This is a genomic window from Mesorhizobium sp. M0040, from assembly GCF_040323505.1.
GTDB lineage: Bacteria > Pseudomonadota > Alphaproteobacteria > Rhizobiales > Rhizobiaceae > Mesorhizobium.
In genome coordinates this window covers 1-56779 of the sequence record NZ_JAMYVA010000031.1, presented here as the reverse complement: position 1 = coordinate 56779, position 56779 = coordinate 1, and the positions used below count along the sequence as shown (strand labels likewise).

The window sequence follows — 56779 nt, the reverse complement described above, 5'->3', positions numbered from 1 at the left end:
GCTGACCAGCCTGAGAATGGACGGCGTGATTCGGATCGAGAACAACCGCCGTGTCACCGTGGACAGCATGAGCCGGCTGGAACGGCGCTGCGGCGGCCGAGGCGCAACCGCCGTTTGAATGACACCGAAGCTGCATGGCCTACGTCACTTACTTCGTTCGGGGCAGGGCATGCTCGCGTTGGGCTTAGAAGAAGTCGCATAGCGACAGCCCGCTCTCCATCCGATCGCATGAGCCAGGTGCGTTTCGGCCAACTCGTCGGAGAAGCATCCATCTCGAGGTGCTCGACGTGCAACCGGCTGTTCCAGGCAGGATTGCACTCGGCCGAAGTCAATACGCCTCATACGCAGGGGAAAATCGCCGTCTCCCCGAACCGTGAATGTCACGAAGGCAGCGCAACGCTGGCGCTGGATGTCCCAAGGCATTGAAACGATCGACGTTCGGCAAGGCATCGGCCTACTTTTCAGCGTCACAGAAGGCGCGCTTCCCACACGCCCGCGATCGCCTCCATACCCGGCCCGACCGGGGACGCCGGGCCTGTCCATAAGGGCGGCGGCCGGTGCTACGCTTCCACATTCGATCGCCACAGTCTGATCGCACCGAACTCGATGCTGCTCGAAGCAAAATCGTGGGGCTCTGACATGGATCAGGGCGAGCAGGCCACGGCTGCGCAATAAGGCACTGCGGTTTGGCGCCCGCCGGAATTGGAAATCGGGGCTTGCGATGAAATTCGGCACAGAGATCGTCCTTCTAAGCCTGTTTGCGCTTGCGGCCCTGGTGGCTGCCGGCTTCGGCGTAGATGAACCTTTTCGCCGCCATATGTGGGTTTTGTTCTTCGCCGTGGCTGGCTTCACTGCGATTCTGTTGCGCAACACGGAGTTCAAGCCGGCAGTTCCGATCGACCCCGCCGCTTACATGGATGGGCCGATCCGCTACGGTGCCATCGCCACCGTATTCTGGGGCGTCGTCGGCATGCTGGTCGGCGTGGTCATCGCCCTGCAGCTCGCCTACCCCGATCTCAACATCCAGCCCTGGTTCAATTTCGGCCGACTGCGGCCTTTGCATACTTCCGGCGTGGTTTTTGCCTTCGGCGGCAATGCACTCATCTGCACGTCACTTTATGTCGTGCAGCGGACCTGTCGTGCCAGGCTGTTCGGCGGCGATCTCGCCTGGTTCGTGTTCTGGGGCTATCAGCTGTTCATCGTCATGGCGGCAACCGGCTACCTGCTCGGTATAACCGAGAGCCGCGAATACGCCGAGCCCGAATGGTATGTGGACCTGTGGCTGACCATTGTCTGGGTCGCCTATCTCATCCTGTTCCTCGGCACGATCCTAAAGCGCAAGGAACCGCACATCTATGTCGCCAACTGGTTCTACCTTGCCTTCATCGTGACCATTGCGATGCTGCATGTGATCAACAACCTATCGATGCCGGTCTCCTTCCTGGGCTCCAAGAGCTATTCAGCCTTCTCCGGCGTACAGGACGCCCTGACGCAATGGTGGTACGGTCACAATGCCGTCGGCTTCTTCCTCACCGCCGGCTTCCTCGGCATGATGTATTATTTCGTGCCCAAGCAAGCCAACCGGCCTGTCTATTCCTACCGGCTGTCGATCATCCACTTCTGGGCTTTGATCTTTCTCTACATCTGGGCCGGGCCGCACCACCTCCACTACACCGCCCTGCCGGACTGGGCCCAGACGCTCGGCATGGTGTTCTCGATCATGCTCTGGATGCCCTCGTGGGGCGGCATGATAAACGGCCTGATGACGCTCTCGGGCGCCTGGGACAAGCTGCGCACCGACCCGATCATCCGTATGATGGTGATGGCCATCGCCTTCTACGGGATGTCCACCTTCGAAGGCCCGATGATGTCAATCAAGGCCGTCAACTCGCTCTCGCACTACACCGACTGGACCATCGGTCACGTCCATTCGGGCGCGCTCGGATGGGTTGGCATGATCTCGTTCGGCGCGATTTATTTCATGGTCCCGAAGTTATGGAACCGCGACCGGCTTTATTCGCTGCGGCTCGTCAACTGGCACTTCTGGCTGGCGACGCTTGGGATCGTCGTTTACGCCGCGGTGATGTGGGTCTCCGGCGTCATGCAGGGCCTGATGTGGCGCGAATACAACGAGCAGGGCTTCCTGGTCTACTCCTTCGCCGAAACCGTCGCCGCCATGCATCCCTACTACATCATGCGTGCCATCGGCGGCGCGATGTATCTGTCGGGCGCCCTCATCATGGCCTGGAACATCGCCATGACCATCCTCGGCTACCGGCGCGAGGAGGATCCGATGCCGCGCTCCATCCCCGCCCTCCAGCCTGTGCGATCAGGAGCCAGAAAATGGGCTTGATGGACAGACACGCGGTCATCGAGAAGAACGCCACACTGCTTCTCCTCGGGTCCCTGCTGGTCGTAACGGTCGGCGGCATCGTCGAGATCGCACCGCTCTTCTATCTCGACAACACCATCGAGAAGGTCGAAGGCATGCGGCCCTATTCGCCGCTCGAGCTCGCCGGGCGCAACATCTATGTGCGCGAGGGCTGCTACCTCTGCCACAGCCAGATGATCAGGCCATTCCGCGACGAAGTCGAGCGCTACGGCCACTATAGCCTGGCGGCCGAGTCGATGTACGACCACCCGTTCCAGTGGGGCTCGAAGCGCACGGGGCCGGATCTCGCCCGGGTCGGCGACCGCTACTCCAACGCATGGCATGTCCAGCATCTCACCGAACCACGCTCCGTGGTGCCGGAATCGATCATGCCGGGCTATGCCTTCCTGAAGGACACACGGATCGAAGTGAAGGATTTCTCGACGCATCTGATCGCCAACAGCCGTGTCGGTGTGCCCTATTCAGACGACATGATCGCTCATGCCAATGCCGATCTCACGGCGCAGGCCGATGCGAACGCCGACACATCGGGCCTGGAGAGACGCTATCCGAAGGCCAAGCTCGGGGACTTCGACGGCGATCCGCAGCAGGTCACCGAAATGGATGCGCTGGTCGCCTATCTCCAGATGCTCGGCACGCTGGTCGATTTCAGGACCTATGACGAAGCCGCCGGTTACCGCTGAGGAGAATGGCGATGACCTACAATTTCATGCGGGAGTTTGCCGACAGCTGGGGCCTGCTTGCCATGGCGCTTTTCTTCCTCGGATGCGTTGCCTTTGCATTTCGTCCCGGCAGCCGCAGGCAAGCCGAGAGAGCCGCTCACATTCCTCTCAAGGACGACTGATCATGGGCAGCGAGCATATCGACGAGGTTTCGGGCATCTCGACGACCGGCCATGAGTGGGACGGCATCAAGGAACTCAACAACCCGCTTCCGCGCTGGTGGGTCATCACCTTCTACATCACCATTGCCTGGGCGATCGGCTACACCGTCGTCTATCCGGCATGGCCGATGCTGACTTCCGCGACCAGGGGTGTGCTGGGGTATTCGAGCCGCAAAGACGTCAAGAATGAACTGGCGTCGGCCGAAGTGGCCAAGGACAAATATGTCGCTGCCATTCAGGCGAAGACCGTCTCCGAGATTACTGCCGACGATACACTACGCGAATTCGCGGTCGCCGCAGGTGGCGCCGCGTTCAAGGTCAATTGCGTGCAGTGCCATGGCTCGGGCGCTCAAGGGTCCAAGGGTTTTCCCAACCTAAACGACGACGATTGGCTGTGGGGTGGCAACGCCGAACAGATCCAGCAGACGATTGCGCACGGCATCCGCTTCGCATCAGACCCGGATACGCGCCTGTCGGAAATGCCTGCTTTTGGCGACATCATCACGACGGATCAGATCAAGCAGGTCGGCGCCTATGTCGCAAGCCTCTCCGATCCTGTTCAGGACACAAGCCTGATCGAACTCGGCGCCAATGTTTTCGCCGAGAATTGTGCGGCCTGTCATGGTGAGAATGCAAAGGGCAACAGGGAGCTCGGCGCACCCGACCTGACCGACGCGATCTGGCTTTACGGGTCTGGCGAAACAGCCATCGCCGCGCAGGTCCGCGCCCCGAGGCATGGCGTCATGCCGGCCTGGATCGGGCGTCTCGGCGAGATCAAGGTCAAGGAACTCGCGGTCTATGTCCATTCGCTTGGCGGCGGAGAATAGGAACGCAAGCCTATTCTCGTCCTCCCCCCAACCGCCAAGCGACGAGGCCCGGCGCGAGCCGGGCCTCGGCATCATCCAGAAACCGATGGGTCGGGCTTCCGGCGAAATCGTCGCTGGTGACTGGAGCTTCTCGTGCTCGATAACACGCAAATAGAACGGCTCGAAGCCGATGCGGTCAACTCCGCCAAGACCCGTCAGCCGCTCTATGCCGGACGCAAGAAGATCTTCCCGAACCGGGCCTCTGGCAGTTTCCGCCGCTTCAAGTGGTCGGTGATGGCAATCACGCTGGGGATCTACTACCTGACCCCCTGGCTGCGGTGGGATCGCGGGCCATTTGCCCCTGACCAGGCCGTGCTGGTCGATCTTGCCAACCGCCGCTTCTACTTCTTCTTCATCGAGATATGGCCGCAGGAATTCTACTACGTCGCCGGCCTGCTGGTCATGGCCGGTGTCGGCCTTTTCCTGATCACATCCACCGTCGGCCGGGCCTGGTGCGGCTATACCTGCCCGCAGACCGTGTGGGTCGATCTGTTTCTGGTCGTCGAGCGAGCCATCGAGGGCGACCGCAACGCGCGCATCAAGCTCGATGCCGGTCCCTGGACTGCGCGCAAACTCGTGCTGCGAACATCGAAACACGCCATTTGGCTGGTCATAGGGGTGCTGACCGGCGGCGCCTGGATTTTCTATTTCGCCGATGCGCCGACGCTGCTTGGGGAACTCTTCACCGGCACCGCCGCCCCCGTCGCCTACATCACCGTGTCCGTGCTGACGGCGACGACCTATACGTTCGGCGGGCTGATGCGCGAGCAGGTCTGCACCTACATGTGCCCATGGCCGCGCATCCAGGCGGCCATGCTCGACGAGAATTCCCTCACCGTCACCTATAATGACTGGCGCGGCGAACCGCGCTCGCGTCACGCCAAGAGGGTCCTTGCCGCCGGGCAGCCCGTGGGCGACTGCGTCGACTGCAATGGCTGTGCCGCGGTGTGCCCGATGGGGATCGACATTCGTGATGGCCAGCAGCTTGAATGCATCACCTGCGCGCTCTGCATCGATACCTGTGACGGTATCATGGACAAGCTCGGCAGGGAGCGCGGACTGATTTCCTATGCGACGCTGGCCGACTACAACGCCAATATGATGCTGGCGACCCCGGGCGGCTCCGGTTCAGTCAACCCGTCACTGGTCAGGAGCGCTGACGGCCTGTTCTCCGACAAGGTGGCCCGTTTCCATATCCGCAAGATCTTTCGCCCGCGCACCTTCATCTACATGGGCGCCTGGTCGGCGGTCGGTCTCGCGCTGCTCTATTCGCTGCTGACGCGCGACCGGCTCGAAATCAATGTTTTGCACGATCGCAATCCACAATTCGTGACGCTGTCCGACGGCTCGATCCGCAATGGCTATACCGTCAAGCTGCTGAACATGATCCCCGAACCAAGAACGATCGTCGTCAGCATTGGGGGTTTGCCAGGCGCAGAGATGAGCATCCTTGGTGTCGACCTCCCCGCCGATCGCTCTTTTGCGATCCAGGTCGAACCCGACCGGCTGAAGATGTTGAAGGTTTTCGTGCGTCAGCCGGCAGATCAGGTTCGGGGTGCAGCGCAAAGCTTCAAGTTCCGGGTCGAAAACAAGGCAACGTTCGAGTCGGACGAATACACGGCCACTTTCAACGCACCGGAGAGCGCCAGATGAGCGACACCTCGCGACAATCCCGCGAATTCACCGGCAGGCATATGCTGTTCACCATCCTTGGCTTCTTCGGCGTGGTCATAGCGGTCAATCTGACCATGGCGACGCTCGCCAACACGAGCTGGACCGGCCTTGTCGTCGAAAACACCTATGTGGCGAGCCAGCAGTTCAACAAAAAGGCCGAGCAAGGGCGAGCTCAGGCAGCCCTCGGCTGGACTGGCAAACTGACCATCGCAGGCGGTGAGGTCCGCTATGGCGTCACCGACGCCGCCGGCAAGGCGGTTCCCTTGCATGGCGTCAAAGTGCTGTTTCGCCATCCCGCTTACGAGAAAGAAGATGAGTCCATCACGCTCGCCGCCGCCTCGGGCCAGGAGTTTGTACTGCAGCACATCCCAAGGGACGGTGTGTGGATCGTCGAAATCGACGCCGATGCCGGTCTGGCAAGACCTTTCCGCGACGTGCGCAGGATCATGATCTCCGATGGAGCGCTGCAATGAGCTGCTGCGCGCCAGGCGCCGAAATGGCGCTGGACCTGGACAAGGTCGCACTCGTCCGGCCTTCTGGCCAGGAAATCAGACTGGCGAGCCGCTCGATTGGCGAAAATCTTCGCCAGACCGACCTCTCGGTGCCGGCCGTGCATTGTGCCGCCTGCATCCAGACGATCGAGACGGCGATCGGCAAGCTGGATCGCGTCGAAGGCGCTCGTGTCAATCTTTCGACGAAACGTGTTTCGGTCCGGTGGCGCGGCGACGAGGTTCCGCCATTCGTCGCCACACTTGGACGGCTGGGCTATGGCGCGCACCTGTTCGATCCCGAGGCTGACGGGAAGGACAAGATGCTCTCGGAACTGATCCGCGCCGTCGCGGTCGCCGGGTTTGCGGCGGGCAACATCATGCTGCTATCAGTCTCCGTCTGGTCCGGCGCGCAAGGCGCGACCCGCGACCTGTTCCATTGGGTCTCTGCCTTGATTGCCATTCCTGCGCTCGCTTTCGCCGGCGGCATCTATTTTCGCTCGGCCTGGAATGCGCTGCGCCACAGCCGCATGAACATGGACGTGCCGATCGCGGTCGGGGTATCGCTCGCTTACGCCATGAGCCTCTACGAGACGATCAGCCATGGCGACCATGCTTATTTCGACGCGTCGGTGTCGCTGCTGTTCTTTCTGCTGATCGGCCGCACGCTGGATCACGTGATGCGGGAACGGGCACGGACGGCCGTGAACGGACTGGCTCGGCTGGCGGCGCGCGGCGCCATGGTGCTGCGCGAGGACGGTTCGCGCGACTACTTGCCGGTTGGCGAGATCGAACCGGGAATGGAGCTCTTGATCGCGGCCGGCGAGAGGGTGCCCATCGACGGCAGGATCATTGGCGGGGCGTCGGATCTCGACTGTTCCCTGGTTTCCGGGGAAAGCACGCCCAGAACGGTGGGCCCGGGGGCGCAGGTCCAGGCCGGTACACTCAATCTCACCGGTCCACTGACCATCGAGGCGACGGCCGCCGCGAAGGATTCCTTCCTGGCCGAAATGGTTCGGCTGATGGAAGCGGCAGAGGGCGGCCGCGCCCGCCATCGCAGGATCGCCGATCGCGTCTCCGCGCTCTATGCCCCCGTGGTCCACCTCACCGCCTTTGTGACGTTCCTCGGCTGGATGGCGGCGACCGGCGACTGGCACCGGGCAATAACAATCGCGATCGCCGTTTTGATCATTACATGCCCGTGTGCGCTCGGTCTCGCCGTGCCGATCGTGCAGGTGGTCGCTGCGCGGCGGCTGTTTGAAAGCGGCGTCATGGTCAGGGATGGCTCCGCCATGGAGCGCCTGGCCGGGATCGACACGGCATTGTTCGACAAAACCGGCACGCTTACGCTCGGACTGCCCAGGCTGATCAATGCGCCGTCCATCGATCCGACGATGCTCGCCATGGCGGCCGAGATGGCAGCGCATTCCCGCCATCCCTTTTCGAAGGCAATCGGTGGCAATGCAGCCTTTGCCGGCCGGCCGAAACTCGCGTCCGTCAGCGAGCATCCGGGCTTCGGCATCGAAGCCATCGCCGAGGGCAGTACCTGGCGGCTGGGTCGCCGCGGATGGGGTGAGTGGAAAGCCCGCACCGTCGGCGAAGGCAAACAAGGCTATGGCGGAACCGTTCTGACGAAGGACGGGGTCATTGTCGCGACTTTCGATTTCGAGGATGAGCTGCGTGCCGATACCAAGGCGGCCATCGAGCAACTGAACGGCGCCGGCGTGTCGGTGGAGATGCTGTCGGGCGACACAGAAGCTGCCTGCGGCGAAGTCGCGGAAGCGCTGGGCGTCGAGCGCTTCGTTCCCGCGTTGCTTCCCTTCGGGAAGGTCGAACACATCGAAGCATTGACGCGAACTGGCCACAAGGTGCTGATGGTCGGCGATGGGCTCAACGACACGCCTGCATTGGGCGCCGCACACGTTTCGATCGCTCCGGCCACGGCGGCGGATATCGGTCGCAACGCCGCGGATTTCGTGTTCCTGCGTCAAAGTCTTCTGGCGGTCCCACTTGCTTTAGACATTTCGCGGAAGGCCGGACTGCTGATCCGGCAGAACATCGCCATCGCGATCGTTTACAATGGCATCGCCGTGCCGGTCGCCATTCTGGGGCACGTTACGCCACTGATCGCGGCGGTCGCGATGTCCGCCTCCTCCCTCCTGGTCATCGGCAATGCGCTACGCCTGCAAGGTTTCGTGTCACATGCATCGGTGCAAGATGCCCGACATGACAGGCGCTCCGACATTGGCGCACTGGCACAATCCTCATGACGACGCTCGCCTACCTCATACCTGTGGCCCTGTTCCTCGGAGCGCTTGGGCTGGCCGGGTTCCTGTGGGCCTTGAGGAGCGGCCAATATGAAGATCTCGATGGCGCCGCCGAGCGGATCCTGATCGACCGCGACGAGCCGCGCAGTTGACCCAGCCTGCCATGCGAGGACTCGCTCGAATATTTTCCGCGGTTGCTTCGCGTCATGCCGATTTCGGCGCGCGACGGGTGCGAACGGATCAGCCAGAATACGTTGCCGAACTTTCGGCCAGGAAAGGGCCGCACCGAACGGGAAGCCGGCCATTCCATGATGACCTGACCAGACCATGGCGTGGCGATCGACCAGTCGACCGTGAACCCGCCGTTGCCGCGTTTATCGAGCCTGGTTGATCCACATCAGGGTTATCTCTTCATAGGCATGGTTTATTGAGCATTTTTGAACGGAGAACGGATGTCTAACGGACGGTTAGGTCGCGTGGAGACGCTTGGGGAGATGAGCCGCAAACCGTGGATCGATTGCGATGCGTTCCAGTGCCCTTCGTCGCAGATAGCCGACGCAATGGCGGCACGCTGATGGCCGGCTCTGTCGATAGATTCGACGTTATTGTCGTCGGAGCCGGGCCGGTCGGACTTTCCTTCGCCGCGTCGCTTGCCCAGAGCCGACTCAAGGTGGCAGTGGTTGAACGGCAGTCGCTCGAAAGCCTGGCGAATCCGGCTTTCGACGGTCGCGAGATCGCGCTGACCCACGCATCGGTTGGAATCCTTCGCGAGCTCGGCGCCTGGGATGCCATCCCCGCTTCGGACAAATCACCGCTACAAGGCGCGCGCGTGCTCAACGGATCGAGCCCTTTCGCCCTGAGCTTCGATTCTCCCAGCGGATCTGGGGAACCACTCGGAATTCTGGTCCCAAATTGTCGCATCCGCGACGCCCTGTTCAAGCTTGTCCACTTCCAGGATCATGCCCAGCTGCTGTGCGGCCGCTCGGTCGTCAATGCAACAACCAGCCACAAAGAAGCAGTCATAACGCTCTCTGATGGCAGGCAATTGGCCGCTCGGCTGCTCGTTGCAGCGGATTCGCGTTTGTCCGCGACGCGCGACCTGCTCGGCATTGGCGCCGACATCAATCGGCTTGGCAACTCCATGCTGATTTGCCGGGTGAGGCACGAGCGCGCCCATCACCAGATCGCGGTCGAATGGTTCGATCACCATCAGACGATAGCGATGTTGCCGCTCATGGAAGGCGTGTCGTCGCTGCTTCTCACTTTGCGCTCAAGCGAGGCCGACAGACTGCTTGCTCTCGACGACGATTTGTTCCTCATGGAATCGACGAGCCGGTGTCGAGGACGCCTCGGAGAGATGACCTTGGCAAGCACCCGCCATGCCTATCCGCTGGTCACGACCTGGGCGCACAAGTTCTGGGCTCCGAGTGCGGCACTGATCGGCGATGCTGCCCTCGGCATGCACCCGGTGACCGCGCATGGCTTCAACATCGGCCTCAGTGGCCAGAAGCAACTCGCCGATAGAATCCTGGCGGCATGTCGCGAGCGCCGCGACATTGCTGATCCCGACATACTCGGCAGATACGAAAGCCGGCTGCGTCTGTCGGCGGCACCGCTCTATCATGCTACGAATGCGCTTGTCGCTCTCTACTCAGGCGAGCACCCGGCGGCACGGCTTGCAAGACATGCAGGGCTTCGCTTTGCCCAATATCTTCCCTTTATCCGCCATGGCATTTCGGCCATGCTCAGGCGGTGAATCGCAGGCAGCGCTGCCGCTCTGGAACGCTATCTCGGCCCGGCTTCCTTTTGTCTCGCCGGGCGCGTTGATACCGTTGGCAGGGCTGCTTCCATGGTGACGTTGCCGATCCTGGGATGATTCGGATCAAGGCACGCGTGCGGGCAAGAGCTCGATGGTCAGACGGCAAGGCCAAGAGCAGACGTGCGCCCCGAAGACATGGTGAGCGCACTGGTTACCCCCGCTGGATAGTTAACCCGTCCTTCAGTGGGCCTGCGTAAGCTTGTCCTCGCGAACAACGATGGGAGCAAGCTGGTCCGTCCATGGCCCCGAAGAAAGTAGACACGCTGGAGGCCAAAATCCGTCAGGATCAGCTTGCTGACCTGAGGACCGGCCTCTTCGTGTCGATGCCGATAAGCGGTATCCTGTCAGGCCTGATTTGGGCGGTGCACGCCCTTTCTGGCAGCGGCTTTGCCGCTGCAATCTGGTTCCTGGTCGTCAATGCGATAAATGCCGCCCGCCTTGCACTCGCGCGTTATCAGCTAAAGGAAACGGGGCGCCATGACGGTTTAGTGGGGGTTTTGCCGAGGCTTCGCTGGTTTGGCATCCTTGCCCTTCTGGCAGGGTTTGCCTGGTCCTTCCTGGCCGTCCTGACTGTTGGATACACGACACCTCAAGCACCGCTGCATCTGGTCATTCTGGCGGGCATTTCAGCTGGTGCGGTTACATACGGCAGTTCGTATGCCGCGGCGGCGATCAACTTCATCACACCTCCGCTCCTCATCACGGTGGGTTGCCTTTTGGCGAAAGGCAATTTTGAAGACTACATTCTGGCTTTTACCGTTCTGCTCTTCATGGGCGGCTTGGTTCGAGCTTCGTTTGTTGGGCAAGCACGGTTCCGCGAAGCGAGCCGCCTGAGGCATGAGGCCGAGCGGCTTGCGGCGGAGATGAAGGCCAGTTCCAGGCAGGACCACCTGACGGCCCTTCTCAACAGGCGTGGCCTCGAAGACGCTATCGGACGGTTCGAGACCGCGGATGGCCCCTTCGTGGCAATGCTGGTTGACCTGGACGGGTTCAAATCCGTCAACGATACCTACGGTCACAGGACCGGTGATGAACTGCTTGTCAGGATCGCCCGCCGCATAGAGGAGGAAGCACCGGAAGGCTCAACGCTCGCTCGTATCGGCGGCGATGAATTCGTGCTGTTTTTTCCCTCAACGAGGGTTTCGCTTTCTGCCAGTGATCTCGCCTCCAATATCATAGCCAAAATTGCCCGCCCCTATATCGAGGTCGCGTCCGTCCGGGTCGGGGCATCAATAGGAATATACCTGGCGGAAAGCCCGGGCCTGACCGAAATGTTGTTGCGGGCGGATATCGCCCTTTATACGGCCAAGCGTCGTGGCAGGAACGAATTTTGCCTGTTCGATGCCGAACTCGACAGGGAACTGCAACGCCGCCAGTCCGTCGAACGGGACCTTCATTCGGCGATAAAGACGAGAAGCTTGCAACCTTGGTTCCAGCCGATCGTGAAACTCGACACCGAGGCTGTGGTCGGCTTTGAAGCCTTGCTGAGGTGGTCCCATCCGACTCATGGTGCCATCTCTCCACCCGAAATCATCACAGCTGCACGCGAAACCGGAATGCTTCAGCTGCTGACGCAAACCGTATTCGCCGACTGTTGTGCTTTTATCGACGGCTTGGTGAAAGCTGACTGTCGTGATCTCCGTGTGGCGATGAATGTTTCACCGCGCGAACTGGAAGCCGGCGATATCGACGACATGGTTCTGGATGGTCTGGCGGCAAGAGGTCTCCCTGCAACGATGTTCGAGATCGAGATTACCGAAGAATCCCCGGTTGACCCGGACAGAGTGGATGAAAAGCTCGGACGGCTTTCACATGCCGGCATTTCCATCGCGCTCGATGACTTCGGCACCGGCTTTTCCACGTTGGCATCGCTCAAGGACAGTCGGATACGCAAGGTCAAAATAGACCAGGGCTTCATTCGCGGCTTGGCCAAGTCCCGAGAGGACCGACTGCTTGTCAAATCGGTCATCGATCTCGGTAACATGCTCGGGATCGAGGTCATGGCCGAGGGCGTCGAAACAGAGGCGGATCGGCAAACCCTGCACAAGCTTGGCTGCCGAACCGCTCAAGGCTTCCTGTTCTCCAAGGCTGTGCCTCTGAGCCAAGCACTGGAAATGGCAGTCAAACAGCACGCGAACCAGTTGTGACCGCTCCCGCCGCGCCGTCTCTCGCGGCCGTGCGCTCATGAATGGCGGGTATCTGAACGTCCTTGTTTGAAGAGCATGACAGTCCGTGCTGTGCGTCAGCCGGCGAACAGTTCCTTGTAGCCAGTCGTCACAATCCAGTTCGCACGGTCGATATGGCTGCGAAGAGCCTTGCGGGCGCGGACCGGTTCAAGGGCCGGGTCGATGCCGAGAATGAGATCGGCCATCTCCTCTTCGCTGGCATTGTCGGCGCAGGCATCCAGGATCCGCAGGTAGATCGTGAAATGCTGCCTGTCGTAGCTCGTGAGGTTATCCGACCAGGGGACTTCGTCACACAGAGTTGAGCTTCGAGTCTCATCTGTTCCCATTGATCGATTCATGCCTGTTGCGAGCCTCGGCTGTTGAGCGCTGGATGCAACGCAGCATATCCCAAAATGGGATAATCCGAAACCGGGATTAGTCGCTGATCCGGTCTTTACCCGACCGGTTCGCCTACATGCCCAAATCTCTTCGCTCGCCCCGCCACCAGCGGTTTCTGGCCCAGCTGGTTTCCCTGCGCAAGGCCAAAGGCCTGACTCAGGCGCAGGTGGCCGAGAAGCTTGATCGTCCCCAATCCTTCGTGGCCAAGTACGAGGGTGGAGAGCGGCGTCTCGATGTCATCGAGTTTCTCGACTTAACTGCGGCGCTTGACGCTGATCCGTGCGAGATTCTGTCCAGCCTGCGGTCCTAGCGGGCGCCCGCGCGCCTAACGGCTCGCGCCGGTGCCGTGAACCGAGCGCGCTTTTCTTCGGCAAGCTGCCATTCCGCTGCGGGTGGGTCTTTACCAAGCCATGCCGATATAGGATGATAATCCTAGGTGGGGCGATTCCTCAACGGAGATCGCAATGGCTAGTACCAAACTTTCCAGGCAGCTTTCACAGGCTGAAATCGAGCGCTTTCTGGCGGAGGCGGAACGGCTGCACCAGAGCATCGTCCAGCCGCTTCTATCACCTAGCAGCGACCATTACCGGGCTCTCCAACGCACCCATGAAGCGCTGTTGAAGACGGTGAAGGATATCACGGGTAAGGATGCGCCGTTCATTCAATGGTTCGGAACAGGACCGGTGAATTAGGCCAGACTTATAGACTCCAGACTGCAAACGCTGCATTCTCTCTTCGGGGAGAAGGGGCGTGGGAAACCATCGCTATCAAGACAATCGGTACAACCGTCGCAGGTATGGCGAGCGCCATCGTTCGAAGGACGTTCCGTTGTGGGCAAAGATCGTTGCTGGTGGAACAATCCTGGCTGGCTTTCTTGCCTTCGAAATCGGCCCTGCCGCTCTCGGCTGCAACATCAAAGCCAATGTCAGCTACAACACGGGCGAGCGCATCTATCATGTTCCCGGACAGGAATATTACTGGGAGACGCGCATCAACCTGTTGAAAGGCGAGCGCTGGTTTTGTTCGGAGGAAGCCGCGCGCAAGGCTGGGTGGCGGAAGTCTCGGGTCTGAGCGTCCGTGGTAAATGCTTGCGAAAATGCTGCATCGCACATGTTTTCGGTGCAGCATTCATTTGAAGTATTTATCGCGATCCGTTCGAAAAATCTGTCCAGCCTGCCGTCCTGGCGGGCGCCCGCGCGCCTGACGACGCGCACCAGGTGCTCGTGAACCGAGCCCGCTTTTCTTCGGCAAGCTCAGGCGGTCTGCGGCCATTCGGCTTCGCCCCTTGGCGTGGGCAGCCCTTCGGGCTGTGACGGCCGCCGCCCTTGCGGGCGGCGCGGTTTGTCTGTTGGCCTTTCCCGGTGGCGCGGGGTGGGCGGCACTCCCTTCTAGGCCCGCCGCGGCAGCCCGCAACCCTTCGCGTGCCGCTCAGGGTCCTCCTCTTCGTTCCGGTCCTTCGGATGCGGTCCGCCTCCCACGGCGGGCCTTTCCGGTCGCGACTCGCCGCCCACCCGGCTTCCGGGGAAAGGCGCGGCGATTGGCGAGCGGAGGATGAGACGATGCATGCAAACAGCAAGCGTTCCGCCAGCGGAGAGGCTGGCGCAGGCAAGGGCGGGCGCCCCAGCGCCAGCCTTTATCAGGAGATCACCGATCGCATCATTGCCGAGCTGGAGCGCGGCACCGTGCCATGGGTCAAGCCATGGGGCAGCGCAAAGGCAGGCCTTGGCCTGCCGAGGAATGCATCCTCTGGGCGCACCTATTCCGGCATCAATATCCTCATCCTGTGGGGCGCGGTCATCGAGCGCAGCTATCCCAGCCAGAACTGGCTCACCTTCCGGCAGGCGCTCGTCCTTGGCGGCAACGTCAGGAAGGGCGAGCGCGGCACGACCATCGTGCATGCCGACCGCTTTGTCCCCAAGGACGAGAAGGAGCGCGCACGCCACGAGGGCGATGAACCACAGGCCGTGCCTTTTTTGAAGCGCTTCACCGTCTTCAATGTCGCGCAGTGCGATAATCTTCCGGAAGACCTCTATGCCGCCGCCGAGCCGCTGCCTCAGTGCGAGATCGTGCCGCAGGCCGAGACGCTCATTCGCGCCAGCGGTGCGGATTTCAGGGTCGGCGGCGATCGCGCTTTCTACATGCCGGGCAGCGACCACATTCAGGTGCCGCCGCAGCCGGCGTTCCATCACCAGATCGACTATTACCGGACCTGCTTTCACGAGCTTGGCCACTGGACCGGCCACCCGACGCGGCTTGCTCGCGACCTCTCCGGCTCGTTCGGCTCCAAGGCTTACGCGCGTGAAGAATTGGTCGCCGAAATCACTGCCGCCTTCGTCTGCAGCAATCTCGGTATCGAGCCGACCGTGCGTCATGCCGATTACATCGGCTCATGGCTGAAGGTGCTGCGCGAGGACAATCGCGCCATCTTCCGTGCCGCCAGTCTTGCTTCCAAGGCCGCCGATTTCCTGTTTGGCCTTCAGGCCGATGCCGAAGGCGAGGCGCAGGAAGGGATTGCGGCATGACGATGCGCGATCCTCAACTGACCGCGAGCGAGCCGACGCCGCAAGGCGAGCAGATGCTCATTCCCGGTGTCCGGCCGATCACCACGCGCGATCGGCTCACCCTCCTGATGGACGCGCCGATGTCTCCGCGCGCGGCGCAAAAGCCGCTCGATATCGGCCTCTTCGATGAAGCCAGCAGAAATCAACTCGACCTGTTCTGACAAGGAGTCTTTCCATGATCCTGATCACCGATCCACTGCGCGCACGACTGCTCGCCAATGGCGCCGCCGAGGCCGACATCGACCATTTTCCCGTTGTGAAACTGTTTAATCCCCCAGGTGCCGCGACGTGGCTTTTGACCGAACTCGACGCCGATGGCGACACGCTGTTCGGCCTTTGCGATCTCGGCTTCGGCTTCCCCGAACTCGGCAGCGTCAGTCTGGCCGAGCTTGCATCCGTAAAAGGTCCGCTTGGCCTCGGCATAGAGCGCGACCTGCATTTCCAGGCGCGCTTTCCGCTCTCCGTCTATGCCGAAGCCGCCCGCATTTGCCGCCACATCACCGAGGCCGAGCGACTTCTGCGGCAGGCAGCAGACGCCCTTTCAAAGCCCCATTCCGAGCTTCCGCCCGACACGGCGGAACAGCAGCGCCGATAGGCGCAAAAACCGTCCCGCCGCGCCGGCCTTCGGCCTCTGCGGCGGGGACAACCTCAACCAAAGCGAAAGGAGAGTAACCATGCAGCTTGCCCACATTCCCTTGGATCAGCTCAACATTTCCGCGCTCAACATGCGCCATGGAAAACGCGCGCCCGACATATCCGACATCCTGCCCTCCGTGCGTGCGCGCGGCGTGCTGGTGCCTCTCCTTGTGCGGCCCAACGGACAGCCGGAAACCTTCGAGATCGTCGCCGGCAGGCGGCGCTATTTCGCCGCGAAATCACTTGCCGACGAGCGCGGCGAAGGCGATCCCTTGCCCTGCGCCATCATGGAGGACGGTGACGACGCCGATGCGCTGGAAGCCTCGCTGATCGAAAACCTCGCCCGCCTCGATCCAGACGAAGTATCGCAATGGGAGACGTTTTCGCGGCTCGTCAGGCAAGGCCGCACCGTTCCAGACATCGCTGCGACCTTCGGCATCACTGACCTGAAGGTCAAACGCATTCTGGCGCTTGGCGACCTCTTGCCCAAAATCCGCGAAGCCTATCGCCGCGAGGAGATCGACGCCGAGACGGTGCGCCATCTCACCATGGCGTCCAAGGCGCAGCAGAAGGACTGGCTGGCACTCTGTGCCGATCCCGATCAATACGCGCCGCGTGGCTATCAATTGAAGCAATGGCTGTTCGACGGCCAGTCGATTTCCACCAAGGTGGCGCTGTTTGCCATCGAGGAGTATCCCGGCCTGATCACCTCGGACCTGTTCGGCGAGGACAGCTATTTCGCCGATGCCGACCTGTTCTGGCAAAAGCAGAACGAAGCGATTGCCGCCAGACGCGACACCTATCTCAACGACGGCTGGAGCGAGGTGGTGCTGCTGGAACCGGGCCAGTATTTCCACCCATGGGACCACGAGAAGACCCCGAAGAAGAAGGGCGGCAAGGTCTTCATCGCGGTCACGTATCGCGGCGAGGTCGAGTGTCACGAGGGCTAGGTGTCACGCAAGCAAGCCCGCCGCGCCCGCGAGGGCGGCGAGCAAGACGAAACAGCCGCCAAGCCGCCGCGCCCCGAACTCACCGGCCCGATGCAGAACTATGTCGATCTGCATCGCCATGCTGCCGTGCGTGCGGCCATGCTCGACCATCCCGCCGTGGCGCTGCGCCTCGTGGTGGCGCACGCCATCACCGGTTCCGGCCTCTGGCAGGTGCGCCCCGAGCCGCAGCGCGCAGCCAACGAGACGGTGACTGCCAGCCTTGCCGGCTGCAAGGCTGAAGCGGCATTCGGCAAAAAGCGGCGCGAGGTGTTGGCCCTGCTCGGATCACCGGATGAGGATGGCGTGGTCGCCGGCGGCAATGGCGACGCCTTTGCTATCGCCGGCGTGTTCGCCCGCCTCTTGGCGCTCTGCGACGACGATGTCATGCGCGTTCTCACCCTTGTCATGGCCGAGACGCTTGCAGCCGGCAGCGCCGTCATCGAGGCGCTCGGCAACCATCTGAACGTGGATATGGGCGCATGGTGGGAACCGGACGATGCGTTCTTCGACCTCTTGCGCGACAAGGAAATCGCCAATTCGATGCTGGCCGAGGTCGGCGGCAAGCTGGTCGCGGATGGCAATGTCGCCGAGAAGGTCAAGACGCAAAAGAAGATCATCCGCGACTTCCTGGCGGGCGAGAATGGCCGCCAGAAGGTCGAGACCTGGCTGCCGCGCTGGATGAAATTCCCCGCCGAAAGCTACACCAGCCGCGGCGGTTTCCGCACCGCCGATCAATGGGCACAAGTGCAGCCGCTGTTCGCGCGCGAATAGTCGATCAGGGCCCGAGCGGCGGTTTCTCGAGTGCCGCCGCTCAGGTCGCGCGCGCCGCTCCGGGCCGCGCCGGCTGCCGATTGGTCGTCTTGTCGAGCCAGTGCCGCGCGCGAGAAATCTCGACGCCAACTCGCCCCCATTTGGGCAGCCTGCACCGCGCCGGGTTGCTTGCCGAGGCGCCCAGGCGCATGGGGCCAATTGTCCGATCGGGTTGCCGACAGAGCCCGCGCAGCCGGCGCCCTGTAATGCCGCCTGCTCGTTGTGCCGCCGATCGCGCCACCTGTCTCCATGTGTCTCAGGGACCATTCCCCTGCGGCTGGCTTGACGACCTATGGGCGGATCCGGCCCGCCCGAAACCCTCGCCAGCAGCTTTTTTCCCCGCCGCCTGCGGCGGCTTCCTCGCGCCGCTTCGCTTCAAAAAAGCTGTCCGCTCGGGTCCTCCGCTATCGCTGCGGCCGTCCCGGTTCCGCGGTCCGGACGCGCCCATCACGGTCTCGCCATCGCAGGGGAATGGTCCCCGGCGAGCACCAAAAAGGAGACTGAAAATGACCGCGATCGGATACGTCACCAAACAGGAAAACGGCGGCTACAAGGGCCAGCTCAAGACGCTTAGCGTCCGCGCCGACATCGACATCGTGCCCAATCAGGCAAAGAGCGCCGACACCCATCCCGACTTCCGGGTGCTGACGCAAGGGGTCGAAGTAGGGGCCGGCTGGATCCGCACCGGCGAGACCTCCGGCAAGGACTATGTGAGCCTGTCGATTGCCGCCCCGGAGTTCGGCCCGCGCAAGCTCTACGCCAATCTCGGCCGCGCCGCCGGCCAGGATGACGACGACACATACGCCATCATCTGGAACCCGGTCGACTGAACCGCCAGCCTCGAGCCCCGCGCCGCAACCGGCGCGGGGCTCTTTCGGGAGGGGGCGGCGAAAACTCGCCCCCCACTCTTCGCCCGTCCCCGAAACGATCTCGCTCGCCGATCCTCGCCTTCGCTTGTCCGTAGCGAAACGAGGATCATCATGGACGACGAAAACGAACGCGCGGCCCGCGCGAAGAAGGGCAGTCCGTTTCTCAATACCGCGCAGGCCGCCTTCTATATCGGGCTGTCCCAGCGCACGCTGGAGAAGATGCGGCTCAAAGGCGGCGGCCCGCAATTTCGCAAGCACGGCCGCTATGTCCGCTATCACATCGACGAGCTCGACGACTGGTCGAAGGGACGCGCGCAGGAGACCAGGCCCGAGGATGCCGGGCACGATTCCGGCTCGGCCGGTGAGGGAGGCCGCTCATGAGCCGGCGTCCCACCATCCGTCTGATCGGCAGCCATCTGCGGCGCATTCGGGCGCGCAAGACGATCGCCGTGGCTAGTGCAGGCCTCAGCCTGATCGGCTTCGCCGCTTTCGACAAGCCATCGCCCTGGCTGGTCTGGAACGCCTCGGCCAGTGCGCCGGTCGGCCTCTATCGCGTCGCGTCCGGATCACCGGCTCGTGGCGATCTGGTGCTCGTCCGCCCGCCAAAACCGGTCGCCGATCTCGCCGCCGAACGCTTCTATCTGCCCAGCCATGTACCGCTGGTCAAGCGCCTTGCCGCGCTGCCTGGCGAGCATGTCTGCGCCTTCGGCGACGCCATCATCATCGGCGGCGAGATTGTCGCGCGCCGGCTGGCAACCGACACGCAGCACCGTCCGCTGCCTTGGTGGAATGCCTGCCGCAAGCTCGCCGCCGACGAGTTTTTCCTGCTCGGCAACGATAGAAACCGCTCCTTCGACAGCCGCTATTTCGGGCCGGTGCCGGCCGAAAATATTGCCGGGAGGCTCGTGCCGCTATGGACCGAGTAACCCTCCTGATGCTCGGCATGGTCGCGATAGCGCCATGCGCCTGTTCCGCCGCGACCGACGCTCAGCCGGCCGCCATCTCCCGTGGTCCGCAGCTCCAACGATGGCAGCACTTGATAGCCGAAGCAAGCCGGCGTTTCAGCATTCCACAGCCCTGGATTTATGCCGTCATGGATGCCGAAAGCCGGGGGCAGACAATGCTGGACGGACGGCCGATCGCCTCACACGCCGGCGCTATTGGCCTCATGCAGGTGATGCCCGGCACCTACGAGGAGATGCGCGCAGAGCTTGGCCTGGGAGCCGATCCGCACGACCCTCGCGATAACATTCTGGCAGGTACTGCCTATCTGCGCGCCATGTATGACCGCTTCGGCTTTCCCGGCCTGTTTGCCGCCTATAACGCTGGGCCGGACCGCTACGAACAGCATTTGCAGCGTGGGCGACCGCTGCCCAGCGAGACGGTTTCGTATCTGGAAGAGCTCAAGGCGGCGGGGATCGCGGCCGCCGACATGGACGCGTTCACCGGCAAATCCCGTTCCGGAAAAGCGCCGGAAATCCCGTCCGGGCAGTCGCTGTTTTTCCTGCGAAACGGTGTTTCCGCGACCGATCCGAATGGCCAAATCGTGGTGCCGCTCGGATCGGAGCGAGCAGGGGCAGGCCGGCCGGATCGCAGGTGAGGGCAGGGGTACCGTGGGTCGGGCGGGGCAGGGAGGCAGGGAGGCAGGTCCGCGGAAGGCAAGATAAAGGCATCGCCTCCTGGAGGCGGCGAAGTCTTTGTCTGCACATCGTTTTCCACGGAGGCTGCCTTCAGCGTCAGGAGAGCTGCTGCCGACAAACCTCTGATATTGCTTAAGATTGCTAGGAGGCTCAATGCAGGATGAAGAGTTCAAGCCGAGCCTGGGCAAAATCGGATCGCGCGGCTCGAAGGCAGGCAAGCGTTTCGCCGGCCAGATCCGCGCCGCGATCAACCGAGCCGGCGGCGGCAGCGGTCGCCGTGGCCGCTTCATCGGAAGCCGGGCGGGGCGCGGCGGGGCTGCTGCCGCCGTTCTCAGAGCGCGCGACCCCCACGCGGCGTTTCGGCAGCGGCGCGCCGTCGTCAAGGCGCGTATCGTCAAGCTGGCCGGCAAGGGTGTTGACGGGGCACGTGCACACCTTCGCTACCTCCAGCGCGACGGCGTCACCCGCGAAGGCGAGCCTGGCGAGCTCTATAGCGCCGACAGCGACCGCGTTGATGGCAAGGCCTTCATCGATCGTGCCGATGGCGACCGGCATCAGTTCCGCTTCATCGTCGCCCCTGAAGACGGCATCGAGTATGATGACTTGAAGCCGCTCACGCGGCGCCTCATGGCGCAGATGGAAGAAGACCTCGGCACTAGGCTCGACTGGGTGGCCGTCGATCATTTCAACACTGGTCATCCGCATACCCATATTATCGTCCGCGGCAAGGACGACCGCGACGAAAACCTCGTCATCGCGCGGGACTACATCTCGTCTGGAATCCGTGAACGGGCGGCCGAGCTGGTCAGCCTCGACCTTGGCCCGAGAACGGACCGCGAGATCGTGCAACGCCTGCGCCAGGAAATGGAGCGGGAACGCTTCACCAGCATCGATCGGCAGCTGCTCCGCATGCGCGACCATGAGGGGCATGTCTCACCGGCCAGCCGAGACACGTTTCGCCAGACGCTGCACCAGGGCCGCCTGCGCAAGCTCGAGCGGATGGGTCTGGCTGAGGAAGTCGGCTCGGGCCACTGGCGCCTTGATGGCGAGCTTGAAGCGACACTGCGCCGCATCGGCGAGCGGGGCGACATCATCAAGACCATGCACCGCGAACTGACCGGCAAGGGGCTCGCCCGCAGTGCCGCCGACTATGTTGTCCATGATCGATCTGCAGAGCAGATGCAGCCTGTCGTCGGCCGCATCATTGCGCGCGGCCTGGCCGACGAAATCACTGACCGCCATTACCTCGTCGTCGACGCCGTGGACGGCAAAAGCCACTATGTTGATATCGGCAAAGGCGAGGCAACCCAACCGACGCCAGAGGGCTGCATAGTGCGGGTCACGCCGAGGGACACCGGGCCAAGGCAAGTCGACCGCACAATTGCCGAGATCGCCACGGCCCATGACGGGCGCTACAGCATCGATATCCATCTCAAGCATGACCCGTCGGCCACCGAACGCTTTGCCGAAACGCACGTGCGGCGACTGGAGGCGATCCGCCGGGCGACCGGTCGTGTCGAGCGCGAGCCGGACGGCACCTGGATCGTCGCACCGGATCATCTCGACCGTGTGTCTGACTACGAGCGTCAGCGGGCCGGGGCCGAGCCTGTCACGGTTGACAAGCTCTCATCGACGCCGCTGGAACAACAAGTCAGCTTCGACGGCGCCACCTGGCTCGATCGAGAGCTGGTTTCCGACATACCGGAGGCCTTGCACAGCTCTGGTTTCGGCCGCGATGTCCGAGAGGCGCAAGGCCGGCGACGGCAGTGGCTGATTGCGCAAGGTCTTGCTCGGGAAGAGCAGGACCGGATCGTCTATCGCGCCAACATGCTTTCGATGCTGCGCCAACGCGAGTTGAACCGCGTAGCCGGCCAGTTGTCGAACGAACTCGGTCTGCCCTATTCTCAAGCCCAGAGTGGAGATCGAATAGAAGGCACGCTCCGCCGCTCCGTCGAGCTCGGCGGCGGAAAATACGCTGTCATCGAGAAATCGCGCGAGTTCACGCTGGTGCCATGGCGGCCGGTGCTTGATCGGCATATTGGCAAGGAGGTGTCTGGTGTCGTGGGTGGGGAGGGGATTTCATGGACCATCGGCCGGCAGAGAAGCGGGCCAAGCATTTCGTGACATGGCTACACAACTTCTTTTGCCCGCGTTGAACGGGTACTCAGTCCGGACGGAGTTCGCCTGCTAATTGCCCGCGGCATTGATTTGGCGAGGGATAAATGGCTGGTCGTGCAAGACTCATCGTTCGCTCTACAACAAGCGCCGCGATCAGTTCATCGTCTTCCATGATTCTGAGCCAAAACCCTCCTGCGCCACCACGGTACTCTTCCCGATGCCACGGAAGCCGCGCCGACGACGGCGGTGCCGGCCTGGTTGCGCAGGGCTGCCCCCGACCCAAACAGTTGCGGCGCATTGAGGACATTGCAATCACTGCCGGTGCGGCCACCGGCGCGCTCGATGAGATGGTCCCCAGCTAGAGAGGTGGGCTGGCGCCTGGTGACAGCGCCTACGGCTTTCGGCGGCCGCGGTACGGCGAAGCAGGCTCGCGGCGTCGAGGATGAAGCCGCACTTCGCGATGTTCTTTTGCTCACACGACCGGGAGACAAGGTCGGCCCCGCGGGCCGGATGCTGTTGGCCGGGCGTGAACTGGCTGCCCATCCCGCTCAGGATCTTCTAACGGGAGAAACCTCGCTGCGGTGGGGAAGATTTCGGTCGTCGCCCGCGACGACGAGGCGGTCAGCGACCTGGCCAGACGAGCTTCGGCAGCTTTCCGCTGCAGCATGGTGACGTGCGCGATCATGGCCGCCGAATGAGATCGCTCGAACGCACCGTCGGATGCTGGCTCGCCGACGCTTTACTGGCGCAAGCCTGGGTGGGGCCATGCGGTGCCGCTACTGGCACCGAGGCAGCTTTGGGCATGAGACCCGACCAATCGCGCCGGGCCTTGACCGGGCCGGGCGACGCGACCCGAGCGTCGGGACAAAAAGCCGGGAAGGGGAGGGCACCAGCCCGGTTGAAGCCAAGGGCATGATGATGTGAGGACGATCTGCTGGCAAGAATTTGCGGAGATCGATGCTGTCATGGCGCGCTCGTCGAAGATTCTGAGCGGCGCCGACGTGGCTGCTCGAAGGGAGAACACTTCACTCCGTGACCGGCCGGACCTGATTACGATCTCCATTGGAATAAAGAAGAACGACGGGCCGAATGGCAGGGTTGATCGCCAAGATGCGCGATCTGCCGGCTGTCCTGCGCGCGTGCGGGAGTCGCCACCATGAGCTTTACGACAAAATTGCCGGCAGAGGCCGATTTCAAGAAGGTGTTGCTCCAATGCTATCGAGGAGGCGATCGCACGCAGCGCGAGATCGGCCAGTGCGGATTCTTGGCCAAGCTGCTCGGCGCGTCGTGAGATGTTGTCCGTCGGGTGGGTGACGCTTTAGATCAGGCGGATCTCCACCCAGACAGCAGCCTGGCGGTTAAACCGCCTTGCGTGTTCGGTATGGCGGCACAGCGGTTTGGAGATCGGCGAACGCCACGCCCCACGGTAGCGATGCCTCGCATGACCAAGCAGCGGCATGTGCGGCAGGCTTGCACCCGCTTCAGATGCGAGACGGGTCAAGACAATCATCCTGCACAACGCCACGCGGCGGTGAGCCGGTTTCGAAAAGGGCCGGCCCCGGCCGTTCATACAAGTGGAGTTGGGGGCGCGGGGCCGGATCAAGCCTATCGCGTTGGACCCGCCGGGACCGCGCGTCCATCATCCCGGCAACGCCAGGCGCTCGCCTCGCGTCATGCGGGCTTCGGCTTGGCGCGCCGAATGTCTGGACCGGCATCGCGGAGCAATGGCGCACCAGTCTACGACATGGTGCGTAGTCGCCATGCTGCCCCTGGCCAGATCGTAGATGACCTCGGCTTGTTCGCCATGGCGAGCCGAAGCACGTTGACGGCCGTGCCGGGTGATGCGCCGTCCCAGACTGTCATCCCAAAATCGGCGCGCGCCATCTCCCGGTCTTTGGCGGCGTAGATCCAGTATCCTCTAGCACCTTCAGGAGACGGGACCCGGTAGGCAGCCCAGTCGCCCAGATCATTGCGGGGTTCCTTGGCCGCATGGAAGACCCCGACATGTTTGTAGCCGTAGCCCGCGAGCAGGCCCTGCGCCTCGGCATCGGCTCCAGACGCGTCGCCAATCAGCACGCCGTGCACGGCAACAACGATTGGGCGGATCCGAGCGATGGCAGGTTCCGTCAGCTCAAATATCTCGCGTGAACCCCCTATGAATATCATCGACATCATGACTTTCCCTTCTCTCCAGGGCTCCCTCGCTCTGACCGCCGTCTCCCTCTGGCCCTGCGTGAGGGGTCACCCGAACGCCGAGACGGCGAAGCCGGCTCGGGGAGCGGCGGGACGCCGCAACTAGAGCCCGGTCGGCGGCAGGCCGGCGCGCAGACCTGCCGCTTCCGGAGGCGCTACGCGCGCGGAGCTAGTGGCCTTTGTCGGCCAGCCAGAGGCTCACGTCCTGGATCGAGCGCATGAGCACCGACGGATTGTCCCGCGCGGGAATGAAGCCCCAGCTCTGCCAGTAGCGCTCTGCCTCGGCGTCGATCGCCCGCACCACCACCGCGCGGCCGCCGACGATGTCGGCGCCGGCGACGCAGCGATACAGCGCGTCCTTGACCAAGCCGCTACCGACGCCTTGTCCGGCATAGCGGTGGTCGACGGCGAGTTGTCCGATCAGCAGGCAGGGGATCGGATCGGGCGGGCGTCCGGTGCGGATGGCGCGCGGTGCGCTATTTGGCTGGATCACGCCCGGCGCGAGGCCGTAATAGCCGACGACTGTTCCCTCGTCGTGAACGACCAGGACGCGGGTAAACCCGCGGGCCTGGTTCGTTCGCGCGAAGCCGGCCAGCCAAGCGTTAAGCGCCGGCTTGCCGCAATCGAAGCTGTCGAGGCGGTGCGCGTCGTCGAGGAGTTCGATGCCTGAAAGCGCCACCTAGCGGTCCCAGGGCGGGGACCGACGCAGCCGCTCGGCCGCCTTCGCCGGGGGCGCAGCGGCCGGGGCTGAGATCGCCTGCATGAAGGCGTCATAGGCTTCCGGGGACACGCGGATGACGGTTTCGTTGAGGATGGCCGCCTGCGCCTCGTGCAGCGCGGCGCGCCGCATGAACTCCGTGCGCGACAGGCCGAGCAGCTCCGCGCCGCGGTCGATGATGGTGAGATCATCGTCGCGAAACCGCATCGAGACGGGTGCTTCCTTCCTGGTGGGTGTGGTGGCCATGGCGCGCTCCTGTGCTGCGGACGTATATACGTTAGTGTAACGCGGAACGCAATACTACGTTCCCTGGCGACGTCTCGTGGCGGATGGTCTCAGGATTTCTCGCCGCATCGGTTCTTCTCGGCTTCTCGCCCCAGTCGCCATTGCCGCAACCCAGAGCAAGGTGGCTTTGGTCAGCTCCGGCGGATCAATTACGGCTTAGAAAGCGCATTTGTTTTTGGCGGCCGGATGAGCGGGTCCAGAAGCGAAGTCGCTGCCATGACTGTCGCCGGACGAGCCCCGGCTATCCCGAACCTGATGAACATCTGACGCGATGGCGACTTTCGGGCCGTCACGCAACAAAGGAGGAACGGCTATGAAGGCTGGGCGGCGGCACTTTCATTCTCAGGCGCCGCTCTATGCCACCTGTCGGCCAATGTGACATCGCCACTGCGGTCCTTCGAACAAGTCGATTCGATTCTGAATTTCGGCCTTTAGATGATTGTAGCGATTGAATCAGCGACAAGGGCTGGGCAATCGCGGTTGTGGTGACCGCGAGCCACTAAGCTTGTGCCGTACCCTTACAATGATTCATCAAGGCGTTTACCTCGGCAATCACGAGATCCGGCGTGATGTCGAACTTGCATCGGACTTTGACCGGACAATGCCGCACTTGGTCCAGACCACATCCGCGACATTCAATAACACTCATAAGCATGCTGACCAAGGGACCTCGAAACCCCCAAATCTCCGGTAGATGTGACGCCGTGAAAATGCCGATAGTAGGGCGGCCAAGCTGGGCAGCGACATGGCCGGTGCCTGAATTGTTCGAAACGACGAGCGCGGCCGAATTCACGAGACAATTGAATTCCAATTCTGACAAGTCGACAGCCGTCCGAATGTTCGCGGCCCCACGTTCCCTAGCTATCTTCGCAACCTCCTCAAGCGCTTCCAGGCATTCGCCACGGCCAACGAGGACCACCTCACCACGGATCGAAAGAGCAGCGACAACTTTGCCAAAACTTTCAATGGGCCAATCTCGCAGGCTGGAATTGGAGAACGGAGCCACGACAATCGGGGCATTGCCTGTAGTCGAATTCTGTGGGTGACCCGCTCCGCTTTCGAAATAGGCAGCTGCCTTTGCGACCAGAAAGAGGAGGATTTCTGACACATGCTGGAGACGCACCTGCTTACGGTCAATGAACCAATCAAGCCATCTACGGGGGATTTTGTTAGCAAGCCCTATTTTTTGGACCAGCTTGTAGAAAATGGTTCTGCGCAGTTTCAGATTGAATGGCGCTATCGCAATATCGATCTGATGCATGCTGTACGGATCAACTATCGCTGCACGGTGCCTGGCGGGAACTTCAAGCAAGATCGGCCTTGTTTCTTCCGGAACACGCATATCAATGGCAAGATCAAACTCGCCGGTCAGCAGCGGCCTTATGTCCGCGGCTTCTTTGCGCGTTTTGACTTTTGGGTTGCGAGGAAAAAAGTCAAAAGCAACGTGATCGTCGGCGAGGTCGAACTGTTTTGCAGTAGCGATGTTCCAGCTTCCCACCACCAGCGTAATGTGGGCATGCGCAAAACGCTGACGAAGGTCCTTTAGAGGCCCTAGAGACATCCAAAAGTCGCCGACATGATCAAGCTTGAGGACCAAAATTCTCATCCTTGCGCTTGACTGTTCCGGCTCTTCCCAGCTGCGGTATATAATTTGATTGCCGTCGTGCTTTGTAAAATATGCCATTGCCATTCCGAAGATTATACGGTCAACACTGATAGCCCAGTGACGCGTGTGTAGGTTGGAGTGCTCCCCACTTTGTCCGCGTCTCCGCAAGAATTCTGCCATCAGATCCAAGCCGCGCTCCAGCAGGAGCTGTTGGGCGAAGTCTGCATCTCTAGCGATGGTAGCGCGCCAAGAAAGCCAGCTATGTCCCGACCCGCAATGTGAAGGGCTTCGTCACGGTCTCGCATGCAGTGAGTTCGGCAACGCCGAGTAGACGGTGATCGCCAAGCCGCCGTCCCCAGATCTCGGAGCATAACGGCAGTGGCCTCGCTCTTTGGTCGATGCTGATCCTGAATGCGACCGTCGCCGCCGGCGACGACACCGCCGGCCGCATTGACCGTCTCGGGCACGCCCTGTCGCTGTGGTCCCGCATCACGGTCGCTAGCAAGGACCCGCCGCAGCCGCTTTTTTCTGCGCGTCCGGTCGTCCAAGGTGAAGTGGACGAATCAACCCTGTGATGAAGTCGACTGCCTGCCAGCGGTGAGGTGGCAGGCGGCATCGATGAACACCATTATTCGCCGAGCTTGGATAGCGGCACCTCTATCACGCTGAGAGCCTGTTATGCTGGTCCAGCGTTTGATCGCAGTCTTGATCCATGCGAGCAGCTTGTGAGGGATGCAATCGAACGAGGCGCTGCTCCCACAGCCGTCGCAGGCCCTCCATCAGAGCTTCACGCTTAGCCTGATCCGGCGCAATTGTATTGAGGAGATCTCCCAACACGGCTTCGCCCTCAATCCGCATCAGCAGATTAAACAAGTCGTGTGAAATTCGTACACTGTCACTGCTGAAGTGGGTCGTGCTGATCTCGCAGTGAGTCTCCCGACGATCTGGCGCTTTGTAAGCGCGGGTTTGATGGAGGGACACATAGGGCGGCAACGAAACCGCAAGCGCAGTCCAATCCTGCAGCGTTGCAGCCCGCTTTTTTACCAGGAAGGGCCCGACCACAAGTCCATCCAGCTCTGTCGTCAGAAAGGTGGCAATCGCGTCTGCAACCGAATCCACGATCGGTTCGGCATTGTTGTTAAAGGACGTATTGAGCAGAATTGGAGTGCCTGTGCGCTTCTTGAACGCATTGATGACCTCCCAGTACGCGGGATTGGCGTTGCGCGATACTGTTTGCAGGCGAGCGGTACCGTCGACGTGCGTGATGGCACCGAGCAAGGCGCGCTTTGAGTCACGCACGCGAACGACGAAATTCATGAATGGAAATTCGTGCCTACCGTCCGGGAGGTCGAAAAATTCGCTCGCATCCTCCTCCAGCACAGATGGCGCGAAGGGCCGATAGCCTTCGCGCTTCTTGACCATCGCATTGATCCGGTCCTTGTTTGCGGCGGGCCTAGGGTCGGCAAGAATGCTGCGGTTGCCCAGCGCACGTGGCCCAAACTCCGAACGACCCTGCACCCAGCCGATCACGGCGCCGTTGGCGATCCAGTCGGCTGCACTGCTTGCCACGTCATCAGAGCGTTCAACCTCGAGATGTCCGGCCCATGCATTCAGTTCCTGTTGCACGGCGCGCTCGCTCCCGAGATCAGGACCCCAATAGACCTCCTGCAGTCGCTCACACGGCGCGGGGCGGCCCATCTCGTTAGAGACTATCAGCGCAGCTCCCAATGCGCAGCCAGCGTCGTGAGACGCGGGTTGCACGAAAATGTCTTCGAAAAGCCCTGAATACAGCAGCTTACCGTTCATCGTGCAGTTGTGGGCCACCCCCCCCGCCAGGCACAACCGCTTCATGCCGGTGGCCTCACGGTGATGCCGGAGAATGTGGAACACGATCCGCTCAAGCGCTTCCTGCAGTGACGCACTCACATCTCGATGCTGCTGGGTGAAGGGCATTCCCTTTCGCCTGACCTCGATATTGCGGAGCAACGCCGGACCGATGCGGTCGAGGTGAACACGGTAGCCACCGCCGTTGGCGGAGAGCTCGTAGAACTGCTCGAAGAGCTCGCGATAGGGAGCGGGGTCGCCGTAGGGCGCGAGTCCCATTACCTTATACTCGTCGAACAAGCCGTAGCCGAGATAGCGGATCGTCTCGAGATAAAACAGCCCAAGAGAATTGTTCTCGGGGAAAGCCTCGAGTTGCGTAATTTCTGTGCCAGACCCTACCGCCAAGAGGCCCGATAGGAAATCACCAGAGCCATCAATCGCTAGAATGAGACTTTGTTCGAAGCCCGACATTGCAAAGGCGCTCACGGCGTGCGCCTGATGATGACTTACGAATGAAATACGCGAACTGTCCAACTTAGTGCCGAACTCACGCGTTAACAGATCCTGCACCAACGTTTTAGCATCCAACGGAATGGAGAGAATGTCCGGGTGGGATGCGGACATACCTTCAAGCATGGCGTTGGCATAGGGCTCGCTGGCGTAGAGCGCGACACGATCAATGTCGTTGAGCTGAACCCCCGCCGCTGACAGACAGTATTGAATCGAACGAATTGGGAGCTTGTTGGAGTGTTTCATCCGATTGAGGCGTTCCTCTTCGACGGCTGCTATCACCCGTCCGTCTCGGACGAGCACCGCGGCGCCATCGTGCATAAAGGCGTTCCGAAGCTCGAATCGGTTTTCATGGACTTGGTCAAGTCCGCCGCTAATTCCTAGACACAGCATTTCTTTCTCCACATAGTGACGGGCAAGCCAAATTGGCCTGCCTCAGACCGTTTCCAACTAAATAGGCCGCGTTGTCGCTTGCAGCTGCAACCGCCTGTCAGGCATCACCGGCATCAAAGAACGCCTCATAAGGGTCCGCCTGAATCAACATGAGATGCTTCGATCGTGGCGCCTGCCGTTCCATGACGCCGAGAGCTTGGCTGGATCATCGAATCTTGAGCGGCTGCTGACTTGCATGCCGGCGATGCCGTTTTCATCTGCAGCACGAACTTGTGACGCGGGCTGCCTATATCCTTGCGAAGGGGCGGCTGTTGACGAATAATGCCGCGCCGTGAACTGGCCCGATTTCATTCCCCGAAAGACCGTCGCACAGGCGACTGACATGTGCTGCACTGTCCGCCTGCTTCCCGGTCGCACATCCGATAACGCCTTCGCTTGTGCAGGAGGCCGTATCGCGTCATTCGTCGGCCAAACATGGCACCGACTGGAAGCCCGGCAATACCGCGTAGATGTAAAGTGCGCTGATGTTGTATGGTAGCGCTGCCGGCCGGGTCTCCAATCCGCTGCCCAAACGAGCGGACTGCCTGCGGCAAAAAGCCCGCCACAAGCAGAATCGCGCTGGGCAGCTGGCTCGCCTGCAAGACTTCGCAGCTCAGGAACATTGGGGACGACTAGCGTCGAACCGCCGACATGATCGGCCAGTTGCAACTCACTTCTCGGCACGACCTCCACTGCACGTCAGGGCGCATGGAAGATTTTCTCCTTTGGATGGGTGACCGGTGCGGACGTGCTTTTGTCCATGCAAGATTTCCGAAGAGTTATGAAATCGTTTGTTTCGATCAAAGTCATCCACGCTATGAATAGCTGCCGGACATGCGCTTCAAAGGGGCTTCAGGCTTCCCGGATGGCTACTCCGATTCGAAGCGCGTGGCATTCCATGCGCTCTATCACAACATTTTTCAGCAAAGGGTATGAGAGCAAACCCACACTTCTTTTTCAGAAGTCGCTTCGAAGCAGCCGAGGCCTTGATGGGCTTCTTCACCAAGTTCGGCGATGGTGCCGCAGACATTCTTCCTCTTTCCGGGCTGAACAAGCGCAGAGTTCGCGCCTTGGCAGTGTGTCTGGGCGCTCCGTCTGATCTTGTTGAAAAGATCCCGACCGCCGACCTGGAGAACCTCGTGCCGGTCTCACATACGATGAGTTGACGACTTCCTCGAAGGCCAAGAGATCAACGAAGCGGCGCACAGGCGTATACTTCATGCGCATTCCAGCACAGCCCATAAGCGAGCGCTTCCCGTCACAACGATTGCCATGACGGGTTCGATATTTAGGCATCGGCAATAGCGTCTCAACATACACGATCGATGGGCTTGCCGCAGTTAGGCAGCTAGCGGCCTGAATTACCGCTGGAGCGAAGCGCTGCTCTTTCAGCCCGCATGCGGTCATGAGGTTGACAGTGTCGGCACGTATCGCCGAGGCCGGCACGCGAACTCATTCTCCCTGAATGCCTGCTCTATCGATCTTCCGCAGCGTACCCACTTGACCGGTCGCTTCGACATTCTAGGCACCTGGATTGTAGCCGATCCTTGCCGCTCTCCTTCGGCCGGTCGCAATGCTAGACGTGCGGCCGTTACGCTATGCAGAGCTGGTTGTCAGATGCGTGATGCGAAACGTGAGATGCAGCTCCAGTTTTGGCGATGGCGGGCTCGCCGCATTGTTGATATCATCCGCACAGAACAGGCGCGCAAATGACATCGGATTCAGAGAAGGCTGAGGCGGTCGAGCAGTTACTTGATACACCTGACCTTGCAACCGCACTGGAAAGCGAACAGTTCAAGAAATTCCTCGACCAGGTGCCGATCGCCATAGCCGTTTCGGACCTTGCCGGTGAAGAGCGCGTGGTCTACGCCAATCCGGAATTCGAGAAACTGTCAGGCCTGACAGCCGCCAGGCTCACACGAGCAAACTGGGCAGCCCTTTTGGGCAAAGGCCTCCATCAGCAAAAGGACAGGCCGCTTGCCGAGGCCGTGGTCGAGGGAACCGATTTGGTCGGCACCTTCAAGCTGGAGCGCGGAGAGGACAAACCCGCGATCGTCGACGTTTATTCGAACGTGATCGAAGACGACAACGGCAAGGTGTGCTTCCGACTGGTGGCCCTGGTCGACGTATCCGCCCATGGCGAGGCGGGAGATGAGCGCTCGGCGGAGGAGCGTGTCAGCGAGAAAGACACGCTGCTGCGCGAACTGCAGCACCGGGTGAAGAACAACCTGCAGATGATCACCGCGCTGATCCGGCTGGAAAGCCGCAACGCGACCGAGGCCGACCGGAGACGGTTTGAGCGGCTCGCCGGTCGCGTCGACGCTCTGGCGATCCTCTACCAGACGCTAACGGCCGACGAGCCGAAGGAGGAGGTCGACCTTGGCGTCTATCTCAGCCAGATCGCGTCCGCGGTCATGAGCTCGCATGCGGTCGAGGGAATCCGGCTGGATATGAAGGTGGATACATATCCGGTGTCAATAAACGTCGCCATGCCGGCCGGGCTGGTCGTAAACGAATTGCTGACCAATTCACTAAAGCATGCGTTCCGGGGCCGCGATGGCGGCACGATAACACTGCACAGCGTCGTCGATGGCGACGGCTGCCGGGTTATAGTGTCGGACGACGGAATCGGCCTGCCGGAAGGCGACGTGTGGCCCAAACCAGGCAAGCTCGGAGCGCTGATCGCGCGATCGCTGACCGAGAACGCCAAGGCGCAGCTAGCCGTCGAGTCCAGCGCCAACAAAGGGACGAAGGTGACCATCGTTTTCAAGCGGTCGGCGGCAGCAAGCTGAACGGTTGCTGTCGACTAGCAGGCTGGCGGCTGGCTTCATGTCGCGGCTTTGAGCAGGTGGCTGCAAATAGGCTAGGTCGCCCTTCACGGCCTGCTTCACATGGTCGAGGTCTTCCATTATGCTCCAGGCTTGCTGCTTCTGATTTCGGCGGCCAGTCCATCCCCACCTAGCGGAAGGCACTCCCGCCTGATTGCGTTGCGGCTTGAGTCTTGACGGCGGGGGCTACCTGACGCCTTCGCGCTCATCACGCGCGGGCCGGCAATTCAGCAGCGAGTCATCGCTTGGCCAATCTTGCCGAGGACGAAGGTCTAACCTACAAATAAAATTGGTCCGACTGTTCGTGGCCGGAGTAACCGCGAATTTGCGCTATCGGGACAGGAGAGCAGTGCTGTAGGCAAACCGCGATGCGTGCATTCGTTCGATTGGTTCTACGATTATCCTGACGCCTGGGGTGACCAGTTGCACCAGTATTTCCTACTACGCGCAATCTTTGCAGGGTCATGTGCAGATCATCGCGGCCCGCCAAGACATCGGAAAACTGATCGACGATCCTTCAACACCTGAGATATTGCGCGCCCGAATGGCATCGGCGGCCGCCATATAATAGTTTGCGGCAAAGACGGCCGCGATCGAACGGCTGAGGACGCGCTCGCCAACAGATTGCGCGACAGACGATGGGGTGGATACCGCGGATACGACGCCTGGTTCGATGCTCCGATCAACAACGCGAAGCTCGCCGCGACTTCCGTCTACAGCGATTCGGTTCAAAGGCTTGGCGCGTTGGACAAAGCTCGCCGCGCCGAAGCGCGATGCATAGAAGCCGGGATAGTCGCCCGAACACAAGTCGAACAAGCGGAGTGGTCGACCGTTTCGTCCTCCCCGGGGACCAGCCGGTTGCTCTGGCCTGGGGCGACCTGATGGGTCTTGCGGAGCACCCTCTCCAGCATGGCGATCAGGTCTTCGGGAAGTATGGCCTCATTCTGCACAGACGGTTTTGCGTGGCTGTTACGGATGCCGGCGGGCACGGTGGCGATATGGCGGTCCTTTCGATCGAGCGGCTCGCCACGCTGCGTATAATTCCACGCCAGGCAGGAGAGACGGCGCTCGATCGTCGCCACAGAGTTTGGTTTCTTGTCTCCTGTAACCTTTCTGGATGCACATGTAGAGGCCGACGGTCTGCGGATCAGGCGGCAACACCTCGAGGTGCTGCCGGCGCGCCCAGGCGCAAAAAATCCGCTCTCGACCGAGCGGCGTCAGACCGGTATTCTTATGGATGTTCATCCGGTCCCCCTGGAGTCACTGAAGCTTCGACAATCTCAGCTTTCCCGGTTCGGACCGGATGGACAACCTACTGAAAGCTCACAACTAGCTACCAATGCGATCAGCTTTCGGGCTATCGGGCGCATCCAGGGAGGATGGGTATGTTCTTGGCTAACGGGCTCAAGCTGCGGGACCGCGGGTGCACGCTGGCACTGATGTTGGCGATCATATGTGTATGTGCGCCTGCACTGGCGGCAAACGCGTCGGATCAGGCGTGCCGGTCCATCGCCAAGCTCAAAATTCCAAGCGTGATCTTTACCGAGGCTAGCCTTCAAAAGCCGCAGGAGATCCCCGCAGATCCCTTCACTGCATTCACCGGCGCCTCGCCTCAGGCGGTAAAAGTGGGCGGGCACTGCCTTGTCCGAGGTGTTATCGGGAAACGCCAGGGGGTCGATGGTCAATCATATGGCACCCGGTTTGAGGTGCGTCTTCCGACGACCTGGAACGACATGTTCCTTTTCCAGGGCGGCGGCGCAGTTGATGGCTTCCTGGCGCCGGCCGTCGGGACCATTCCTTGCCGGAACTCGACCGCGGCTCCCGGGCTCTTGCGCGGCTACACTGTTGTAAGCATGGATGGCGGGCACCCAAGCCCCGATCCGGCTTTCGGGGTCGATCAAGCCGCACGCATTGATTTTGCGTACGCCTCCATTGGCAAAGTCACTTCGGTCTCGAAGCAGGTGATTGCCAAGTTCTATGGGGCGGCTCCGAAAAAGTCGGTGTTCATGGGATGCTCGAATGGCGGTCGTGAGGCGTTGATAGCGGCTCAGCGATATCCGCTCGAGTTCGACGGCATTGTTGCAGGTAGCCCGGGTTTTCGTCTCAGTGCCGCCAACATTGCCGAAGCCTGGGATACTCGCCAGTACATGAGCATCGCTCCCAAGGATGAGGCCGGCCATCCTATTCTATCCCGCGCCTTCTCCCAGCAGGATCTGAACATCGTCGCCAAGGCGGTTCTCGCTGCCTGTGATGCCCGCGATGGCATTGAGGATGGCGTCATCAACGCCTGGCAGCAGTGCCGGTTCGACCCAAAGGTCCTGTCCTGCCAAGGCGATAAGACGGACAGCTGCCTCACGGCTGGTCAAGTGCAGTCCATGAGCCGCGCGTTCGCGGGTCCGGAAAGCTCCGATGGCGAAAAGCTTTACAGCGATTGGCCATATGATACGGGCGTTGCGGGCGCGGACTGGAGAATGTGGAAGCTGGGCAATTCCCCCACTTCCCAGTCGGATGCAAATAACATCGTTCTGGGAGCCCGCTCGCTTCAATACTACTTCATGACGCCCCCGGCGCCGAATTTTGACCCCCTGAAGTTCGACTTCGACAAGGATCCGGCACGCGTTGCGGATACGGCCAAGCTCAATGATGCGACCGGCACGTATCTCGCCAGCTTCGCTGCCCACGGTGGAAAGCTGCTCTTGTTTCAGGGACTTTCCGATCCGGTCTTCTCAGCCAACGATCTGGTGCGCTGGTACAAGCAAGTCGTCGAGGTCACAAGCGGCGGCGATTTGGAAGCGACTCGCCGTTTCGTGCGCATGTTCATAATCCCGGGGATGACCCACTGCGGCGATGGCCAAGCCTTCGACGACTTTGATCCTTTGGCCGCCATCGAGGGCTGGATAAACCAAGACAAGGCTCCGGATTCTCTCGCGGCTGGCAGCAAGGCATTCCCCGGCAAGCACCAGCCGATCTGCGCTTATCCCACTCAAGCTGCCTATGGCGGTAAGGGAAATCCCGATGAGATCGCGAGCTATTCGTGTCGGGGATAAGAGACCTCGTCATTTGTTCGCTTCAATCTGCGCGCATTCCCGGAACAGGTCTCCCGGACCAAGGATCGGTTGGAAAAGCTAAACCCGGAATTTGTGGGCCGTGCCATAACGCAGTTGATGATCATGCCTGACTACGAAGCGTCGGCCGCCGATAGTCTGGACACAGCGCTCGCTGTGCTCGATGAGGTAATTGTTATCGCCTGAGATCTGACCGCCTCATCCCAGCGGACAAAACGGGGGCATCAGAGCCCGGACGCCTTGGTGAGATTTACGCGGAAACGATCGCGCCGGCGCTGATAATTTCGCGTCATCTCCGCGGAGGCATGGCCGAGCTGTTTTTGCACATAGCGTTCGTCGACCTCGGCCGACGAGGCGAGGCCGGCGCGCAGTGAGTGGCCGGCGAATTTCTTGGCCCGTTCGCCCTCCGACAGATCGCCGCGCACGCCGGCGGCGAGCGCCGTGCGCTTGACCAGGCGTGCGACCTCCTGGTCGTTCAAGCGATCGGCACCGACGGCTCTGCCTTGACCAGCAACGCGCCGAAACAGCGGTCCGTGCGCAATGCGCGCCAGTCTTAGCCAGGTCTGCAGAGCGACCACAGGGCAGGTGGCGTCGGAGGAGCCGCGGCCGATTTCGACCTCGCGCCAGCCGGTTTTGCCGCGCAATGTGACAAGCAGACCCTTATCGGCAAAAATCTCGACCCAGCCGCGCCCGTCCTCGGTCTGATCCCTGCCGACGTCGAGGCCGACGATTTCGGATCGGCGAAGGCCGCCGGCGAAACCCAAAAGCAGCATGGCGCGGTCGCGCAGACCACGCAGCGTGCCGCGGTCGAGGGTCTCGAACATGCGATCAGATCCTCGGGCAGGATCGCTTCCTTCTGCCGGGGAGGGGAGGCGTGGGTGTTGCGAACGCCAGCCATCACCGTGGCGATATGCCGGTCCTTGCGGTCCAGCGGCTGGCCGCGCTGGGCAAAATTCCAGGAGAGCGACGAAAGCCGGCGCTCGATGGTTGAAACGGTGTTGGGCTTTTTGTCGCCAGTGGCCGTACCTGACGCGCAGGCGGCGATATAGAGCCCGACGACCTCAGGATCGGGCGGGAACATCTCGATGCCTTGGCGCCGGCACCAGCTCGAAAAATGCTTCCAGTCGGCTGCGTAGGCGCGGCGCGTGTTGGCCGAACTCGCCGCCTCGATATAATCGCGCGCGCGGCCGGCGAGCGCCTCAAGCTGCGCAGGCAGGCTGGGATTGGCAATGGCTGGAAGGGGAGGGGACGAGGCTAGGTCGGCATCGCCCATCTGCATGACGATATCGATGATGTCGGGCAAAGCCGCGGCGCTTTGTGTATGAAGCTTGTCCGAAATTCGTAGCATATTTCGGACATCTTGACCGTCACTTCGTCCGAAATCGGACCACAGATTTCGGACAAAGCCCCGGCATCAACCCGCCAATATCTCGATCTGCCGTCGCCGCTGCAAACGTCGCCTGTGAGAGGCGAGCCGCCTCTAAACTGGTCGTATATCCCGATTAATAATAAGAATGTAGTCAACTTCCATATTTTAGAGGGCACGCATGCTGCCACTCAACCGGCCTGATCACCACACAAAGTGAGGAAGAACCTGGTTAGGTGCAAAGCGACAATTGCCTCGACAGCGGGTCCCGGAAGGTTTATGCTGCCCAATCTTACCGCAATCCGAAATGGCGATTGAGTACCTTCACGAGTGAAGGGATTCCCGCGGTCTTAGAGATGAGTTGTCGAATGGCGCGAAGTCGCACAGAATCGCGAAGTCGCACAGAATCGTGTGTTTGATACCGATCAGGATCGCGAGCTATTTCAGGTGCAGAGAGGTCTTGCGCCCGATGCACGAGTTGCTCCCGGTCCAACGGAAGTGAATGGGTGGAACTGCTTTGTCGACCAAATTGTTGACGGAACGTCCGGCGCCCATTGTTGCTACATGTCTGGATTCTTGGGGCGTTTTGGATGATGCAATCCACCATCTCACTCCAAAGGGCAGTGGAATCTGGAACAATGTCGCTTTTGTACGCAGGACATCCTTCGCGCCCGATTGGCATATTGTCTTTAACTCTGCTTCTATTTTTGGGCTCCCTGTTGATATCGAGGCGAGTCCAAACAGGACAATTTTTGCAATCGGCGAACCGCCGACGAAAGCTCATCGCGCATTTCATGAAGGGCAGGGGAAAAATACCATCGTCCTGACGTCTGACGCAGAGCTGGCTGCTCGGCAGAATGCAGAGCGCCGATTCGTTTTGTCTCCACCTATCACTCGGTCTTGGTCTGTAACAAAGACATATGACCAACTTCTGGTCAGCGAAGTCGTGGACAAGCCGCTTCGGCTCTCATGGATTACCAGTAACATCGCCCTGCTTAAAGGGCATCGATATCGGCTGGCGTTTCTGGAACGGCTGAGAGAGGAGCTCGACTTTGACCTGTTCGGCCGAGGTTTTCGGCTGATTGGAGATAAATGGGACGCACTCGCACCGTACCGTTACAGTATAGCTTTCGAGAATACTCGTGCTGATTACTATTTTACAGAGAAGCTTATGGACTGCTTCGTTGCTGAAACAATGCCGATCTATTACGGCAGCCCGGCAATCACGAGGTTCTTCCCTTCCGACTCAATGGTTCTGATTGACCCAGAGGACAAGAACGTAATCCAAAAAATTCAAGAAATCATCGACTCGGACCTCTGGAAGGAGCGTCGCGGCGCAATACAAGAGGCGAAGCGGTTGGTTCTTGAGAAATACAATACGTTTGCTTATCTCGCGGGCTTCATCGAAAGCGTTCACGATAAACCCTTACCGCCGGAAGTTATACACATCGGTTCGCCTGCGGTCGATTTTGGGACAGACGAATGAAGTACTCCAACGCTCGCTTCGCGTGCCCGGCGGTTGGTGGTCTGGCGAGATCGGTACGGAGCGCTCGGCGGAGAATGCCTACCTGCGCAGACGGGCCGGCACGGGCGCACGAGGTCATGCGCCCCCGGCTGCCGCTGATCAGACGAACTGGGGAAGGCCAGGAACGGAATTGAGGACCTCGTCCACGAGTTCGTCGCCGGCATGTTCCTTGGCGAAGGCGATCGTCTCGTTGGCGATGGCGGCGATCTTTAGAATGCTGAGACCATCACTCATCAATTGCTGGCCGAGCCCCATGAGGCCGCCTCCGCCCTCTGGGTCGTTGCCATGATACTTCGCCACTAATTCCGAAGCTCCGGGAATGGCCGCGATCATGCGCGCAACGGGACCGTCGGCCGCGTGGCGTTGCAGGAAACCCAGCATTAACCCAACGGCCTTCTCTGCGAGAGCCGGGCCGATGCCGGCACCAGTGGCGATGCGCGATAAGAATTCTTCCATGGCAGGGTTCGTCTCTCTTTAATGAGGTTTACACGGGGCCGGTCCGGCGCCCAAAGCGCCCTTGGCCGAACCACAATTGAACTCCACAAAAATAGGCCGGCGGAAGTGCTATTGCAACTGCGCGTAAAACCGCCTCTGTCAACGCAAGCTGCGTCGGACGTGCGTATTTCGCAAAAACGGGACAGTCGTTCCGCTAAATCGCGGACAGCAGTTTCACTAATTCGCGGACAGCAGGATGGGGTCGGCGCTCGGTTGCCTGGTTGAAGTCATTTGCGATTGATTTCGCCGTTTTCGGCGCCGGTCAAGGGCGGCGGTGTTTTTTGCTTTCTCATGCTGTCGCCTTCGAGGGTGATGCGATGGGCGTTGTGGATGATCCGGTCGAGAATGGCGTCGGCTATTGTCGGCTCCGCGAATGCTTCATGATGCACCTTTCCTTGATCGCCTGGTCCGTTGCAGTCGGCGTTGAAGTTGATCGATCTGGTCGCTGGAAAGGTTTCCGCTTGGCCGCGGGCGTCACCATTTCTTTCCCACAAGATCCTTCAACGCCGCATTGTCGAGCATGGCGTCGGCCAGAAGCCGCTTCAGCCGCGTGTTCTCGTCCTCCAGAGCCTTCAGTCGCCGAGCCTCGCAGACATCCATCCCGCCGAAGCGGGCCTTCCAGTTGTAAATCGAGGCGTCGCTGACCCCGTGCTTGCGGCACAGATCGGCAACCGATACCCCGGCCTCATGTTCCTTCAAAATTCCGATGATCTGCTCTTCAGAGAAGCGGCTACGTTTCATGTCCTGGTCCTCTCGATGGGCCAGAACGAACTTCAAACCGGATTAGATAAGAGGGGCAAGGTCAAGGTCGATGACTCAACTGTTGTGTGGGGAGAGCTCTTACTTCTCATTCGCTCCAAATGCGGACGCGGCGCACGAGCTCGGAAGTTGAGATCCCGTAGCGATCGTGAAGCGTCGGCAGCGCGCCAGCGTCGAGGAACTCGTCGGGCAGGGCGATCTGGCGAAAGACTGGGGTCACTCTCTCGCGCATCAGCAGCGCGGCAACGCCTTCGCCAAGGCCACCAATGATGGTGTGGTTCTCCGCCGCCACCACCAGCCGTCCCGAACGGCGCGCGGCAGCGAGTATCGCCTCCGTATCCAGAGGTTTGATCGTCGGAACGTGCAGAACGGCGCAGCCGATCCTGTCGGCTTCAAGCGCCTTCGCGGCCTCCAGCGCGCGCATGGTCATCAGGCCGCTGGAAATGAACAATACGTCCGCGCCCTCGCGCAGCATTCGCGCCTTGCCGATTTCAAATGTATAGTCGTCTTCGTCGAGCACGACAGGAACCTTACCGCGCGAAAGCCGCATGTAGACCGGCCCGTTGTAGTCCGCGATCGCCTCCGTGGCCTGTTCGATGTCGAGCGCGTCGCAAGGGTCGATGATCGTCAGGTTCGGCATCCCGCGGAAGATCGCGATGTCCTCCGTCGCCTGGTGGCTGGGGCCGTAGCCGGTCGTCAGCCCCGGTAAGGCGCAGACGATCTTCACATTGAGTTTCTCCTCGGCGATCGCCATGCAGATGAAATCGTAGGCACGTCGCGATGCGAAGACGGCGTAGGTGGTAGCGAAGGGCGTAAAACCCTCCCGCGCCAAGCCGGCGGCGGCGCTCATCAGCACCTGCTCCGCCATGCCCATCTGATAGAAGCGGTCCGGATGCTCCTGTGCGAAGACATGGAGATCGGTGTATTTCGCGAGGTCCGCCGTCAGGCCAACTATCCCGGGCCGCTGGTGCGCCAGTCTGGCCAGTGTGTGCCCGAACGGCGCATTGCGTGTCGGTACGCCATCGGGCGCGATCGACGCGATCATCGCCGATGTGGTCTTGCGCTCACCGGCATTGGCGGCGTGGCGCGGCGCGAACTTTGACAACCTCAACGCGGACGTCCCTTTTCCAAAGCTTCGAGCGCTAACGTCCATTCGTGCGGTTCGACGCGGATGAAATGCGTGATCTCGCGGGTTTCCAGGAATGGCACACCCTTGGCCATGCGCGTATCGCAAACGATCACACGCGGACGAGGTTCCTTCAGGCCGCGCGCCATGTCGAAGGCCTTGCGGACCGCCTCGATGTCGTTGCCGTCGACGCGCTGCGCATGCCAGCCGAACGCCTCGAACTTGTCGGTCACCGGCTCGGAGGAGAGCATGGCCGTCGACGGACCATCGGCCTGCTGATTGTTGAAGTCGACAATGGCAATGAGATTGTCGAGCTTGTGGTGGGCGGCCGACATCGCGGCTTCCCAGGTCGAGCCCTCACCGAGCTCGCCGTCGGACAAAAGATTGTAGACGAAACTGTCGCTTCGCTTGCGCGTCAGCCCCATGCACATGCCAACGGCAATGCCAAGGCCGTGACCGAGCGAGCCGCCGGTGATCTCCATGCCGGGCGTGTATGGCGCCATGCCGGACATCGGCATACGGCTTTCATCGCTGCCATAGGTTTCGAGCTCTTCCTCCGGCAGCACGCCCGCTTCGATCAGAGCCGCGTAGAGCGCGATCGCATAGTGTCCGATCGACAGCAGGAAGCGGTCGCGTCCCTCCCACAACGTGTCCTCCGGCCGGTAACGAAGCGCATGGAAATAGGCGACGGCAAGCACGTCGGCGACACCCAGCGCCTGTCCGACATAACCTTGGCCCTGGACTTGACCCATCCGCACGGCGTGTCGGCGGATACTATAGGCTCGTTCGGCCAGGCTAACATTGCTGCCAGCGCGAGGCATCTCAAGCTCCGTTGTCCACTCAGCCATGGATTAGCATCCCACCGTTGACATCGATCACGGCGCCGGTGATGTAGCTGGCCAGATCGGAAGCCAGGAAGAGATAGGCGCGGGCTACGTCGCGCGCCTCGCCCAGCCGGCTGAGCGGGATTCCCTTGATGATGTCGGCGCGCATGGCGTTGGTCAGTTTGCCGCCGGTGATGTCGGTCTGGATCAGGCCCGGTGTGATGCAGTTGACGCGGATGCCTTCGGGACCGAATTCGCGCGCCATGGCCTTGGCAAGCCCCAGAACACCCGCCTTGGCAGCCGAATAGTGCGGGCCACCGAAGATGCCGCCGCCGCGCTGGGCCGAAACTGACGACATGCAGATGATCGAGCCGCCGCCATTTTCGCGCATGTTCGGGATGAATGCCTGGCTGAGATGGAGCACGCCGCGTAGGTTGACATCGAGGATGCGGTCCCAGTCAGCCGCGCTGATCTCCAGCGTCTTGGCCGGCTGCGTGACGCCCGCATTGTTGCAGAGCACATCGATCCTGCCCAAGGTTTCTGTCACTTGCGCCGCCGCCCTCTTGCAGGCGTCGAGGTCCGCGACGTTGCACGCAAGGCCGATATGGTCGGGTCCAAGCGACGCAGCGGCGTCACGCGCTTGCCCGTCATCGAGGTCGAGTATTGCAACGCGAGCCCCGTGCTGTACCATCAGCGCTGCCGTGGAGCGGCCAATTCCCCGGGGGCCCGCGGCCCCCGAAATCACCACGGCCTTGCCCTTCAGCAACAAGTCGAACTCTCCTGCTATTTCTGTTTGCCGGTGATCTAAAGTCGGTAGAACCGGGCGGCGTTGTCATGGAACAGCGCGAGCCGCTCCTCGTGCGGGTGGGCGATCGTAATTTCCTTGAAGGCGTTCAAAATGGCGTCGAAGCTCGAGAACAGCTTGTCGACGGGGAAGTTCGTCGCGAACATCGAGCGGCCGACGCCGAAGGCTGCGATCGCCTCCTCGATGCTCGGCGCCGTCGACCTGCATGCCGGTGTGATTGAGAATGATCTGCACGTCGGGAAAGTCGCGCGCCAGTTCGAGGAACTCGCTCATCTGCGGATAGTAGAGCTGCGGGTCGAAGCTCAGCCCGCGCTTCGCCAGCTCCCGGAAGCCGCGCCGCCATTCGGGCGTACGACTGACCTCCGGCCGCGCCAGATAGGTCTTGGCGGGGTCGGGATGATAATTCATCGGCTGCCGCATGCCGCGGAAGTTCGGATATTCCATGTGGCGGTCGAGGAGGTCGCCGACGTCGGGTTGGGACAGGTCGGCATAGCCGACGATGCCATGCGGAAAGCCTCGCTTGTTGGCGATCTCCTGCAGCCAGCGCGTTTCCCCAACCGGATCGCCGGGATCGAGAAGCAGCACTTCGGCTCCGGTGGAAAGGGCACGAGCGATCCGGACGATCTGGCCTTCGTGGAGGGACAATTTGCGTGCCGGCATTATCGATGATCGCTTCGCCGATCGCTGGGTCGATCAGCTGGAGCGCTCCGAGCGCAGTTTCGCGCGTGCGGCGACGGCTGATCTGCGACCAGCCCGACCTCGCATGCACAATGCCGATGTTTTCCGCGACCGGACAGCTCGGGCAACAGCGCCAGCTCCTGATGCACCACCGCGATGATCGGGCTGTTGTGGTCGGCCTTCGACGAGGCGAAGCCAATCTCGCCGGCTTCGCGTGAGGTCAGCCCTGTGACGATGCGGATGAGAGTGCTTTTGCCGGCGCCGTTGCCGCCCAGGAGCGCGTGGATTTCGTCGGCCCGGACCTGAAAACTCACACCCCGCAGGACACGGGTTGCGTCATAACTCTTCTCGATATTGGCAGCTTCGATCAGGGGCTTCCTGGTCAATACCTGTCCAACTCCCGGCACGTTGCCGGCGCTACCCAAGCTTTGGGTTGAACTCGGCTCCATCCTGTATCTCCTTCCGGGACCACTGTGCGACCGATTGACATTCGGCTCAATTTTCGTTTCTTAACATTCTGTGTAGCTGAGCTTAACTGACGAGGACGAGGTCAGACATCAAGTTCAATTCGATGACGCATTTCGAGGCAGTCGCGCGGCTCGGCGGCGTGGCAAAGGCCGCTCAGGAATTGCAGGTGACACCTTCGGCGGTTAGCCAGCAGCTGCGGCTGCTCGAACACCAACTCGGGGTGCGGCTTTTTCAGCGCGAAAAGCGCCATCTCTCGCTCACGATCGACGGTGAGCGGCTCTTCCAGACCACGACCCAGGCTTTCGAATCCATACGCGAGGTGCGTAATGCCATTGTGCGGCAGCGCGAAAGCTTCCAGCTTAGCCTGCGCGTCAGTCCTTCCTTCGGCGAGAAATGGCTGGCGCCGCGGTTGGCCGAGTTCAGCAAGGGCTATCCGAGCTGGAATTTGCGTGTCGACGCCACGCCCAATTTCTCGGATTTCGAAACGGAGGTCATCGATCTCGATCTTCGTTATGGCGACGGCGGCTGGGCCGGCCTTTATTCGGATTGCGTCGTCAACGATCTGATCCTGCCGATGTGCTCGCCTTCCTATCTTGCCGAACTGCGCGCGATCTCACCGGATCCGCGCGAGCAGCTTCGCCATGCGCGGTTGATCGACAGTGTGAAGGCCTATTTCCGGTGGGATTATTGGCTGCCGTGCAACGGTATCCAGGGCGCCCGCATGACGTATCCCTATCGTTTCGACCGTTCGTCAATGTCGGTTCAACTGGCGAAGGACGGTGCAGGTGTGGTCCTGGAAAGCACATCCATCGCATTCGAGGACCTGGTCTCGGGTTCTCTGGTTCCGGTCTCGATAGAGTTCGAGGTCATCGAGTTTCCGGGATACTGGCTGGTCTGTCCTTCGCGGCATATGAACCGGCGCGCGGTTCGCCTGTTTTCGGACTGGGTGTCACGCGTGGGTAAGCGCGACACCGATCTGGCTCGCCGGTTTCTGGCGGATAAGCAACTGCGCATATCGTTCGAACGACGGCCTCATTTCGGGGCACGGGATGACAAAGCGGCGCCAATGGCGTGAACAGTTCGGCGTTCAAGACATGGCAAGACGAACATTGACAGCACGTTGCGGTTGAGGAGCTGGCAAAACGCAGGCTGTGTGCAAGCGAATGGGTTGGCCCCGCTTTTCATTTTCCGCGTAGCCTGTGCCTGTGGCTGCCCGCGCCACAAGGCGTTGGTGCACAAATGTGGCATTAGGCACAATCAGCTCTTTGATGCCGCCTGCTATGTCGGCCTTGCCGGGCAGCGAACGGACTCCGGGCGTGCGCACGGCGCAGCCGATGGCGACCTCGGTCTGCTGAGCCGAAAAGGAGCGGGCTCGCAGGCGACGTCCGATCAGCCCCTTGTAGCGCCCGATGGCGGTCTCGATCAGGGCGCGCTTGCCATAGCCGGTGGACGCCTGCCAATTCAGCCTTCCATCATTGGCGATCGCCGTGATGTGACCGTCCCTTTGACCGGGTGGTCCGGTGTCATCACTCTCCACGGCCGTTGAACGTGGCGGGATGACTATCCTTGCGGTGGCGCTGTGTTGCAGCACCGCGCAGTAGGTGGGACCGCCATCATATGCTCCGTCGGCCGTGAATTGGTCGATCTCTGTGTCGATGCGGTCGAGCAGCGGCTTCATTCCCTGGCAAGGTCGTCCTGCATATGGGAGAATTTCGACGATCGCCTCGACCCGGTGGCGAAACCTGGGGCCAGTCAGATAGCCGTAGACCTGCTCCATCTTGGTGGCCTGGCCGTCCTGGGCGAGGCGGGAGTTGGCGAGCTCGATGAGGGACTGCCGGAGCATGATCGCGATCGGCATCGCGCATTTGGGATGGGCGATGTAGACGCCATCCACCAGATCGAACGTTTCGACCCCCGCAGGCAGCGCCTCGGAGATCATCAACGCGATGTCTGCCTTGGCGGCGCGCTGGTCTGTCCGCAGCTTGCCCAGCCAGCCCTGGCTCCAGTTCTTGGTGCGTTTTGATTCCCACAGGATCGCGCCGCACGGCTGGCCGGCCGGTCCCACCACGCGTTGCAGCACGTCACCACCGAACTCACCCTTGGCGACCGGTTCGATGATGTCCATCGGGAACCGGCTGGCGATCAGCGACTCCAGCTCGAGCTCAAGGACCTCGCCCTGAAGCTGCTGAGATCCTTGCTCGGCGCGGCGCTTCAGCTCCTCGATCTGGCGCTGCATGCCGGCAATCTGTTCCTCTTTTTTCGGCCACCTTCATCTTGAGGCCGTCTTCGGCTTCGGTCCTGGGCTTGACGCGGACGGCGTCCAACCCTTCCTGGATCCTCTTTTCGATGGTCAGCGCCATTTCGCGCTTTTCATCGTCGAGCGCCCGCTGCTGCTTCATAAATTTGGCCTGCTGCAACTGCGCCGCGGCGAGCTTTTCGTCCCGCGCCCTCAGCGTCGTCTCCATCTCGCCCAGCCTCCTGTCCTTGTGCTAAAGGTCGGTCGAGACCAGAAGTTTTGCCTTGCGGGCCTCTTCGGCGGCGATGGCGGCACGCTCGAGCTTGAGTTTTTCGGCGACCTGGCTGTCGATGTCATCCCGGGCGGCGTCGATAGCCGCCTGCTTGCGTTGAACCTCCTCCTCCCTGGCCGTCATGGCGGCGTTGCTCTGCGCCAGTCGCCGTTCATATTCCTCGCGCGTGGCCGCAATCAGCGGCGCCGCGAGCGACTCGTTGAGCTTGATGTCGGTCTTGCAGCTCGGGCAGCTGATTGTCGGCTCGTTGAGAGTCCTGGGCTGGACAGTCATCAGGCAGATCCTCGCAAGGGAACGTGGTGCAAAAGAACGCCTCAAAGTATACAGGATTGCAGGGCGACCGAATAGAACAAAGAGTGAACTTGCCAGTTACTCCCCCGGAGAGGGTACCTGCTTGGTCACCTCTTCGACCGAACCGTGGCGGGGAGGGGAGCAAAAGTGCTGACCGGCCGTGAGATTGTCGATCGGATGAAGGGCTATGAGTTTCTGAATCAATTGCTGTCCGAGGAGCGCACCGCTCTGAACAGCACCCTCGATCGGTTTCTCGTGTTGAACCCGTCGCTGGCCGATCTTCAGATCAACGTTGTATTCGAGAAAGAGCCAAAGGATGATGAAATCATCCGTGTGGGCCGCAAGGTATTGCCAGACATTGAGCGTTTCCAGGAGACCCTCAAAGTCATATCTTGCGCAACAGGACATAGCGCTTCCGGTGCTGCAGATGATGTCGGGACACCTTAAGATCAAGGCTCGGCCAAAGTGGAGGCCGTTGCGGCGAAGCCGGTAAGCGCGAACGTAACTTTCAAATCGATAGACTAGTTGGCCTCGAGTTGTATGAAATGGAAGCTGCTTAGCAAGTGCTCAAACGCTAATGTTCGCTTCAAAATACGCGCGGGGGCGCAGTGGGGTTTAGATACAGAAAGTCATTGAGGCTTATTCCCGGCGTTCGCCTAAACGTTACCGGGAAAGGGCTCAGCAGTGCCTCCTTTGGCAAGCCCGGATCCACGTTGAACATGGGCCGCGGCGGCATTCAGAGCACGGCCGGTTTGCCCGGTTCGGGCATGTCCTATTCTTCCAAGCTCAGCGGCAAATCAGCTCTTTTTCTGGGTTTATTGATCGCAGCACTCGTGGTCCTGATCTACCACGCCGCCAGGGGAAGCCGGGTGGCGCAAGTCTCGTTGCTTGTTATCGGCGTCGTCGGTGTGGGGGCGGCCTTGCTGGCCCAGAATTCCGACACAAAATCCGGCGCTGCGCCAAGCCTAACATTGGCAGCCCGAACCGTCCGCCAGGAACCAGGACAGACCCAACCGCTGCCGCCGGCAAGCCGCGACATCAGCCCTTCGAATCTGCCGCCATTTGTGGAAGCAGCCAAAGCGCCGGTTCAGCAGGACACTCCCGTTGGCGATGGCTGGCCCACCTCCGCTGGTGATCAGAAACCGCCAAGCACATCATTCGGAACCGATCTGGGTTCCTCGGCAGCGGTCGAGCAGCCGCAAAGCGAGCAATTCCCAACGGCAGTCGTGACCAGGACCGCGAACATCCGTTCGGATCCTTCCATGGGCGGCACCGTGGTGAGGCAGGTGCCCGCCGGCACCGCTCTGACTGTGGTCGAAATCAATGGTCGCTGGGCCCGGGTCAGCAAGGACAAAGTCACATTCGGGTGGATCAACCGCTCGCTGCTGGCGGCGCAGCCCTCCTACCAGTAGCACACCGGGCTTCTGCCGCCTGGCCTGCTATAAGCGCTCCGGCCCCCGCACAAACGCCCATTGCGCATCAGGTCGTATGGGCAGTCGCATCTGCCGACCACGGGATCTCTGACAGGATCGCCCGAAGCATGCTCCGAAACGGTGCCGTCATCTGATACAGCCGCTGGCGCGACCGGTGTGGTCGAAGTCAGCTCGACCGGCTTCGCCTCGCTGAGGTAGCCGCCATGGATCCATCCGATCCGTGCGGAGACCGTCACATTGTACCAGTCACCTTGTTGACCATTGGTCTGGACCAGGTCGCCCAGCGGAAGCGTGGTGATGATACGCGCCCCGGTGTCCGGCGCGACCCTGACACGGACGTTTTTGGTGGTGTACAGCCAGCTAACCAACGGGGTGGGGTTGGGCTTCTGGGCAGCCACCGCGTCGGGCTTTGCATAGGCAATCGAGCGGTTGTTCGGCTGTGCCTGAGGCGCCGCGGAGGTGGTTGCCGCGGGGACCGCGGGCGGGGCGGGGGGTGGCGATCGGGCGTCGATGCTCGACATGCCCCACCCGATAGCGCAGAAAACCGCGATGCCCCAGCCGATCCGTTGTTGGCTGACCATTTCACCCTCCCTGCACAATACAAAACAGAGCAGTCCGCGAAAGTCGTATCGACTTTTTGGTGGCTAAATCTCAAGTCAATTGACAGCAGAAACCGAGCATCTGTAGATAGGGAAAGGGGATTGAAAATTGGGGCGGGCTAGCGCATCGACGCGCTTTGCAATTCCGGTTTCAATAATTTTTGGACGCTACCTGCCGAATGCCGGGAGACCCGGGCTTGCGGGAAGCGATATTTCGGCGAAAAGGCGAGTAAAATGTCCAACCAGTTTGATCAGATACCGTTTGGGGCTGCAGAGTTCGCGGATAACCCCGAACCTCGCTGTCCATGCCTCCTTCTGCTCGACACGTCCTATTCGATGAACGGAGCGCCGATCGACGCGCTGAACCAGGGCCTTGTCGCCTTTAAGGACGAGCTCGCGGCGGACAGCCTGGCGATGAAACGCGTCGAGGTCGCGATCGTCACCTTCGGACCGGTCAACATCGTCGCGCCTTTCCAGACCGCTGACCTGTTTACGCCGAGCACGCTGGTGACCAGCGGCGACACCCCAATGGGTGCGGCGATCGAGCAAGGCCTAGAGATGTTGCGACGTCGCAAGGATGAGTACCGCGCGAACGGCATCTCCTATTATCGCCCCTGGGTCTTTCTGATGACGGACGGCGCACCCACGGACAGCATCGTTGCGGCCGAACACGCGGTCAAATCCGGCGAGGCGGCAAAGGCGTTTTCGTTCTTCGCCGTTGGCGTCGAGGGTGCCAACATGGACATCCTTGCCAAGCTCTCCACACGCCAGCCGCTGAAGCTAAGTGGCCTCAAATTCCGCGAGCTGTTCTCATGGCTCTCAGCATCGCTGTCAGGCGTCTCGCAGTCGCAGGTCGGACAGACCGTGGCCCTCCAATCTCCCGCAGGTTGGGCCGAGGTGTGATGTCTTGGCGCATAGCGTCGGCTAGCGCCATCGGCACTTCGCATGTCACGGCCGGCAAGCCCTGTCAGGATAATTCGGTCCATGCCCTGATCGAGGGCAGGGAAGGTCCAATCCTCGCGGCCGCTGTCTGCGACGGCGCTGGCAGTGCGGCGCACTCGGAGGTTGGGTCTTGGCTGGCCGGGCAGAACCTGCTGGAGCTCATTTTCGTGCACTTCACAGAGAACGGTGCGCTCGATCAGATCGATCGGCCAAAGGCGTTGGGCTGGGTGACCGAAATTGCCGAGCGCATCGCCGCCCATGCGCGCGCCCTCGGACACGAGGTGCGCGATTATGCATGCACCCTGCTTGTTGCCATCCTCGGCCCCACAAGCACCGTGTTCTTCCAGGTCGGCGACGGCGCAATGGTTGTTTCGCACGGCAGTGAAGACGGATGGTCCTACGTGTTCTGGCCGCAGCACGGCGAGTTTGCCAACACGACCAACTTCGTCACGTCGTCAAATCTCGCGGATGCCCTCGAATTCGAGTTCGCGCCGCGCCGCATTGACGAGGTCGCGCTCTTCTCGGACGGTATCGAGAACCTCGTCTTGCACCAGGCTTCGCGCAGCGTCCATCAGCCCTTCTTCGATTCGATGTTTCCCGCGGTCAGACGATCGGCGGCTGCGGGCGAGGATTCCACGCTGTCGGATGGGCTGAAGGCTTATCTGCTGTCGCCGCAGATCTGCGAGAGGACCGATGACGACAAGTCCTTGATATTGGCCACGAGATCGCCGGCTGAACCGATGGTGGCCGCAAAATGAATGCCAAGGTCCGCGAGGTGTTCACCCTGCGAGGGGAAGCCCTCAAGCTTGGCGAAATCGTCGGCCAGGGCGGCGAGGGCGCCGTCTACGACCTGGCTGCACACAAGAACCATGTCGCCAAAATCTACCACCGGCCACTCGAGCAGCAGAGGATCGACAAGATCCGAGCGATGGGCAAGATCAAGACCGAGTCCCTTGAAAAACTGACGGCCTGGCCGACAGGGCTTGTCTGTTCCAAGGACAGCAAGCCCATCGGGCTGATCATGCCGAAGATCAGCGGGCGTAAGAGCATCCATCAGCTCTACAGCCCCAAAAGCCGCAGAACCGACTTTCAACGAGTTGATTGGCGATTTCTGACACGTGTGGCGGCAAACACCGCGCGGGCATTTGCGGCCGTTCACGAGAATGCCTGCGTCATCGGCGACGTGAACCACGGCGGTGTCCTCGTTGCACAGGACGCTACCGTGCGTCTGATCGACTGTGACAGCTTCCAGGTCTCCTATCTGGGCCAGCAATATCTTTGCGAGGTGGGCATCGAGACCTTCACACCGCCGGAGCTGCAGGGCAGATCGTTTTCGGGCATCGTGAGGACGCCCAATCACGACAATTTCGGTTTGGCCGTGATGATGTTCCTATTGCTGTTCATGGGAAAACACCCTTTTGCCGGCCGCTATGCGGGAACCGGCGACATGCCGATTTCGAAGGCGATCGAGGAGTACCGCTTTCCCTACGGGGCGAACGCCGCCGCGGTCGGAATGGCGAGGCCTCCGAGTTCCCCCGGACTCGCCATCGTCGGCCCACGACTTGCAAAAATGTTTGAGGATGCCTTCTCGCAAAGGGGAACGTCGGCTGGAAGGCCCGTGGCCCGGGAATGGGTGGCTGCCCTGGCGGAACTTGAAGCGAACCTCAAGCAGTGCTCCTCCAATTCCAGCCACTGGTCACTTGGCTCATCGCCGTGCCCTTGGTGCAAAATGGAAGGCGCCACCGGCGTCCCGCTGTTCTCAACCGTTGTTCCCGCCGGCGGGGCTACGCTTTTCGATATTGCCGGATTCCAGCGGCAGGTGGACGCCATCCCGCATCCCGGGCCGGTGCCGACCGTCCCTGAAAAGAATGTAACACCAGATCCCAACGCCTTGAAGCTCAGGGGGCACGTGCGCCGCGCCAACTTCCGGGCAGGAATAGCGGCCGCAGTGGTCGGCGTCGCCGGCTTGATGATGGCGCAGATCTGGGTGCTGGGCATCGCCTTGGGGGTCTTTCTGGGACTGAGAGGTCTCCTGAACAGGGACAGTGAGGCTGCGGAATACCGGCGCATCGGCGCCGAGGCCGCCACCCAGTGGAAAAACGCGCAAACCACGTGGATGCAGAGGGCCGGGCCGGATGCTTTCGACAGGCAAAAAACGGTGCTCGCCGGGCTCAGGCGCGAATGGGACATCTTGCCTTCCAAACGCGTAGCCAGGATCTCGGAGCTCGAGCGCAACCGCCGTCAGGCGCAACTGCATCGGTTCCTGGACAACTTTGAAATATCATCGGCAAAGATCGAGAGCATCGGACCGGGCAAGAAACAAGTCCTAGAGTCGTATGGCGTCGAAACGGCGCTCGACGTCGAGAGGAACAAGCTCTACAGCGTGCCCGGATTCGGACCCAAAACCGCGCAGAAGTTGTTGAATTGGCGAAGGTCCGTCGAAGCGCGCTTTGTCTTCGATGCCTCGCGCGCGATCGATCCACGCGATATCGCGCAGATTGACCAGGATATTCTCGGCGACCGCAAGCGGCTGCAGGGCGCCTTAATTCTCGGTCTTGAGCAACTCAAGCAGACAAGAGCCCAGATTCTTGCCGCCCGTGAACACAGTCGCGCGGAAATGGAGCGATTACGGTTGGCATTGGATCAGTCGTCGGCAAACGTTGCCGCGATTTCAGGTTGAGACGGCTAACGCTGGATCGCCAATCAGGCTCGGTGAGTTGTGGCATACCTTCATCACCCTGGTTGCGCGTCAGTGTGAAATACCGATTTCACCTTGTTGGAGGCCTCGACGATTTTTGCCGGCCGGAGCGCTGACTTGAAGAGAGGTGAACGGCGGCTTTGCGCCCAATTTCGGCCGTTCGTACCAAACTTCTGATCTTCCAAAAGCCGAAGTTCTGTCTCATCTGAAATTTCGTCACATTCGGGTTGAAAACAGACGACCTGCCATTGGCAAGCTGGTATCAAAACAGACCGCAAGATCTGTGAAGCTAGGCGTTAAGAACTGCTGCGCTGAGGCAGATTCAATGGACGCGAAGACCAGACGCCATATATCGTCCCGCTGTAGCTGACGGCGATTCGCAGAGTAACGACTGACTTCGAATTGGCGCAGCGGGGGACCATGATTCAGTCAGAGCTCATTTTTTCGGTCGCCGAACGTCCGGCGCAGTTCGCATGGTTCTTAGGCGCGGGCTCATCCCGCACTGCGGGCCTGCCTACAGCCGGGGATATTATCTGGGACATGAAGCGCCGTTATTACATCCGCGAAGAGAACCGCGAGGTCTCGCCTCAGGACGTCCAGAACGATGCCGTCAGATCGACTATTCAGTCCTTCATGGACGCCCGCGGTTTTCCTGCTTTGTGGTCGGACGAGGAATACTCGACATATTTCCAGAAGATATTCGGTGACGATCATGAGCGTCAGCGCCGCTATCTAAGGGGCATCCTGTCCGAAGAAAAGGTGACTCTGTCGGTCGGCAACCGGGTGCTCGGCGGACTGCTGGCTTCCGGCATGTGCCGGGCCGTCTTCACAACCAACTTTGATAGCGTCGTGGAGCGGGCGGTGGCCGAGGTCGGCGGCGACCCCCTGCAGGCCTATTCCCTAGAAGGGACGGTGTCGGCCGCCAACGCATTCCTTAACGAGGAGTACCCGTTCTACTGCAAACTGCACGGCGACTTCAGGTTCGAAAGCCTGAAGAATCTCAGCGCTGACCTGGCAACGCAGAACGACGACCTGTCGAGGGCTTTCGTCGCCTCCGGCACGCGCTTCGGCCTGGTTGTGTGCGGCTATAGCGGGCGGGATGCCAGCGTCATGAAACTCATGAGCGACGTGCTCAATGCGCCGAACCCGTTCCCACACGGCCTGTACTGGACCGGGCTCAAAGGCTCGCCCGTAAATCCGGCGGTGGCAGCCCTGCTCGAAAGAGCTGTGAATGCCGGTGTGAAGGCGTCCTATGTCGAGATCGAAACATTCGATGCTTTCATGTCGCGTCTGTGGCGCAGCATCGACAGCAAGCCAGCCGTTGTTGATGCGAAGGTGCGCAAAGCACAGTTGACCAGCATCCAGATACCGCTGCCGTCTGTCGGCAGCGCCAAGCCGTTGGTCCGCCTGAACGGATTACCGGTGCAGGTGCCTTCGCGGTGCCTTGACCTGGCGTTCAAGGCACCACAGGAATGGGCAGACCTGCGCGGGGCGGTGCGCGAGTGGCGCCAGTCGATCGTCGTGACCAAAGGGGCGAGCGTCTGGTGCTGGGGGGCAAGGCGGGACATCGAGGAGTGTTTTGGCGACAAGCTTTCAGGCATCAGCGAAGCCGCGCTGCCTTCAGACTATCAGGCGCCTGAAAATCTGCACTTCAAGGCCTTTATCGAAGAGGCCTTGATATTGGCGCTTACAAGGGGGCGTCCTTTGCTGCCCCGGATGAAGCCGTCTTCCGGGTTCATCATTGCCGATCCCCATGCGGCGGATGTGGGGGACTTGAGCCCATTGCAGCAGATCGTCGGCAAGACCTCCGATATGATCCCGGGGCTGTTCAGTCCGGTTACGGAGTTTCACCCGGAGCCGGACAAGGTCCGATGGGCGGAGTCCTTGCGCGTGTCGCTCGACCGCAAGGAGGGGCGTGACTGGCTATTGCTCGAGCCGGACATCTGGATCTGGCCACCGCATGCACGCGCGGTCGCAACCGACTTCCTCGATGAGCGCAAGGGCAGGCGTTACAACGGCAAGCATAACGAACTGCTGCAGGCATGGACGGGGATCATCCTCGACAGCGACCGGCGCAATGCCGATCTTACCTTCCGCCCGTTCGAGGAGGGCGACGATGCCGAGAACCCGACCTTCCAGGTCGGCACCCGCACGGCATTCTCCAGAAGGCTCACTGCATGAGGGCTCTTACTTCCGAAGTTGCCGGGTATGCTGTCGTGCCCGAACCCGACCTGCGCTTCGCAGGCGACAAGCTGGGCAAGCATCCATTGATAGGGCTGATCGCGCACGGCCCGTACGGGCTGCGCTACGCATCCCCCGGCAGCCTTCGCTTGGCGCTGCTCGCGCCAGCGCGGGAAATGCGTAAGCTCCGTGGCCTCGTCGCAGAGCTGCAGCGCCCTGCCAAGCCACGGGAGGCCACCAACTACTATCCGGACTATCCCGGCTTCTCCCAGCTCTTTCGCATTCCCATCGCAGCCGAGGACGAGCGTCTGGTTCTATCGTTTCCGGACGCACTTGATGAGTATGCGCGCGATGGAGCCAAGGAACGCCTTGCAGCTGAGCTGTTCCAATGCATCGCCCGGCTCAAAACCCTGCGCAGTTCTTTCGACGTCGCGCTGATTTATCTGCCGCCCAGTTGGGCCGCCTGCTTTGAAGGCGAGGACTTCAACTTCCACGACTACCTGAAAGCATACTGCGCGCCGTCCGACATCCCGATCCAGATCGTGCGGCAGAACAGCTTCGACCGGACATGCCGCGCCAACGTTATGTGGGGCCTGAGTGTCGCGGCCTACGCCAAGGCCGGTGGCGTACCGTGGAAGTTGGCAGGTCTTAATCCCGACGAGGCGTTCATCGGTATCAGCTACGCCATGAAATCAGATGGCGCGGGCAGCCATTACACGACCTGCTGCAGCCAGGTGTTCGATCCCGATGGGACGGGTTTTCGCTTTGTGGCCTTCGATACGCGCGCGAGTTCGCTCGACAAGCGCAAGAACCCGTACCTTTCATATCTGGACATGCAGGCCGTACTCTCTCGCAGTTTGGAGATCTATCAGCGCGCTCATTTCGGAAAGTCCCCGAGCAGGATCACCGTCCACAAGAATACCGAGTTCAAGGAAGAGGAAATCCTCGGCGCCATAGATAGCTTCCGGGACGGAACCGACGTCGAACTGGTGCAGGTCGTGCGCAACGTGCCGTGGCAGGGCATACGCTACAACATGTACGACAAGCCTGATGGCTATCCCGTCACGCGCGGCACCTACATCCCGGTCAGCTCCAACGAGGCGCTGCTCTGGACGCAAGGCAGCGTCAAGGGCGTGCATACGCAGGGGCCGACGAAGGATGTCTACAAGGAGGGAGCGCTCAAACCCACCCCCTCACCGGTTTTGGTGCGCCGTTTCTCCGGCGAGGGCGGCTGGCACGCGACATGCGCCGGCATCCTCGGCCTGACGAAGATGGATTGGAACAACAACACGCTCTACAAGAAACTGCCCGTGACCCTGGGCTACTCGAAGGCGTTCGCCGACATCATCCAGCAGAATCCGTTGATGGTCGACGAGATCTACGACTTCAGAAACTTCATGTAAGGCGCATCCATCTGGACGTCGCCTCTTGGTCACCGCTTGGCCATACTGAACGAAAGAAGAAAGATTGTCTGCGGGTTTGCGTCCGCTTGAACCGCCTTAGGTGGCATCAACAAAAGCGAGTGTTGCGTAGGGGCGCGCACGGCAACGTCGGTTCACGACAGCCTGACCCGCCTATGGGCGGGGACGCCATAGGAACATGCGTTCCCTATCCGGAACGAAGCAGCAACTTTGTATTTCCTGCATTACGCTTGGTGCCTATATTATAGCTAGCAAACCAGCACCGAGGCAGGCTCGTGGCGAAAGACCCTTTCGACCCTTACGGCGGTATCATCTCCCGGCTATTCGAGCAGGACGATATCCTGAAGCGCCTTACCGATCCCTATCCGTCCGCCATTGCGCAGGCGGCCGCAGAGATTGCGATCTATCAGCGCGATCCTGTTCTCGCTGCGAGCTACGGGACAGAGCTGGGGGTTGCCGCACGCGTGGCGCAGAATGCTATGCTTGGGACGCGCGCGCAGTGTGATTTTTCGTGGAATGAGGACCCTGTTTAAGGGGTGATTTTCGTCCAAACGGGACCCCTTAACGATGGGGTCATCAAGATGCCTCCGGTTTGATCGGAGG

General features: G+C 61.0%; 53 protein-coding genes and 8 pseudogenes (1 of these 61 cut by a window edge). 41 read left to right on the top strand and 20 right to left on the bottom strand.

Annotated features, from left to right (window positions below):
• The 11 genes from NKJ91_RS22930 to NKJ91_RS22880 form a co-directional block, all read left to right on the top strand.
• Nucleotides 1–118, top strand: the final stretch of a protein-coding gene (locus tag NKJ91_RS22930) for a Crp/Fnr family transcriptional regulator (RefSeq protein WP_352457390.1). It extends 629 nt beyond the left edge of the window; 118 of the gene's 747 nt are visible here — the last part of the coding sequence; its start codon lies beyond the left edge, outside the window; its stop codon occupies nucleotides 116–118.
• 603 nt (nucleotides 119–721) lie between these two features.
• Nucleotides 722–2353, top strand: coding sequence for a cytochrome-c oxidase, cbb3-type subunit I (gene ccoN / locus NKJ91_RS22925; RefSeq protein WP_352457389.1), 1632 nt, complete (start codon nucleotides 722–724; stop codon nucleotides 2351–2353).
• Complete coding sequence (ccoO, locus tag NKJ91_RS22920) at nucleotides 2344–3075, top strand: cytochrome-c oxidase, cbb3-type subunit II (protein ID WP_352457388.1); 732 nt, start codon at nucleotides 2344–2346, stop codon at nucleotides 3073–3075. Before ccoN ends, ccoO begins: the two co-directional genes overlap by 10 nt.
• An 11-nt stretch (nucleotides 3076–3086) precedes the next feature.
• Nucleotides 3087–3236: a cbb3-type cytochrome c oxidase subunit 3 gene (locus NKJ91_RS22915; RefSeq protein WP_352457387.1), complete on the top strand. Its 150-nt coding sequence runs from the start codon at nucleotides 3087–3089 to the stop codon at nucleotides 3234–3236.
• Between the two features lie 2 nt (nucleotides 3237–3238).
• Nucleotides 3239–4102 (top strand): cytochrome-c oxidase, cbb3-type subunit III, encoded by an 864-nt coding sequence (ccoP, locus tag NKJ91_RS22910; RefSeq protein WP_352457386.1) that lies wholly within the window; start codon nucleotides 3239–3241, stop codon nucleotides 4100–4102.
• Nucleotides 4103–4234: 132 nt separating this feature from the next.
• Complete coding sequence (gene ccoG, locus NKJ91_RS22905; RefSeq protein WP_352457385.1) at nucleotides 4235–5794, top strand: cytochrome c oxidase accessory protein CcoG; 1560 nt, start codon at nucleotides 4235–4237, stop codon at nucleotides 5792–5794.
• Nucleotides 5791–6288 (top strand): FixH family protein, encoded by a 498-nt coding sequence (locus tag NKJ91_RS22900; protein ID WP_352457384.1) that lies wholly within the window; start codon nucleotides 5791–5793, stop codon nucleotides 6286–6288. The genes ccoG and NKJ91_RS22900 overlap by 4 nt, the downstream gene beginning before the upstream one ends.
• Nucleotides 6285–8573, top strand: a complete 2289-nt coding sequence (locus NKJ91_RS22895) for a cation-translocating P-type ATPase (protein WP_352457383.1) — start codon at nucleotides 6285–6287, stop codon at nucleotides 8571–8573. The genes NKJ91_RS22900 and NKJ91_RS22895 overlap by 4 nt, the downstream gene beginning before the upstream one ends.
• Entirely contained in the window at nucleotides 8570–8722 is a 153-nt protein-coding gene (gene ccoS, locus NKJ91_RS22890; protein ID WP_023679633.1) for a cbb3-type cytochrome oxidase assembly protein CcoS, read from the top strand. The genes NKJ91_RS22895 and ccoS overlap by 4 nt, the downstream gene beginning before the upstream one ends.
• A 422-nt stretch (nucleotides 8723–9144) precedes the next feature.
• Complete coding sequence (gene ubiM, locus NKJ91_RS22885; RefSeq protein ID WP_352457395.1) at nucleotides 9145–10326, top strand: 5-demethoxyubiquinol-8 5-hydroxylase UbiM; 1182 nt, start codon at nucleotides 9145–9147, stop codon at nucleotides 10324–10326.
• Nucleotides 10327–10628: 302 nt separating this feature from the next.
• Nucleotides 10629–12536: a putative bifunctional diguanylate cyclase/phosphodiesterase gene (locus tag NKJ91_RS22880; RefSeq protein ID WP_352457382.1), complete on the top strand. Its 1908-nt coding sequence runs from the start codon at nucleotides 10629–10631 to the stop codon at nucleotides 12534–12536.
• Nucleotides 12537–12631: 95 nt separating this feature from the next.
• Here the strand turns inward: NKJ91_RS22880 and NKJ91_RS22875 are convergent, their stop codons facing one another.
• Nucleotides 12632–12913, bottom strand: coding sequence for a DNA -binding domain-containing protein (locus NKJ91_RS22875; protein WP_352457381.1), 282 nt, complete (start codon nucleotides 12911–12913; stop codon nucleotides 12632–12634).
• A 116-nt stretch (nucleotides 12914–13029) separates the two neighbouring features.
• On the opposite strand from NKJ91_RS22875, the gene NKJ91_RS22870 reads away from it, so the two are divergent.
• From NKJ91_RS22870 to NKJ91_RS22800, 14 genes are all read left to right on the top strand, one after another.
• The gene (locus NKJ91_RS22870) at nucleotides 13030–13263 is read left to right on the top strand and encodes a helix-turn-helix domain-containing protein (protein ID WP_023679646.1); all 234 of its coding nucleotides are present in this window, start codon (nucleotides 13030–13032) and stop codon (nucleotides 13261–13263) included.
• 154 nt (nucleotides 13264–13417) lie between these two features.
• Nucleotides 13418–13645 (top strand): hypothetical protein, encoded by a 228-nt coding sequence (locus NKJ91_RS22865; RefSeq protein ID WP_352457380.1) that lies wholly within the window; start codon nucleotides 13418–13420, stop codon nucleotides 13643–13645.
• 58 nt (nucleotides 13646–13703) lie between these two features.
• Nucleotides 13704–14024: a sunset domain-containing protein gene (locus NKJ91_RS22860; protein ID WP_352457379.1), complete on the top strand. Its 321-nt coding sequence runs from the start codon at nucleotides 13704–13706 to the stop codon at nucleotides 14022–14024.
• A gap of 488 nt (nucleotides 14025–14512) precedes the next feature.
• On the top strand, nucleotides 14513–15475 hold the full coding sequence (locus NKJ91_RS22855) for an ArdC family protein (protein ID WP_352457378.1): 963 nt from the start codon (nucleotides 14513–14515) through the stop codon (nucleotides 15473–15475).
• Nucleotides 15472–15675 carry a hypothetical protein gene (locus NKJ91_RS22850; RefSeq protein WP_352457377.1) on the top strand — a complete coding sequence of 68 codons (204 nt, stop codon included), beginning with the start codon at nucleotides 15472–15474 and terminating at the stop codon, nucleotides 15673–15675. Before NKJ91_RS22855 ends, NKJ91_RS22850 begins: the two co-directional genes overlap by 4 nt.
• Nucleotides 15676–15689: 14 nt before the next feature.
• Nucleotides 15690–16109 carry a DUF2958 domain-containing protein gene (locus NKJ91_RS22845; RefSeq protein WP_352457376.1) on the top strand — a complete coding sequence of 140 codons (420 nt, stop codon included), beginning with the start codon at nucleotides 15690–15692 and terminating at the stop codon, nucleotides 16107–16109.
• A gap of 79 nt (nucleotides 16110–16188) precedes the next feature.
• Nucleotides 16189–17100 (top strand): ParB/RepB/Spo0J family partition protein, encoded by a 912-nt coding sequence (locus NKJ91_RS22840; RefSeq protein WP_352457375.1) that lies wholly within the window; start codon nucleotides 16189–16191, stop codon nucleotides 17098–17100.
• On the top strand, nucleotides 17101–17910 hold the full coding sequence (locus NKJ91_RS22835) for a hypothetical protein (protein WP_352457374.1): 810 nt from the start codon (nucleotides 17101–17103) through the stop codon (nucleotides 17908–17910).
• A gap of 545 nt (nucleotides 17911–18455) precedes the next feature.
• Entirely contained in the window at nucleotides 18456–18779 is a 324-nt protein-coding gene (locus NKJ91_RS22830) for a DUF736 domain-containing protein (protein WP_023672372.1), read from the top strand.
• 150 nt (nucleotides 18780–18929) lie between these two features.
• Nucleotides 18930–19199: a helix-turn-helix transcriptional regulator gene (locus NKJ91_RS22825; RefSeq protein ID WP_023679653.1), complete on the top strand. Its 270-nt coding sequence runs from the start codon at nucleotides 18930–18932 to the stop codon at nucleotides 19197–19199.
• Nucleotides 19196–19744, top strand: coding sequence for a signal peptidase I (lepB, locus tag NKJ91_RS22820; protein WP_352457373.1), 549 nt, complete (start codon nucleotides 19196–19198; stop codon nucleotides 19742–19744). Before NKJ91_RS22825 ends, lepB begins: the two co-directional genes overlap by 4 nt.
• A complete protein-coding gene (locus NKJ91_RS22815; protein ID WP_352457372.1) occupies nucleotides 19732–20418 on the top strand; it encodes a lytic transglycosylase domain-containing protein in 687 nt (228 codons plus the stop codon). Before lepB ends, NKJ91_RS22815 begins: the two co-directional genes overlap by 13 nt.
• A gap of 193 nt (nucleotides 20419–20611) precedes the next feature.
• Nucleotides 20612–22582 carry a relaxase/mobilization nuclease RlxS gene (rlxS, locus tag NKJ91_RS22810; RefSeq protein WP_352457371.1) on the top strand — a complete coding sequence of 657 codons (1971 nt, stop codon included), beginning with the start codon at nucleotides 20612–20614 and terminating at the stop codon, nucleotides 22580–22582.
• A 1150-nt stretch (nucleotides 22583–23732) separates the two neighbouring features.
• On the top strand, nucleotides 23733–23867 hold the full coding sequence (locus NKJ91_RS22800; RefSeq protein WP_352457369.1) for a hypothetical protein: 135 nt from the start codon (nucleotides 23733–23735) through the stop codon (nucleotides 23865–23867).
• Between the two features lie 27 nt (nucleotides 23868–23894).
• Here NKJ91_RS22800 and NKJ91_RS22795 read toward each other — a convergent pair whose 3' ends face one another.
• The 5 genes from NKJ91_RS22795 to NKJ91_RS22775 form a co-directional block, all read right to left on the bottom strand.
• Nucleotides 23895–24077 carry a hypothetical protein gene (locus tag NKJ91_RS22795; RefSeq protein ID WP_352457368.1) on the bottom strand — a complete coding sequence of 61 codons (183 nt, stop codon included), beginning with the start codon at nucleotides 24075–24077 and terminating at the stop codon, nucleotides 23895–23897.
• Between the two features lie 236 nt (nucleotides 24078–24313).
• On the bottom strand, nucleotides 24314–24748 hold the full coding sequence (locus NKJ91_RS22790) for a hypothetical protein (RefSeq protein ID WP_352457367.1): 435 nt from the start codon (nucleotides 24746–24748) through the stop codon (nucleotides 24314–24316).
• Between the two features lie 190 nt (nucleotides 24749–24938).
• Nucleotides 24939–25448, bottom strand: coding sequence for a GNAT family N-acetyltransferase (locus NKJ91_RS22785; protein ID WP_352457366.1), 510 nt, complete (start codon nucleotides 25446–25448; stop codon nucleotides 24939–24941).
• Nucleotides 25449–25733: a type II toxin-antitoxin system TacA family antitoxin gene (locus tag NKJ91_RS22780; RefSeq protein ID WP_352453587.1), complete on the bottom strand. Its 285-nt coding sequence runs from the start codon at nucleotides 25731–25733 to the stop codon at nucleotides 25449–25451.
• A gap of 538 nt (nucleotides 25734–26271) precedes the next feature.
• A complete protein-coding gene (locus tag NKJ91_RS22775; RefSeq protein WP_352457365.1) occupies nucleotides 26272–27456 on the bottom strand; it encodes a glycosyltransferase family 9 protein in 1185 nt (394 codons plus the stop codon).
• Between the two features lie 320 nt (nucleotides 27457–27776).
• Between NKJ91_RS22775 and NKJ91_RS22770 the strand changes: the two genes are divergently transcribed.
• On the top strand, nucleotides 27777–27953 hold the full coding sequence (locus NKJ91_RS22770) for a hypothetical protein (RefSeq protein ID WP_352457364.1): 177 nt from the start codon (nucleotides 27777–27779) through the stop codon (nucleotides 27951–27953).
• Between the two features lie 85 nt (nucleotides 27954–28038).
• Here NKJ91_RS22770 and NKJ91_RS22765 read toward each other — a convergent pair whose 3' ends face one another.
• On the bottom strand, nucleotides 28039–30105 hold the full coding sequence (locus NKJ91_RS22765; protein ID WP_352457394.1) for a carbamoyltransferase family protein: 2067 nt from the start codon (nucleotides 30103–30105) through the stop codon (nucleotides 28039–28041).
• 1013 nt (nucleotides 30106–31118) lie between these two features.
• Between NKJ91_RS22765 and nadE the strand changes: the two are divergent.
• The 4 genes and pseudogenes from nadE to NKJ91_RS22745 form a co-directional block, all read left to right on the top strand.
• Nucleotides 31119–31449 (top strand): annotated as a pseudogene (gene nadE / locus NKJ91_RS22760) (NAD(+) synthase); the annotation flags it as partial.
• 404 nt (nucleotides 31450–31853) lie between these two features.
• Complete coding sequence (locus NKJ91_RS22755; RefSeq protein ID WP_352457363.1) at nucleotides 31854–32936, top strand: sensor histidine kinase; 1083 nt, start codon at nucleotides 31854–31856, stop codon at nucleotides 32934–32936.
• Nucleotides 32937–33387: 451 nt separating this feature from the next.
• Entirely contained in the window at nucleotides 33388–33540 is a 153-nt protein-coding gene (locus NKJ91_RS22750; protein WP_352453905.1) for an aminopeptidase, read from the top strand.
• Nucleotides 33541–33596: 56 nt separating this feature from the next.
• Nucleotides 33597–33854: an aminopeptidase gene (locus NKJ91_RS22745; RefSeq protein ID WP_352453904.1), complete on the top strand. Its 258-nt coding sequence runs from the start codon at nucleotides 33597–33599 to the stop codon at nucleotides 33852–33854.
• 2 nt (nucleotides 33855–33856) lie between these two features.
• Here the strand turns inward: NKJ91_RS22745 and NKJ91_RS22740 are convergent.
• Nucleotides 33857–34166, bottom strand: a pseudogene (locus tag NKJ91_RS22740) (integrase); the annotation flags it as partial.
• A 191-nt stretch (nucleotides 34167–34357) separates the two neighbouring features.
• Here NKJ91_RS22740 and NKJ91_RS22735 point away from each other — a divergent pair.
• The gene (locus tag NKJ91_RS22735) at nucleotides 34358–36019 is read left to right on the top strand and encodes a tannase/feruloyl esterase family alpha/beta hydrolase (protein ID WP_352457362.1); all 1662 of its coding nucleotides are present in this window, start codon (nucleotides 34358–34360) and stop codon (nucleotides 36017–36019) included.
• A gap of 242 nt (nucleotides 36020–36261) precedes the next feature.
• Here NKJ91_RS22735 and NKJ91_RS22730 read toward each other — a convergent pair.
• Nucleotides 36262–37385 (bottom strand): annotated as a pseudogene (locus NKJ91_RS22730) (site-specific integrase).
• Between the two features lie 535 nt (nucleotides 37386–37920).
• On the opposite strand from NKJ91_RS22730, the gene NKJ91_RS22725 reads away from it, so the two are divergent.
• Nucleotides 37921–38889, top strand: coding sequence for a glycosyltransferase family 10 domain-containing protein (locus NKJ91_RS22725; protein WP_352453731.1), 969 nt, complete (start codon nucleotides 37921–37923; stop codon nucleotides 38887–38889).
• Nucleotides 38890–39027: 138 nt separating this feature from the next.
• Here NKJ91_RS22725 and NKJ91_RS22720 read toward each other — a convergent pair whose 3' ends face one another.
• From NKJ91_RS22720 to NKJ91_RS22685, 8 genes and pseudogenes are all read right to left on the bottom strand, one after another.
• The gene (locus NKJ91_RS22720) at nucleotides 39028–39384 is read right to left on the bottom strand and encodes a hypothetical protein (protein WP_352457361.1); all 357 of its coding nucleotides are present in this window, start codon (nucleotides 39382–39384) and stop codon (nucleotides 39028–39030) included.
• Between the two features lie 266 nt (nucleotides 39385–39650).
• Nucleotides 39651–39806: pseudogene (locus NKJ91_RS22715) on the bottom strand (ATP-binding protein); the annotation flags it as partial.
• Nucleotides 39807–39877: 71 nt separating this feature from the next.
• Nucleotides 39878–40164 (bottom strand): annotated as a pseudogene (locus NKJ91_RS22710) (transposase); the annotation flags it as partial.
• 106 nt (nucleotides 40165–40270) lie between these two features.
• Nucleotides 40271–41293, bottom strand: a complete 1023-nt coding sequence (locus NKJ91_RS22705) for a transketolase family protein (RefSeq protein ID WP_502895560.1) — start codon at nucleotides 41291–41293, stop codon at nucleotides 40271–40273.
• A complete protein-coding gene (locus NKJ91_RS22700; protein ID WP_502903629.1) occupies nucleotides 41290–42129 on the bottom strand; it encodes a transketolase in 840 nt (279 codons plus the stop codon). Before NKJ91_RS22700 ends, NKJ91_RS22705 begins: the two co-directional genes overlap by 4 nt.
• A 19-nt stretch (nucleotides 42130–42148) precedes the next feature.
• The gene (locus NKJ91_RS22695; RefSeq protein ID WP_352457359.1) at nucleotides 42149–42901 is read right to left on the bottom strand and encodes an SDR family NAD(P)-dependent oxidoreductase; all 753 of its coding nucleotides are present in this window, start codon (nucleotides 42899–42901) and stop codon (nucleotides 42149–42151) included.
• A 35-nt stretch (nucleotides 42902–42936) separates the two neighbouring features.
• A pseudogene (locus NKJ91_RS22690) lies at nucleotides 42937–43597 on the bottom strand (amidohydrolase family protein).
• Nucleotides 43597–44064, bottom strand: coding sequence for an ATP-binding cassette domain-containing protein (locus tag NKJ91_RS22685; RefSeq protein ID WP_352457358.1), 468 nt, complete (start codon nucleotides 44062–44064; stop codon nucleotides 43597–43599). Before NKJ91_RS22685 ends, NKJ91_RS22690 begins: the two are co-directional and overlap by 1 nt.
• Before the next feature lie 122 nt (nucleotides 44065–44186).
• Between NKJ91_RS22685 and NKJ91_RS22680 the strand changes: the two genes are divergently transcribed.
• Complete coding sequence (locus NKJ91_RS22680) at nucleotides 44187–45158, top strand: LysR substrate-binding domain-containing protein (RefSeq protein WP_352457357.1); 972 nt, start codon at nucleotides 44187–44189, stop codon at nucleotides 45156–45158.
• A 203-nt stretch (nucleotides 45159–45361) separates the two neighbouring features.
• Here the strand turns inward: NKJ91_RS22680 and NKJ91_RS22675 are convergent.
• Both NKJ91_RS22675 and NKJ91_RS22670 read right to left on the bottom strand, forming a co-directional pair.
• Nucleotides 45362–45761: pseudogene (locus NKJ91_RS22675) on the bottom strand (transposase); the annotation flags it as partial.
• Nucleotides 45761–46884: pseudogene (locus NKJ91_RS22670) on the bottom strand (DUF2130 domain-containing protein); the annotation flags it as partial. The pseudogenes NKJ91_RS22675 and NKJ91_RS22670, both read right to left, overlap by 1 nt.
• A gap of 165 nt (nucleotides 46885–47049) precedes the next feature.
• Here NKJ91_RS22670 and NKJ91_RS22665 point away from each other — a divergent pair.
• Both NKJ91_RS22665 and NKJ91_RS22660 read left to right on the top strand, forming a co-directional pair.
• A complete protein-coding gene (locus tag NKJ91_RS22665) occupies nucleotides 47050–47349 on the top strand; it encodes a hypothetical protein (RefSeq protein ID WP_352457356.1) in 300 nt (99 codons plus the stop codon).
• 161 nt (nucleotides 47350–47510) lie between these two features.
• Nucleotides 47511–48314 carry a DUF4236 domain-containing protein gene (locus tag NKJ91_RS22660; protein WP_352457355.1) on the top strand — a complete coding sequence of 268 codons (804 nt, stop codon included), beginning with the start codon at nucleotides 47511–47513 and terminating at the stop codon, nucleotides 48312–48314.
• Here NKJ91_RS22660 and NKJ91_RS22655 read toward each other — a convergent pair.
• Nucleotides 48305–48916 carry an SH3 domain-containing protein gene (locus NKJ91_RS22655; RefSeq protein ID WP_352457354.1) on the bottom strand — a complete coding sequence of 204 codons (612 nt, stop codon included), beginning with the start codon at nucleotides 48914–48916 and terminating at the stop codon, nucleotides 48305–48307. The genes NKJ91_RS22660 and NKJ91_RS22655 overlap by 10 nt on opposite strands.
• A 252-nt stretch (nucleotides 48917–49168) precedes the next feature.
• Between NKJ91_RS22655 and NKJ91_RS22650 the strand changes: the two genes are divergently transcribed.
• The 6 genes from NKJ91_RS22650 (at nucleotide 49169) to NKJ91_RS22625 (ending at nucleotide 56709) form a co-directional block, all read left to right on the top strand.
• Nucleotides 49169–49837 (top strand): vWA domain-containing protein, encoded by a 669-nt coding sequence (locus NKJ91_RS22650; protein WP_023722599.1) that lies wholly within the window; start codon nucleotides 49169–49171, stop codon nucleotides 49835–49837.
• Nucleotides 49747–50634, top strand: coding sequence for a PP2C family serine/threonine-protein phosphatase (locus NKJ91_RS22645; RefSeq protein WP_352457353.1), 888 nt, complete (start codon nucleotides 49747–49749; stop codon nucleotides 50632–50634). Before NKJ91_RS22650 ends, NKJ91_RS22645 begins: the two co-directional genes overlap by 91 nt.
• Nucleotides 50631–52556 carry a helix-hairpin-helix domain-containing protein gene (locus NKJ91_RS22640; RefSeq protein ID WP_352457352.1) on the top strand — a complete coding sequence of 642 codons (1926 nt, stop codon included), beginning with the start codon at nucleotides 50631–50633 and terminating at the stop codon, nucleotides 52554–52556. Before NKJ91_RS22645 ends, NKJ91_RS22640 begins: the two co-directional genes overlap by 4 nt.
• A 438-nt stretch (nucleotides 52557–52994) precedes the next feature.
• Nucleotides 52995–54755, top strand: coding sequence for an SIR2 family protein (locus tag NKJ91_RS22635; protein WP_352457351.1), 1761 nt, complete (start codon nucleotides 52995–52997; stop codon nucleotides 54753–54755).
• A gap of 35 nt (nucleotides 54756–54790) precedes the next feature.
• Complete coding sequence (locus NKJ91_RS22630) at nucleotides 54791–56158, top strand: argonaute/piwi family protein (RefSeq protein WP_352457350.1); 1368 nt, start codon at nucleotides 54791–54793, stop codon at nucleotides 56156–56158.
• A gap of 293 nt (nucleotides 56159–56451) precedes the next feature.
• Nucleotides 56452–56709 (top strand): hypothetical protein, encoded by a 258-nt coding sequence (locus tag NKJ91_RS22625; protein WP_352457349.1) that lies wholly within the window; start codon nucleotides 56452–56454, stop codon nucleotides 56707–56709.
• Nucleotides 56710–56779 lie beyond the last annotated feature (70 nt).

Coding starts and splice junctions, on each gene's coding strand:
- ccoN (WP_352457389.1), top strand. CDS start 722: ATGAAATTCGGCACAGAGATCGTCCTTCTAAGCCTGTTTGCGCTTGCG.
- ccoO (WP_352457388.1), top strand. CDS start 2,344: ATGGGCTTGATGGACAGACACGCGGTCATCGAGAAGAACGCCACACTG.
- NKJ91_RS22915 (WP_352457387.1), top strand. CDS start 3,087: ATGACCTACAATTTCATGCGGGAGTTTGCCGACAGCTGGGGCCTGCTT.
- ccoP (WP_352457386.1), top strand. CDS start 3,239: ATGGGCAGCGAGCATATCGACGAGGTTTCGGGCATCTCGACGACCGGC.
- NKJ91_RS22900 (WP_352457384.1), top strand. CDS start 5,791: ATGAGCGACACCTCGCGACAATCCCGCGAATTCACCGGCAGGCATATG.
- NKJ91_RS22895 (WP_352457383.1), top strand. CDS start 6,285: ATGAGCTGCTGCGCGCCAGGCGCCGAAATGGCGCTGGACCTGGACAAG.
- ccoS (WP_023679633.1), top strand. CDS start 8,570: ATGACGACGCTCGCCTACCTCATACCTGTGGCCCTGTTCCTCGGAGCG.
- ubiM (WP_352457395.1), top strand. CDS start 9,145: ATGGCCGGCTCTGTCGATAGATTCGACGTTATTGTCGTCGGAGCCGGG.
- NKJ91_RS22880 (WP_352457382.1), top strand. CDS start 10,629: ATGGCCCCGAAGAAAGTAGACACGCTGGAGGCCAAAATCCGTCAGGAT.
- NKJ91_RS22875 (WP_352457381.1), bottom strand. CDS start 12,913: ATGAATCGATCAATGGGAACAGATGAGACTCGAAGCTCAACTCTGTGT.
- NKJ91_RS22870 (WP_023679646.1), top strand. CDS start 13,030: ATGCCCAAATCTCTTCGCTCGCCCCGCCACCAGCGGTTTCTGGCCCAG.
- NKJ91_RS22865 (WP_352457380.1), top strand. CDS start 13,418: ATGGCTAGTACCAAACTTTCCAGGCAGCTTTCACAGGCTGAAATCGAG.
- NKJ91_RS22855 (WP_352457378.1), top strand. CDS start 14,513: ATGCATGCAAACAGCAAGCGTTCCGCCAGCGGAGAGGCTGGCGCAGGC.
- NKJ91_RS22850 (WP_352457377.1), top strand. CDS start 15,472: ATGACGATGCGCGATCCTCAACTGACCGCGAGCGAGCCGACGCCGCAA.
- NKJ91_RS22845 (WP_352457376.1), top strand. CDS start 15,690: ATGATCCTGATCACCGATCCACTGCGCGCACGACTGCTCGCCAATGGC.
- NKJ91_RS22840 (WP_352457375.1), top strand. CDS start 16,189: ATGCAGCTTGCCCACATTCCCTTGGATCAGCTCAACATTTCCGCGCTC.
- NKJ91_RS22830 (WP_023672372.1), top strand. CDS start 18,456: ATGACCGCGATCGGATACGTCACCAAACAGGAAAACGGCGGCTACAAG.
- NKJ91_RS22825 (WP_023679653.1), top strand. CDS start 18,930: ATGGACGACGAAAACGAACGCGCGGCCCGCGCGAAGAAGGGCAGTCCG.
- lepB (WP_352457373.1), top strand. CDS start 19,196: ATGAGCCGGCGTCCCACCATCCGTCTGATCGGCAGCCATCTGCGGCGC.
- NKJ91_RS22815 (WP_352457372.1), top strand. CDS start 19,732: ATGGACCGAGTAACCCTCCTGATGCTCGGCATGGTCGCGATAGCGCCA.
- rlxS (WP_352457371.1), top strand. CDS start 20,612: ATGCAGGATGAAGAGTTCAAGCCGAGCCTGGGCAAAATCGGATCGCGC.
- NKJ91_RS22800 (WP_352457369.1), top strand. CDS start 23,733: ATGAGCTTTACGACAAAATTGCCGGCAGAGGCCGATTTCAAGAAGGTG.
- NKJ91_RS22790 (WP_352457367.1), bottom strand. CDS start 24,748: ATGTCGATGATATTCATAGGGGGTTCACGCGAGATATTTGAGCTGACG.
- NKJ91_RS22780 (WP_352453587.1), bottom strand. CDS start 25,733: ATGGCCACCACACCCACCAGGAAGGAAGCACCCGTCTCGATGCGGTTT.
- NKJ91_RS22775 (WP_352457365.1), bottom strand. CDS start 27,456: ATGGCATATTTTACAAAGCACGACGGCAATCAAATTATATACCGCAGC.
- NKJ91_RS22770 (WP_352457364.1), top strand. CDS start 27,777: ATGCTGATCCTGAATGCGACCGTCGCCGCCGGCGACGACACCGCCGGC.
- NKJ91_RS22765 (WP_352457394.1), bottom strand. CDS start 30,105: ATGCTGTGTCTAGGAATTAGCGGCGGACTTGACCAAGTCCATGAAAAC.
- NKJ91_RS22755 (WP_352457363.1), top strand. CDS start 31,854: ATGACATCGGATTCAGAGAAGGCTGAGGCGGTCGAGCAGTTACTTGAT.
- NKJ91_RS22735 (WP_352457362.1), top strand. CDS start 34,358: ATGTTCTTGGCTAACGGGCTCAAGCTGCGGGACCGCGGGTGCACGCTG.
- NKJ91_RS22720 (WP_352457361.1), bottom strand. CDS start 39,384: ATGGAAGAATTCTTATCGCGCATCGCCACTGGTGCCGGCATCGGCCCG.
- NKJ91_RS22700 (WP_502903629.1), bottom strand. CDS start 42,129: ATGCCTCGCGCTGGCAGCAATGTTAGCCTGGCCGAACGAGCCTATAGT.
- NKJ91_RS22685 (WP_352457358.1), bottom strand. CDS start 44,064: ATGGAGCCGAGTTCAACCCAAAGCTTGGGTAGCGCCGGCAACGTGCCG.
- NKJ91_RS22680 (WP_352457357.1), top strand. CDS start 44,187: ATGACGCATTTCGAGGCAGTCGCGCGGCTCGGCGGCGTGGCAAAGGCC.
- NKJ91_RS22655 (WP_352457354.1), bottom strand. CDS start 48,916: ATGGTCAGCCAACAACGGATCGGCTGGGGCATCGCGGTTTTCTGCGCT.
- NKJ91_RS22650 (WP_023722599.1), top strand. CDS start 49,169: ATGTCCAACCAGTTTGATCAGATACCGTTTGGGGCTGCAGAGTTCGCG.
- NKJ91_RS22645 (WP_352457353.1), top strand. CDS start 49,747: ATGGCTCTCAGCATCGCTGTCAGGCGTCTCGCAGTCGCAGGTCGGACA.
- NKJ91_RS22640 (WP_352457352.1), top strand. CDS start 50,631: ATGAATGCCAAGGTCCGCGAGGTGTTCACCCTGCGAGGGGAAGCCCTC.
- NKJ91_RS22635 (WP_352457351.1), top strand. CDS start 52,995: ATGATTCAGTCAGAGCTCATTTTTTCGGTCGCCGAACGTCCGGCGCAG.